At 70.2% G+C, this 55,895-nt stretch carries 53 protein-coding genes, 1 tRNA gene and 4 pseudogenes (1 of these 58 running past the window's edge); 27 read left to right on the forward strand and 31 right to left on the reverse strand.

The window, feature by feature from the left end; translation table 11 throughout:
* Positions 1-107 precede the first annotated feature (107 nt).
* The 9 genes from AQI94_RS37395 (at position 108) to AQI94_RS37435 (ending at position 6,001) form a co-directional block, all read left to right on the forward strand.
* Positions 108-464: an SCO3933 family regulatory protein gene (locus AQI94_RS37395; RefSeq protein ID WP_031059703.1), complete on the forward strand. Its 357-nt coding sequence runs from the start codon at positions 108-110 to the stop codon at positions 462-464.
* Positions 464-1,840 (forward strand): FtsK/SpoIIIE domain-containing protein, encoded by a 1,377-nt coding sequence (locus AQI94_RS37400; protein ID WP_031059706.1) that lies wholly within the window; start codon positions 464-466, stop codon positions 1,838-1,840. Before AQI94_RS37395 ends, AQI94_RS37400 begins: the two co-directional genes overlap by 1 nt.
* Positions 1,841-1,921: 81 nt before the next feature.
* A complete protein-coding gene (locus AQI94_RS37405; RefSeq protein WP_031059709.1) occupies positions 1,922-2,542 on the forward strand; it encodes a DUF2637 domain-containing protein in 621 nt (206 codons plus the stop codon).
* 12 nt (positions 2,543-2,554) lie between these two features.
* The gene (locus AQI94_RS37410) at positions 2,555-2,746 is read left to right on the forward strand and encodes a mobile element transfer protein (RefSeq protein ID WP_031059711.1); all 192 of its coding nucleotides are present in this window, start codon (positions 2,555-2,557) and stop codon (positions 2,744-2,746) included.
* Positions 2,747-2,761: 15 nt separating this feature from the next.
* Positions 2,762-2,956 (forward strand): hypothetical protein, encoded by a 195-nt coding sequence (locus tag AQI94_RS37415; protein WP_031059715.1) that lies wholly within the window; start codon positions 2,762-2,764, stop codon positions 2,954-2,956.
* Between the two features lie 25 nt (positions 2,957-2,981).
* The gene (locus tag AQI94_RS37420; RefSeq protein WP_031059717.1) at positions 2,982-3,230 is read left to right on the forward strand and encodes a hypothetical protein; all 249 of its coding nucleotides are present in this window, start codon (positions 2,982-2,984) and stop codon (positions 3,228-3,230) included.
* A gap of 122 nt (positions 3,231-3,352) precedes the next feature.
* The gene (locus AQI94_RS37425) at positions 3,353-4,675 is read left to right on the forward strand and encodes a replication initiator (RefSeq protein WP_062230178.1); all 1,323 of its coding nucleotides are present in this window, start codon (positions 3,353-3,355) and stop codon (positions 4,673-4,675) included.
* Positions 4,668-4,850, forward strand: a complete 183-nt coding sequence (locus AQI94_RS37430) for a helix-turn-helix domain-containing protein (protein ID WP_031056340.1) — start codon at positions 4,668-4,670, stop codon at positions 4,848-4,850. The genes AQI94_RS37425 and AQI94_RS37430 overlap by 8 nt, the downstream gene beginning before the upstream one ends.
* Positions 4,850-6,001: a tyrosine-type recombinase/integrase gene (locus AQI94_RS37435; protein ID WP_031056343.1), complete on the forward strand. Its 1,152-nt coding sequence runs from the start codon at positions 4,850-4,852 to the stop codon at positions 5,999-6,001. Before AQI94_RS37430 ends, AQI94_RS37435 begins: the two co-directional genes overlap by 1 nt.
* A gap of 82 nt (positions 6,002-6,083) precedes the next feature.
* Here the strand turns inward: AQI94_RS37435 and AQI94_RS37440 are convergent.
* Positions 6,084-6,159 (reverse strand) — tRNA-Arg (locus AQI94_RS37440).
* 505 nt (positions 6,160-6,664) lie between these two features.
* Between AQI94_RS37440 and AQI94_RS46140 the strand changes: the two are divergent.
* A pseudogene (locus AQI94_RS46140) lies at positions 6,665-6,763 on the forward strand (NADP-dependent oxidoreductase); the annotation flags it as partial.
* A gap of 22 nt (positions 6,764-6,785) precedes the next feature.
* Positions 6,786-6,872 carry a hypothetical protein gene (locus AQI94_RS46145; RefSeq protein ID WP_234438841.1) on the forward strand — a complete coding sequence of 29 codons (87 nt, stop codon included), beginning with the start codon at positions 6,786-6,788 and terminating at the stop codon, positions 6,870-6,872.
* A gap of 9 nt (positions 6,873-6,881) precedes the next feature.
* Here AQI94_RS46145 and AQI94_RS37445 read toward each other — a convergent pair whose 3' ends face one another.
* The 6 genes from AQI94_RS37445 to AQI94_RS37470 all read right to left on the reverse strand — a co-directional run bounded on the left by AQI94_RS37445 (position 6,882) and on the right by AQI94_RS37470 (position 12,644).
* A complete protein-coding gene (locus tag AQI94_RS37445) occupies positions 6,882-7,868 on the reverse strand; it encodes an aldo/keto reductase (protein WP_031056344.1) in 987 nt (328 codons plus the stop codon).
* A 20-nt stretch (positions 7,869-7,888) separates the two neighbouring features.
* Complete coding sequence (locus tag AQI94_RS37450) at positions 7,889-8,860, reverse strand: amidohydrolase family protein (RefSeq protein WP_031056347.1); 972 nt, start codon at positions 8,858-8,860, stop codon at positions 7,889-7,891.
* Between the two features lie 47 nt (positions 8,861-8,907).
* Positions 8,908-10,494: a Na+/H+ antiporter gene (locus AQI94_RS37455; protein ID WP_031056350.1), complete on the reverse strand. Its 1,587-nt coding sequence runs from the start codon at positions 10,492-10,494 to the stop codon at positions 8,908-8,910.
* Between the two features lie 85 nt (positions 10,495-10,579).
* On the reverse strand, positions 10,580-11,209 hold the full coding sequence (locus tag AQI94_RS46480) for a DUF2255 family protein (RefSeq protein ID WP_318658134.1): 630 nt from the start codon (positions 11,207-11,209) through the stop codon (positions 10,580-10,582).
* 23 nt (positions 11,210-11,232) lie between these two features.
* Positions 11,233-12,249 (reverse strand): zinc-dependent alcohol dehydrogenase family protein, encoded by a 1,017-nt coding sequence (locus tag AQI94_RS37465; RefSeq protein WP_031056355.1) that lies wholly within the window; start codon positions 12,247-12,249, stop codon positions 11,233-11,235.
* A gap of 62 nt (positions 12,250-12,311) precedes the next feature.
* The gene (locus tag AQI94_RS37470) at positions 12,312-12,644 is read right to left on the reverse strand and encodes a carboxymuconolactone decarboxylase family protein (RefSeq protein ID WP_031056357.1); all 333 of its coding nucleotides are present in this window, start codon (positions 12,642-12,644) and stop codon (positions 12,312-12,314) included.
* A gap of 226 nt (positions 12,645-12,870) precedes the next feature.
* Here AQI94_RS37470 and AQI94_RS37475 point away from each other — a divergent pair, with 226 nt between their 5' ends.
* A complete protein-coding gene (locus AQI94_RS37475; protein ID WP_031056360.1) occupies positions 12,871-13,740 on the forward strand; it encodes a helix-turn-helix transcriptional regulator in 870 nt (289 codons plus the stop codon).
* A gap of 229 nt (positions 13,741-13,969) precedes the next feature.
* On the opposite strand, the gene AQI94_RS37480 is transcribed toward AQI94_RS37475, so the two are convergent.
* The 6 genes from AQI94_RS37480 to AQI94_RS37505 form a co-directional block, all read right to left on the reverse strand.
* The gene (locus AQI94_RS37480) at positions 13,970-14,839 is read right to left on the reverse strand and encodes a helix-turn-helix domain-containing protein (protein WP_031056362.1); all 870 of its coding nucleotides are present in this window, start codon (positions 14,837-14,839) and stop codon (positions 13,970-13,972) included.
* Between the two features lie 133 nt (positions 14,840-14,972).
* Entirely contained in the window at positions 14,973-15,410 is a 438-nt protein-coding gene (locus AQI94_RS37485; protein WP_051832765.1) for a PPOX class F420-dependent oxidoreductase, read from the reverse strand.
* Positions 15,411-15,507: 97 nt separating this feature from the next.
* Positions 15,508-16,206, reverse strand: a complete 699-nt coding sequence (locus tag AQI94_RS37490; protein WP_031056368.1) for a type 1 glutamine amidotransferase domain-containing protein — start codon at positions 16,204-16,206, stop codon at positions 15,508-15,510.
* Between the two features lie 25 nt (positions 16,207-16,231).
* Positions 16,232-16,621 carry a nuclear transport factor 2 family protein gene (locus tag AQI94_RS37495; protein ID WP_031056370.1) on the reverse strand — a complete coding sequence of 130 codons (390 nt, stop codon included), beginning with the start codon at positions 16,619-16,621 and terminating at the stop codon, positions 16,232-16,234.
* A 52-nt stretch (positions 16,622-16,673) separates the two neighbouring features.
* Positions 16,674-17,273 carry a flavodoxin family protein gene (locus AQI94_RS37500; protein WP_031056373.1) on the reverse strand — a complete coding sequence of 200 codons (600 nt, stop codon included), beginning with the start codon at positions 17,271-17,273 and terminating at the stop codon, positions 16,674-16,676.
* Positions 17,274-17,309: 36 nt separating this feature from the next.
* On the reverse strand, positions 17,310-18,221 hold the full coding sequence (locus tag AQI94_RS37505; protein WP_031056376.1) for an alpha/beta hydrolase: 912 nt from the start codon (positions 18,219-18,221) through the stop codon (positions 17,310-17,312).
* A gap of 191 nt (positions 18,222-18,412) precedes the next feature.
* Between AQI94_RS37505 and AQI94_RS37510 the strand changes: the two are divergent.
* Positions 18,413-18,721: pseudogene (locus AQI94_RS37510) on the forward strand (response regulator transcription factor); the annotation flags it as partial.
* Positions 18,722-18,740: 19 nt separating this feature from the next.
* Here AQI94_RS37510 and AQI94_RS37515 read toward each other — a convergent pair.
* Both AQI94_RS37515 and AQI94_RS37520 read right to left on the reverse strand, forming a co-directional pair.
* A complete protein-coding gene (locus AQI94_RS37515) occupies positions 18,741-20,369 on the reverse strand; it encodes an IclR family transcriptional regulator domain-containing protein (RefSeq protein ID WP_031056382.1) in 1,629 nt (542 codons plus the stop codon).
* A gap of 732 nt (positions 20,370-21,101) precedes the next feature.
* The gene (locus AQI94_RS37520) at positions 21,102-22,379 is read right to left on the reverse strand and encodes a M6 family metalloprotease domain-containing protein (protein WP_051832252.1); all 1,278 of its coding nucleotides are present in this window, start codon (positions 22,377-22,379) and stop codon (positions 21,102-21,104) included.
* Between the two features lie 253 nt (positions 22,380-22,632).
* Between AQI94_RS37520 and AQI94_RS37525 the strand changes: the two genes are divergently transcribed.
* Both AQI94_RS37525 and AQI94_RS37530 read left to right on the forward strand, forming a co-directional pair.
* Entirely contained in the window at positions 22,633-23,271 is a 639-nt protein-coding gene (locus tag AQI94_RS37525) for a TetR/AcrR family transcriptional regulator (RefSeq protein ID WP_031046336.1), read from the forward strand.
* Positions 23,272-23,405: 134 nt separating this feature from the next.
* The gene (locus AQI94_RS37530; RefSeq protein WP_031046333.1) at positions 23,406-24,947 is read left to right on the forward strand and encodes an MFS transporter; all 1,542 of its coding nucleotides are present in this window, start codon (positions 23,406-23,408) and stop codon (positions 24,945-24,947) included.
* A gap of 105 nt (positions 24,948-25,052) precedes the next feature.
* Here the strand turns inward: AQI94_RS37530 and AQI94_RS37535 are convergent, their stop codons facing one another.
* The gene (locus AQI94_RS37535; RefSeq protein ID WP_031046332.1) at positions 25,053-25,562 is read right to left on the reverse strand and encodes a MarR family winged helix-turn-helix transcriptional regulator; all 510 of its coding nucleotides are present in this window, start codon (positions 25,560-25,562) and stop codon (positions 25,053-25,055) included.
* 119 nt (positions 25,563-25,681) lie between these two features.
* Between AQI94_RS37535 and AQI94_RS37540 the strand changes: the two genes are divergently transcribed.
* Entirely contained in the window at positions 25,682-26,473 is a 792-nt protein-coding gene (locus tag AQI94_RS37540; RefSeq protein ID WP_031046330.1) for a dioxygenase family protein, read from the forward strand.
* Between the two features lie 18 nt (positions 26,474-26,491).
* On the opposite strand, the gene AQI94_RS37545 is transcribed toward AQI94_RS37540, so the two are convergent.
* A complete protein-coding gene (locus tag AQI94_RS37545; RefSeq protein WP_031046328.1) occupies positions 26,492-27,022 on the reverse strand; it encodes a GNAT family N-acetyltransferase in 531 nt (176 codons plus the stop codon).
* Positions 27,023-27,215: 193 nt separating this feature from the next.
* Between AQI94_RS37545 and AQI94_RS37550 the strand changes: the two genes are divergently transcribed.
* Complete coding sequence (locus AQI94_RS37550; RefSeq protein WP_031046325.1) at positions 27,216-28,214, forward strand: sigma-70 family RNA polymerase sigma factor; 999 nt, start codon at positions 27,216-27,218, stop codon at positions 28,212-28,214.
* Positions 28,215-28,563: 349 nt separating this feature from the next.
* Here the strand turns inward: AQI94_RS37550 and AQI94_RS37555 are convergent, their stop codons facing one another.
* Positions 28,564-29,535: a helix-turn-helix transcriptional regulator gene (locus AQI94_RS37555; RefSeq protein ID WP_031046323.1), complete on the reverse strand. Its 972-nt coding sequence runs from the start codon at positions 29,533-29,535 to the stop codon at positions 28,564-28,566.
* Positions 29,536-29,597: 62 nt separating this feature from the next.
* Between AQI94_RS37555 and AQI94_RS37560 the strand changes: the two genes are divergently transcribed.
* Positions 29,598-31,142 carry an MFS transporter gene (locus tag AQI94_RS37560; RefSeq protein WP_031046321.1) on the forward strand — a complete coding sequence of 515 codons (1,545 nt, stop codon included), beginning with the start codon at positions 29,598-29,600 and terminating at the stop codon, positions 31,140-31,142.
* 1,084 nt (positions 31,143-32,226) lie between these two features.
* Positions 32,227-32,685 (forward strand): annotated as a pseudogene (locus AQI94_RS46350) (aKG-HExxH-type peptide beta-hydroxylase); the annotation flags it as partial.
* Between the two features lie 183 nt (positions 32,686-32,868).
* Here AQI94_RS46350 and fxsT read toward each other — a convergent pair.
* Together fxsT and AQI94_RS37570 are read right to left on the reverse strand one after the other, a co-directional pair.
* Positions 32,869-34,821 (reverse strand): annotated as a pseudogene (gene fxsT / locus AQI94_RS43640) (FxSxx-COOH system tetratricopeptide repeat protein); the annotation flags it as partial.
* Positions 34,822-34,870: 49 nt separating this feature from the next.
* A complete protein-coding gene (locus AQI94_RS37570) occupies positions 34,871-35,752 on the reverse strand; it encodes a toll/interleukin-1 receptor domain-containing protein (protein WP_199814329.1) in 882 nt (293 codons plus the stop codon).
* A gap of 215 nt (positions 35,753-35,967) precedes the next feature.
* Here AQI94_RS37570 and AQI94_RS37575 point away from each other — a divergent pair, with 215 nt between their 5' ends.
* From AQI94_RS37575 to AQI94_RS37590, 4 genes are all read left to right on the forward strand, one after another.
* Positions 35,968-36,729: a DeoR/GlpR family DNA-binding transcription regulator gene (locus AQI94_RS37575; protein WP_031046314.1), complete on the forward strand. Its 762-nt coding sequence runs from the start codon at positions 35,968-35,970 to the stop codon at positions 36,727-36,729.
* Complete coding sequence (pfkB, locus tag AQI94_RS37580) at positions 36,726-37,673, forward strand: 1-phosphofructokinase (RefSeq protein ID WP_031046311.1); 948 nt, start codon at positions 36,726-36,728, stop codon at positions 37,671-37,673. The genes AQI94_RS37575 and pfkB overlap by 4 nt, the downstream gene beginning before the upstream one ends.
* A gap of 171 nt (positions 37,674-37,844) precedes the next feature.
* Entirely contained in the window at positions 37,845-39,893 is a 2,049-nt protein-coding gene (locus AQI94_RS37585; RefSeq protein ID WP_062230180.1) for a PTS fructose transporter subunit IIABC, read from the forward strand.
* Positions 39,894-39,992: 99 nt separating this feature from the next.
* The gene (locus AQI94_RS37590; RefSeq protein WP_031050688.1) at positions 39,993-40,247 is read left to right on the forward strand and encodes a hypothetical protein; all 255 of its coding nucleotides are present in this window, start codon (positions 39,993-39,995) and stop codon (positions 40,245-40,247) included.
* Between the two features lie 18 nt (positions 40,248-40,265).
* Here AQI94_RS37590 and AQI94_RS37595 read toward each other — a convergent pair whose 3' ends face one another.
* The 4 genes from AQI94_RS37595 to AQI94_RS37610 all read right to left on the reverse strand — a co-directional run bounded on the left by AQI94_RS37595 (position 40,266) and on the right by AQI94_RS37610 (position 44,939).
* Complete coding sequence (locus AQI94_RS37595; RefSeq protein ID WP_031050692.1) at positions 40,266-41,012, reverse strand: DUF6227 family protein; 747 nt, start codon at positions 41,010-41,012, stop codon at positions 40,266-40,268.
* 177 nt (positions 41,013-41,189) lie between these two features.
* The gene (locus tag AQI94_RS37600) at positions 41,190-42,416 is read right to left on the reverse strand and encodes a L,D-transpeptidase (RefSeq protein ID WP_031050697.1); all 1,227 of its coding nucleotides are present in this window, start codon (positions 42,414-42,416) and stop codon (positions 41,190-41,192) included.
* A gap of 244 nt (positions 42,417-42,660) precedes the next feature.
* Positions 42,661-43,692 (reverse strand): P1 family peptidase, encoded by a 1,032-nt coding sequence (locus tag AQI94_RS37605; RefSeq protein ID WP_031050700.1) that lies wholly within the window; start codon positions 43,690-43,692, stop codon positions 42,661-42,663.
* A gap of 47 nt (positions 43,693-43,739) precedes the next feature.
* The gene (locus AQI94_RS37610; protein ID WP_037943374.1) at positions 43,740-44,939 is read right to left on the reverse strand and encodes a low temperature requirement protein A; all 1,200 of its coding nucleotides are present in this window, start codon (positions 44,937-44,939) and stop codon (positions 43,740-43,742) included.
* A gap of 134 nt (positions 44,940-45,073) precedes the next feature.
* On the opposite strand from AQI94_RS37610, the gene AQI94_RS37615 reads away from it, so the two are divergent.
* On the forward strand, positions 45,074-45,256 hold the full coding sequence (locus AQI94_RS37615) for a hypothetical protein (protein ID WP_031050706.1): 183 nt from the start codon (positions 45,074-45,076) through the stop codon (positions 45,254-45,256).
* A gap of 16 nt (positions 45,257-45,272) precedes the next feature.
* Here AQI94_RS37615 and mscL read toward each other — a convergent pair whose 3' ends face one another.
* The 6 genes from mscL to AQI94_RS37645 form a co-directional block, all read right to left on the reverse strand.
* Entirely contained in the window at positions 45,273-45,746 is a 474-nt protein-coding gene (gene mscL, locus AQI94_RS37620; RefSeq protein ID WP_031050707.1) for a large conductance mechanosensitive channel protein MscL, read from the reverse strand.
* 138 nt (positions 45,747-45,884) lie between these two features.
* Positions 45,885-46,418, reverse strand: a complete 534-nt coding sequence (locus tag AQI94_RS37625; RefSeq protein ID WP_062230228.1) for a CpaB family protein — start codon at positions 46,416-46,418, stop codon at positions 45,885-45,887.
* A gap of 133 nt (positions 46,419-46,551) precedes the next feature.
* Complete coding sequence (locus tag AQI94_RS37630) at positions 46,552-47,385, reverse strand: S-methyl-5'-thioadenosine phosphorylase (RefSeq protein WP_031049478.1); 834 nt, start codon at positions 47,383-47,385, stop codon at positions 46,552-46,554.
* Between the two features lie 99 nt (positions 47,386-47,484).
* Positions 47,485-47,805: an FmdB family zinc ribbon protein gene (locus AQI94_RS37635; protein WP_031049481.1), complete on the reverse strand. Its 321-nt coding sequence runs from the start codon at positions 47,803-47,805 to the stop codon at positions 47,485-47,487.
* 67 nt (positions 47,806-47,872) lie between these two features.
* Positions 47,873-49,141 (reverse strand): MFS transporter, encoded by a 1,269-nt coding sequence (locus AQI94_RS37640; protein WP_031049483.1) that lies wholly within the window; start codon positions 49,139-49,141, stop codon positions 47,873-47,875.
* A 198-nt stretch (positions 49,142-49,339) separates the two neighbouring features.
* The gene (locus tag AQI94_RS37645) at positions 49,340-50,875 is read right to left on the reverse strand and encodes a potassium/proton antiporter (RefSeq protein WP_031049486.1); all 1,536 of its coding nucleotides are present in this window, start codon (positions 50,873-50,875) and stop codon (positions 49,340-49,342) included.
* 241 nt (positions 50,876-51,116) lie between these two features.
* On the opposite strand from AQI94_RS37645, the gene AQI94_RS37650 reads away from it, so the two are divergent.
* Positions 51,117-53,951, forward strand: a complete 2,835-nt coding sequence (locus AQI94_RS37650; RefSeq protein WP_031049489.1) for a penicillin acylase family protein — start codon at positions 51,117-51,119, stop codon at positions 53,949-53,951.
* A 43-nt stretch (positions 53,952-53,994) separates the two neighbouring features.
* Here AQI94_RS37650 and AQI94_RS37655 read toward each other — a convergent pair whose 3' ends face one another.
* A complete protein-coding gene (locus AQI94_RS37655) occupies positions 53,995-54,618 on the reverse strand; it encodes a 5-formyltetrahydrofolate cyclo-ligase (RefSeq protein WP_037943141.1) in 624 nt (207 codons plus the stop codon).
* Between the two features lie 92 nt (positions 54,619-54,710).
* On the opposite strand from AQI94_RS37655, the gene galU reads away from it, so the two are divergent.
* Entirely contained in the window at positions 54,711-55,613 is a 903-nt protein-coding gene (gene galU / locus AQI94_RS37660; protein ID WP_031049495.1) for a UTP--glucose-1-phosphate uridylyltransferase GalU, read from the forward strand.
* Between the two features lie 4 nt (positions 55,614-55,617).
* Positions 55,618-55,895 carry the start of a molybdotransferase-like divisome protein Glp gene (gene glp / locus AQI94_RS37665; protein WP_062230182.1) on the forward strand. 1,045 nt of this gene lie beyond the right edge of the window, so only the first 278 of its 1,323 coding nucleotides appear in the window; it begins with the start codon at positions 55,618-55,620; the stop codon falls past the right edge of the window.

The following is a 55,895-nucleotide window of genomic DNA, read 5'->3' on the forward strand; positions in this document are numbered from 1 at the left end:
CTCGTATAGACGAGTGGGCAAGTTGTGTGTCAGGGTGATCGTCGTGACCCCGGGAGATCGGGTTCACAGATCGCTACATGTATAGACGAGTAGATAGGAAAACTGTCTTGCGTACCATCCGTGTTGAGACCTCCGCCGCCACGATCCTCCTGACCGAGGCTCCTGAGCCCAAGGTCCGCGACCGTCAGACCGGCGAGATCGCCAAGGACGCCGTCAGCGGTGAGGCGCTGATGACCATCGGCGTCGTCTACATCGAGGACGGCGAGTCCTCGCTGATCAAGGTCACCGTGCCAGAGGGCGGTGTCTCCGAGGGCCTGAACCTCGGTGCTCCGGTCTCGCTGCCGGGGCTCGTCGCCCGGCCGTGGGAGTCCGTGTTCAACGGCCAGCAGCGCCACGGCATCGCTTACCGGGCCGCCGCCGTCACCCCGGCCGCGTTCCCGGCCGCCATGGGGGCCACCGCCTGATGACCGACCTGACGACACTCCTGGAGGTAGGTGGTCCCCTCGCCGCGCTCGGCGGCGGGACCGCCTACACCCGGGCCAAGTACCCGGCCCTCTACTGGTCCGCCATCGGCGGCCCGATATCCACCGCCCGCCTGCTCAGCTCCTACAGCTCCGTCATGGAGGCCTGCGGCCTGACCGTCGCCCCGTCCCGGCTGCGGGTCCTCGCCGTCAAGGCCACCACCCGGCGTGAAGTCCGGCCGGTCCCGCCCCGCCGGGGCATCATCCGGCCCACCTCGACCGGGCTGCGCCTCCGGCTGCGGCTCGCCCCCGGCCAGGAACCCGCAGACGTCGCCGCCTCGGCCGAACGGCTGCGGCACGCCTGGGGAGTCCACGCCGTCTACGTCACCACAATCAAGCCCGGTGTCGTCGAACTGCGGCTCGTCGGCTACGACGTCCTACGGCGGGTCCGCATGCCTCGCAACACCGAATCCGGGTTCCTCAAGGTGCCGGTCGCTCTGCGGGAGGACGCCATGCCCTTTGTGCGGGACTACCGGACCGTTCCCCACCAACTCACCCTCGGCGCAACCCTGTCCGGCAAGTCCATGTACCTGCGCCACCTCATCGCCGGACTGGCTCAACAGCCCGTTGCCCTCGTCGGCATCGACTGCAAGAGGGGCGTCGAACTGGCGCCCTTCGCCGCCCGCCTGTCCGCCCTCGCTACCGCCCCGGACGAAGCCGCAGACCTGCTGCCCGCGCTGGTCAAGGAAATGGAGGACCGATACGACCTGATCAAGGCCCGGCAGGGCATCGCGCCCGACACCCCGGACGAGGAGATCACCTCCGACATCTGGGGCCTGCCCGAGAGCGAACGGCCCGTCCCCATCGTCCTGTTCGTCGACGAGGTGGCCGAACTCTTCCTCACCGCCACCCGCAAGGACGAGGAACGCCGCGACGAGATGGTCACCCAGCTCATCCGCCTCGCCCAGCTCGGCCGCGCGGCCGGCATCTACCTCGAAGTCTGCGGGCAGCGCTTCGGCGCCGAACTCGGCAAGGGCGCCACCATGCTCCGCGCCCAGCTCACCGGCCGCGTCTGCCACCGCGTCAACGACGAAGCCTCCGCCAAGATGGCCCTCGGTGACATCGCCCCGGAAGCAGTCGACGCCGCCTGCGCCATCGCCCCCGAACTGCCCGGCCTCGCCGTCGCGGGCGACACCTCCGGCGGCTGGTCCCGCATCCGCACCCCGTACCTCACCCTCGGCGACGCCGCCGAGCTCTGCCGGGAATCGGCGCACCTGGTCCCCGACCTGCCCGCGCTCAAGCCCTTCCAGCCCGACGTCCCCACACGTCCCGTCGAGACCCCGGCCCCGGCAGCTCTGCCGCACCCGGTCATCGACTGACGCTCACCTCAACCCGGTCGGCGTGACCGCCTCGCGCCACGTCCCTACCCCTGCATGCCTGAAACCGAAAGGAGCCGGACCGTGCGCGCCCATCTGGCCCGTGTCGACGCCGTGTTGGTGCAGGCGCTCATCGCCGCCGCACTGTCCTTCGCACACATCCACGACATCGCCATGGCGACCGGACAGGACGGATGGAAGGCGTGGGCCTACCCGATCAGCGTTGACCTGCTGCTCGTCGCCGCATGGCGTCGACTGCGCTCCGGTACGGCCAAAGCGGCGGCCTGGTGCTGGTTCGTCATCGCACTCACCGCCTCCCTCGGCGCCAACGTCGCCACCGCCGGACTCCTGGACATGACCGATGTGCCGACCTGGTTGCGCATCCTCGTCGCGGGCTGGCCCGCGGTCGCCTTCCTCGGCGGGACCCTTCTCGCGCACTCGGCGCCCAAGGCGGCCGCGGACGAGATGGGCACGGAACTCGTCGAGGACCAGGAGGACGAGCCCGAAGCCGCGCCCGACCAACCCGCCAGCGAGCCACCCCCACCGCCCCCGACCGTCTCGGTCCCGGTCGCCCTGGTCGACCACGCCCGCAAGGTCGCCGCCGAACACCACACCCGCACCGGAACCCCGATCGACACCTCAACTCTCCGCGCCCGCCTCGGCGTCCCGGCCGCCATGGCCGAAGCCATCGCCGCCCAACTCTGAAAGGAGACTCGCGTGTCCGCGAACCGCCGCTTCCGCAACGTCACCCGCATCGGCCCCGTCCAGGTCGCCACCTCATACGACGGCCGGGGCCGTGAGAAGCACACCGCCGCCTGCACCGCCCCACGCTGCGGCTTCTCCGCCGACTACGACAGCCGCGCCGCCGCCGAACTGGCCGCCCGCACCCACCGCTGCCCCGTCCGCTGAAAGGACCCACGCCCCGTGACCGTCAGCCTGCCGCTCGTCGTCGTCCTCGGATTCTTCGCCTGGGGAGCGGTCAAGTTCCTCGGCGTCCGCACCTGGATCGTCGTCCTGATCGCCCTCTTCGGATTCTGGCTCTCCCACACCTTCCTCGCCCCCGCCATCGAATCCGGCACACGCTCGGGCGTCACCGTCACAAACGGCTCACATGCCTAGACGAGTAGATAAGAAAGGCTCCGTCGTGTTCCTGCCTAAGTACCCCGACAACCCGACCCCGCCGCCCGCACACACCCAAACCGCACCGACCGACCCGGCACCCGCACGTTGCTCGCTGCCGTCGGTGTCCATCGATCAGAAGGCGGTCGTCGCCCTGGTCGTCGGCGGAGTCGTCCTCACCGCGCTCCTGGCCGCCGTCGCCGTCACGGCCATCTCCGTCGCCATCGCGGCCGTGGTCCTGCGCTCCCTGCTCCGCGACCACAACCGGCGCTGACCCCACCCGGCCTCCGGGGCGACGGCACACGACCAAGCATTACGCCGCCCCGGGGCCTGTTCCTCCCGACCGAGCAAGCCAGAAGGAGAAACGCCATCTTCACCCGCACGACCCCGGCCCCCGTGCCGGAACTCGCGAACCTGGCCGCCCAGGGCACCCTCCCCGGTATCCTCCGCCAGCTCTCCACCCTCGGCGGCTGCACCCATCCCATACGCCTCGACGGCCACCGCACCGAATACGACCTCGACACCACCACCGGCGAGATCGGCCGCATCCTCCACCAGCTCGACTCGACCAGCCTCCCCGCCGGCCAACTCCTCGTCCGCTGCAACAACCGCCGCACCACCCGCTGCCCGGCCTGCGCCGAGGTCTACCGCCGCGACACCTTCCACCTCATCACCGCCGGACTCCGCGGCGGCAAGGGGACCCCCGAACAGGTCGGCGCCCACCCGCGCGTGTTCGCCACCTTCACCGCCCCCGGCTTCGGCCCGGTCCACAACCGCCGCACCGACGGCCGCCCCTGCCGCTGCGGCCACCACCACGACCAGCACGACGACACCCTCGGCACCCCACTCAACCCCGACACCTACGACTACGAAGCCGCCGTCCTCTGGAACGCCCACGCAGGCGACCTCTGGCGACGCTTCTCGATCTACCTCCGCCGGGAGGTCGCCAAGCGCGCAGGCCTCTCACAACGCCGACTCCGCGACCACGCCCGCGTCTCGTTCGCCAAGGTCGCTGAGTACCAGAAGCGCGGCGCCGTCCACTTCCACGCGGTCATCCGACTCGACGGCCCCGGCGGAGGCAGCACCCCACCGCCCGCCTGGGCCACCGCCGAACTCCTCACCGACGCCATAGAAGCGGCCGTCTCCAAGGTCCGCGTGGACGGCCCCACCCTCGATGGCCGCACCCACACCTTCACCTTCGGCGACCAACTCGACGTCCGCACCATTCGCTCCGCCGACTTCAACGACGGCCAGGAGCTGACCGAACGAGCCGTTGCCTCCTACATCGCCAAGTACGCCACCAAGGGCGCCGAAACAGCCACAGGCGCCCTCGACCGCCCCCTCAAGTTCGTCGCCGAACTCGCCCAACTCGACATCAGCGACCACGCCCGCCAACTCATCCGCACCGCCTGGACCCTCGGCGCCCGCAAGGACCTCGAACACCTCCGCCTGCGCCCCTGGGCGCACATGCTCGGCTTCCGCGGCCACTTCTCCACCAAATCCCGCCGCTACTCCACCACCCTTGGCGCACTCCGCAACGCACGCGCCGAATGGCGCCGCGCCCAATCCGCGCCGACGGCCAACGGGCCCGAGCCCGAGACGACGTACGTCCTTGCCCACTGGGTCTTCGCCGGAACCGGCCTGTCCTCCGCCGAAGCCTGGCTGTCCGCGTCCCTCGAACCCGCCCTCGGTACAGAAGGAGAGCCAACCCATGCGTGACGACGAGCTGTTGACCGTGCCCGACGTGATGGCGCGCCTCAAGCTCGGGCGGTCCACGGTCTACGACCTGATCCGCTCCCGTCGCCTGCCCTCGATCACCATCGGCCGGTGCCGTCGCATTCCGGCGCGGGCTGTCCGCGAGTACATCACCAACGAACTGGAGGCGGCGGCCTGATGGCCCAGCAACGCAAGCGGAACCCCAACGGCGCCGGCACCATCACCAAGCGCAAGGACGGCCGCTATCAGTGCGCGGTCTACGTCCTCCAGCCGGACGGCACCCGAGCCCGCAAGTTCGCGTACGGCAAGACCTGGCAGGAGTGCGACACCAAGCGCCGTGAGCTGCTGGCCAAGGTCGACCAGGGCGTACCCGTGCCCACCCGCTCGGCGAAGCTCTCCGACTGGCTGCCCTACTGGCTGGACAACATCGTCAAGCCTCGCCGGAAGCTCAGCACCTACGACAAGTACGAGGCGCACGTCAGGCTCTACCTCGTGCCCATGCTCGGCTCCAAGCGGCTCGAATCCCTCGGCGTCGCCGACGTACGGCGCTTCCTGACCCAGCTGGAGAACAGGACGACAGCGGCCACGGCCAAGGAGTCGCACCGAGTGCTGCGTACGGCCCTGTCCGCTGCCTGCCGGGAAGAGCTGATCGCACGGAACGTGGCAGGCCTTGTCGAGCCGCCCCGGGCCTCGTCGCGCGAGCTGAGTCCCTGGACGCTTGACGAGACCTTGGACTTCCTCGCCGCCTCCCGGAAGGACCCGATGTACGCGGCTTTCGTTCTCGCCATCGCCATGGGACTGCGGCGCGGCGAACTCGTCGGGCTGCGCTGGACCGACGTGGACCTGGACAAGCGCGTTTTGTACATCCGCCAGCAGACCCAGCGGCGGCGCGGGGTCCTCTATGACGACGACACCAAGAACCGCCGCAACCGTGCCCTTCCGCTCCCGGCGATGTGCATCGCTCCGCTGCGCTGGCACCGCATGCGGCAGGTGGCTGCCAAGCAGCGCGCGGGGGAGTCGTGGGATGACGGTGGCTACGTCTTCGCCACCCGGAACGGCCGCCCGGTCGAGCCGCGCAACGTGTACCGCTCCTTCACCCGCGTCGCCCAGTCCGCCGGCCTTCGCGTGATCCGGTTGCACGACGCCCGGCACGGCACCGCCACCCTCCTCACCGCTGCCGGGGTGGCGCCCCGCGTCGTGATGGAGATCCTCGGGCACAGTCAGATCAGCATCACCATGGACGTGTACACGCACGTCGTGCAGGACACCCAACGGGAGGCCATCAGTCACATGGATCGGCTGCTCAAGAGGCGTCCCGGTCGTCAGTGACCGGTCGTGAGTGATCGCCCTCGTTGATGTCAAAAGTGGATGTCAAAGGCCCCGGACCATGATCGGTCCGGGGCCTTTTGGCTGGTGCCCCCGGCAGGATTCGAACCTGCGACACCCGCTTTAGGAGAGCGGTGCTCTATCCCCTGAGCTACGAAGGCGGGGGCTTGTAGAGAACCTTGTTGAAAATCCAGGGTGTGGATCTTCGACGCGGCATACAAGCCCGCTGGTCGGACGCGGTTCGAAGGGTGCCGCAGCGCTACCTGGGTGGACAACACGACGCACCAACGACTGACCAGGGACAGCGTAGCGGATGCGCGTCGGCGAGGTGCCTCCGTATAGGGACAGGAGATCGGGGCGGCGAGTTGGAGCGTCTCTGACCTGCTGTTTCTTCGAACCGTGGTGCAAGGTGAGTGGAAGCCGAGGGGCTGAGGGCGGAGGTGGGGGGCGGTCGGACCGTTCTGCTCCTTGGATCGCTTCCCGGTCTCGGCGGATGCTCCGGTGGGTCGTTTGAGGTTGCCGTCGTCAAGATCCCGCCCGGCCCGGGAGCGGCGGCGATTGCGGTGCACGCCGTCGCTGATCGTCGCTTTCCGTGGTTCCATGCGTCGGACCGGGGCCGGGAGGCCACGGCCGTTGGCGCGCAGGAGGGCGTCGAGCGGCAACGAAGCCGCAGGTGTGGTCGGCTCCGTCGGCGTCCAGCTCGCCGTGGCCCGCGGAGGCACCGTGATCGGCACGGTGTCCGAGGCCAACCACGACTTCCTGCGCGGCTGCCGAAGGGCGGTTGAGCGTGCGGGGCGACCGCAGCCTCCCGCTCGCCGACGCCGCCAGGGCGCACGAGCTGATCGAGTCCGGCCATGCCCGTAGGGGGAGCTGAGCAGGGACCCTACTTGTCCACCAGCGACATGTGGTGCTCGTTGTAGCGGTCTCCCTGGACCCCGATCCGTCCTGCGAGCTCGTTGAGGTCCGACAGTTCGTCCGCGGAGAGCGGGACGTGTGTGGCCCCGGAGTTCTCCTCGATGCGTGCGGTGCGGCGGGTTCCGGGGATGGGCACGATCGACGGATGCTGGGCGAGCAGCCAGGCGAGGGCGACCTGCCCCGGTGTGGCGTCCTTGGCCGTCGCGAGGGCCCCGATGTGCTCGACGAGGGTCTGGTTCGCCGCCCGGTTCTCGGCCGTGAAACGGGGAATTGTGGTGCGTACGTCATTGGCGGCGAACGGCGTCGAGGCGTCCACCGCCCCGGTCAGGAACCCCTTGCCGAGGGGGCTGAAGGGTACGAATCCGATGCCGAGCGCCACGCATGTCGGCAGGACCTCCGGCTCGGGGTCCCGGGTCCACAGTGAGTACTCGCTCTGCACCGCCGTCACGGGGTGGACGGCGTGGGCGCGTCGGATGGTCTGCGCGCCGGCCTCCGAGAGTCCGAAGCAGCGGACCTTGCCCTCCCGCACGAGTTCGCCCACTGTGCCGGCGACGTCTTCGATGGGTACGTCCGGGTCGACGCGGTGCTGGTAGAACAGGTCGAGCCGCTCGACCCCGAGCCGTTTGAGCGAGGCGTTCGCGACGGAACGGATCTGTTCGGGCCGGCTGTTCAGCCCGACGGACGCCCCGTTCTCGATGCGGAATCCGAACTTGGTGGCGATGACCACCTGGTCGCGCACGGGGGCCAGGGCCTCGCCGACGAGTTCCTCGTTGACGTAGGGGCCGTACACCTCCGCGGTGTCGAAGAACGTGACGCCCAGATCCACGGCGCCCCGCAGTACGGCGATCATGTCGCTGCGGTCGCCGGGGTTCGGGCCGTAACTCTGGGACATGCCCATGGCGCCGAGGCCGATGGCGGAGACCTGTAGGTCGCGTCCGAGAGTGCGCGTGTGCATTTTTCCTCCTTGGGGGTGTGTCACCGTGGCGGAACCTGCGGAGCTTGCGGGAACAGGCGCAGGGCGTTGGCCGTGGTGAGTGAGCGCCACGTGGTGCCTTCGGCCGGTGGGGCGGCCGTGTCGATCGCCGCGATGTGAGCGTCGGCAAGGGGCGCGGGCGTCCAGCAGTAGTCGCTGCCGAACAGCACGCGGTCGGGGTCGACGAGCTTCAGCAGTGCGGGAACCTGGCGCGGGAAGGCCGTACCCGCCATGTCGTAGTGCAGGGAGCGCAGTTGCTGTACGGCGTCGCGCGGGGGCGCCTCTTGGGACGGTACGAAGAGGTGCATGAACTCGTTGATGCGGTCGGCCAGGACGGGGATCGCGCCACCGCAGTGCGGGACGATCACCCGCAGGTCGGGGTGGCGGGTCAGGACGCCCGCCATCACCAGGTCCGTGACGGTGCGGGCCGTGTCGAAGATGTACTCGACCATCGGGCGCGGCCTGTCGAGGGCGGACTGCTCCCAGCACACGGGCGAGGTGGGGTGCAGGAAGACCACGGCTCCCCGGCGGTTCAGCTCCGCGAAGACCGGTTCGAGGCGGCCGTCGCCGAGGTACACGCCGTGGGTGTGGGTCAGCAACACCACGCCGTCCGGGGCCAGTTGGTCGTAGGCGAAGGCGATCTCCTCCAGCGTGCCGTCCACGTCGGGCAGCGGGAGCGACACGAAGGTGCCGAAGCGGCCGCGGTGGTCGCGTGCCAGTTCGGCGGTGTACTCGTTGACGCGCCGGGCCAGGAGGCGGGCCGCCTTGTCGTCGCCGAAGTGCACGCCGGGGGAGGACAGGGAGAGCATCGCGGTCCCGATGCCGTTGCGGTCCATCAGCTCCAGATGGTCCCGGACGGACCACGACGGCCAGCCGCCCATGCCGTCGGGGTGGGCGTGGCCGGCCGCGGTCGCCTGCTCGACGTAGAAGTCGGGCAGGTGGTGGGCGTGGACGTCGATGAGGCCGTTGGTCATGGCGACGAGCTTCCTTCTCGTGGGCTTGGGACGTGGCGGCCAGGGGGCTACTCCACCTGCGCGCCTCCGGTCAGCCGGACCTCTTCGTTGTCCAGGGCCGCCTGAAGCCGGCGGAGCACCGTGTCGTCGATCCGCGACTCGTCCCGCAGACGGACGACGGTGGCCCGCTTCGTGGAGATGAGGGCGAGGCGGAGATCGGAGTAATGACGGTTGTGGAGCAGGGCGGGATCGTCCTCGGTGCCCGCGCCCCGTGCTCGTACGGTCGCCAGGTTCGCCTCGTACTCCTGGCGCAGCCACTCCGCGACCCTGGGGGTGGTGCCCAGCTGGGTCGCGAGCCGGGGGAGCGCCTTGATGGCCTCCTCGGTCGCCGTGGTTTCGGCGAGGATCTGCTCCTCGTCGACGGAGGTGTCGCGGGGCAGCCGGGCCCAGCGCACCACGCCCGGCAGCAGCAGCCCCTGCACCACGAGGGTCACCACGATGACGCCGGAGGTGACGAAGACGATGAACGCGCGGTCCGGGAAGGGCGCTCCGGAGTCGAGGGTCTCGGGCACCGACAGGGCCACGGCCAGGGACACCGCGCCACGGAACCCCGCCAGCCCGCTGACGACACGGGCCCGGTCGCTCATTCTCCGCAGCCGCTGCTCGGGACGCCGGTCGATCGCGCGGATCAGGTAGGCGGAGGAGAACAGGAAGGCGAACCGGACCGCGACGAGCACCGCGCTGACGGCCCCGATCGCGATGAGGGCGTCCGTCAGGTCGGACCGGCTCAGGTGGTGCAGCGCGTACTGCAGTTCCACTCCCACCAGGACGAACAGCGCGCCGTTGATGATGAACGTGGCCAGCGGCCAGAAGGCCAGCGCCTGGCGGCGGTGCTCGGCCCTGATGAGGCCGGGCGCCACCTGGGCCATGATCAGGCCGCTCACCACGACCGCGAGGACGCCGGAGGCGTGGATCAACTCGGCCAGCAGATACGCCGTGAACGGGGCGAGAATCATGACCAGGTTGCCGAGCAGGGGATCGTCCAGCCGTCGGCGCAGGTTCATGTTGATCCAGGCGACCGCGACACCGACCGCGGCCCCGCCGCCGTACGCGAGCAGGAACAGTGCCCCGACGTGGGGGAGGGTGAGGTGTTCCTCGCCCACGGTGATGCCGACCGCCAGGCCGTAGATCACCAGCGCGGTGCCGTCGTTGACGAGGCTTTCCGCACGCAGGACGGTGATCTGACGGCGCGGCAGGGACCCGGCCAGGGCGCTCACCGCCGTGGCGTCGGTCGGTGCCACGGCCGCGCCCAGGGCCCACGCCGGTCCCCACGGCAGCCCGAGCGCATGCCCGGCGACCGCCACCGCCCCCGCGGTGAGGATCACCAGCACGGTGCTGAGCAGGACGATGCCACGCAGGTTCGTCCGGATCTCCCGCATCGACGTGGTCAGGCTCTCCCAGTACAGCAGCACCGGAAGGAAGAGCAACAGCACTACTTCGGGCGGGAGTTGGGTCTGGCGGACGGCCGGGACGAGGCCGATCAGGGCGCCCAGGACCAGGAGCACGACAGGCGGGGCGACACGGAAGCGCTGTCCCAGGAAGTTCCCCGCCAGCACCGCCGCCCCCAGGACGACGACGAGTTCGAGACCGAGCATGACACTTACTCCGTGGCGGGGCCGGCCGGCGGTGACGGCTCGGCGGGTTCGGCGGATCCGGCGGGTTCGGCGGGAATCTTCCTGGTCATCTGGGCAGCAGCCGCAGCGTCGTGGCACGCGCCGCCACCATGGGATCGACGTACGCCCCGCCGAATCGGCCGTACTTGCTCCGGTACGCCGTGTCGAGGCGGTCGTTGGTCTCGGGGTCCGGCACCTCGGCGAACGTGACGTCCTTGTCGACGCCGCCGGAGCGGACGTGGCCCGCGTGGGTCGCGACGGCGGTGCGCCACCAGCCGCCGCGCGTTCCACGGAAGGAGCGGACGTACAGGTCGTCGCCGTCACGGACGACCCAGATCGGCACCGGTGGGCGCAGGGTGCCGTCGCGCCGGAGCGGGGCCATCTCCAGTTCGTCGGCCCCGGCGATGCGGTCGAGCTCGTCGCCTGTCCAGGTGGTCATCGGGTGGGTTCCCGTCCTCGTGATCCGGTGGGGGAGACGCCGTCTTCGGGCGGGAGCGGCGGTGAGGGGCTCACCGAGGTGGGCGCGGGTGATGCCGAGCGAGTCCTCGAAGACGCGGTTGTCGGTGATCAGGCCGTCCGTGACGGTGAAATGCGTCCAGGTCTCGTCGGCCGCGAAGTGGGAGAGGATCCGCTTCGTGTCGCGCGCGCCGAAGGCGTCCAAGTACGCCTCGACGGTGGTGACCGCCTGGCTGGTCATGGCTGTCGGTCCCGCCGCGCCGGTCACGGACGCAGCAGCGTCTTGATGGCACGGCGCTCGTCCATCGCCTTGTAACCCTCGGCGGCGTCGTCCAGGGAGAGGGTGAGGTCGAAGACCCGTCCCGGGTTGATAAGGCCGTCGAAGACGCGGTTGATCAGGTCGGGAAGGTAGGCGCGCACGGGCGCGGGACCACCGCGCAGGCCGACGTGGGAGAAGAAGAGCTCCTGCCCGTCGATCCGCGTACCGTGCGGGAAGCCGACGAAGCCGACGTTGCCACCCGGACGCGCGGACTGCAGGCCCTGGCGCATCGACTCCTGCGTGCCGACGCACTCGAGGACCGAGTCGGCGCCGACACCGTTCGTCAGCTCCTTGACGCGGGCGACGCCTTCCTCGCCCCGCTCGGTGACGATGTCGGTGGCGCCGAACTCCAGGGCCAGCTTCTGCCGGGACTCGTGCCGGCTCATGGCGATGATGCGTTCGGCGCCGAGTTCCTTCGCGGCGATGACCCCGGACAGGCCGACCGCGCCGTCACCGACGACGACGGCCGTGTAACCGGGCCTGACCTCGGCGGCCTTGGCGGCGTACCAGCCCGTGCCCATGACGTCGGACAGGGTCAGCAGGCTCGGGACGAGCTCCTCGTCCGGGTGCTCCGGGGTGGCGACCAGGGTGCCGTCCGCGAGGGGGATGCGGACGTACTCGGCCTGGGCGCCGTTGACCCACTGCGCGTGTTGGCAGGAGGTCTGGTAGCCGGCCTGACAGATCGGGCAGGTGTTGTCGGAGGCCACGAAGGAACCGATGACGAACTGTCCCGGCCGGACGGACGAGACCTCGCTGCCGACCTCCTCGACGATGCCGACGTACTCGTGGCCGATCGGCTGCGGTTCGGCGACCAGCAGGACGCCCCGGTAGCTCCACAGGTCGGAGCCGCACACGCAGGTGGCGACGGTGCGGATGACCGCGTCGGTCGGTGCCGTGATCGTCGGCTCGGGGGCATTCTCCACCCGGATGTCCCCCGGCGCGTGAATGATGGTTGCTCGCATGGTGCCTTCCCAGCTCTCGTCGCGTGTGTCGTGCAGTCAGGGGCGGGGGCTTCCCTCGGGCGTCAGCCCGGCTGCTCCGCCTTCTCGACGATTTCCTTGAGCTGTGTCATCGCGGTCATGGCGTTGGGCCATCCGGCGTAGAAGGCCAGGTGGGTGATGACCTCGATCAGCTCGTCCTTGGTGACACCGTTCTCCAGGGCCTTGCCGAGGTGGAAGCCGAGCTGATCGGCCCGGTACAGGGAGGCCAGCGCGGTGACGGTGACGAGGCTGCGATCGCGCGGGGACAGGCCCGGCCGCTCCCAGATGTCGCCGAAGAGAACGGTGTCGGTCACCTCCGCGAGCTTGGGGGCGAACTCCTGGATGGCCGGCGGGGCGAACTTCTTCCGTTCGGGCATGAGGTGGTGCTCCTGCGTGGATTCGAGTGGGGGGACGGTGCGGGTCGCCGGTGAAAGCCCGATCTGCATTCCAGAGGTCGCTCGTCATCCCGGCAGCCCGGCATGCCACCGACTTTGGCATTTCCCCGGGAACCCGCAAAGGGGAGAATTCCACCCGGGGAACCCCTTATCCAGGGGAGAAATCCTTACCCCCCTTCCGGCGTCCGAGCGATGCCACACTGGCGCTATGACCGGCGACGCGCATCCGAACGAGCTGGGAGAATTCCTCAAGGTGTGCCGGGCCCAACTCGGCCCGCGGACCGTCGGTCTGCCCGAGTCCGGGGCACCCCGGCGAGTGCCCGGGCTGCGCCGTGAGGAGGTCGCCCGCCTCGCGGGCATCAGCACCCACGCCTACACGCGGCTGGAACAGGGGCGCGCCCCCGTGCCGACGACGGTGATCGCCACCCTCGCGCGCGTCCTGCACCTCGACGACGCCCAGCGCGACCACCTGTTCGAGTTGGCCGCGGCGGGAGTCCGCGAACCGCGCCGGCGACCGGTGCAGAAGGTTCACCCGCAGCTCAGACGCATCCTGGACGAGCTGTCCACGACCCCCGCACTCGTCATCGGCCGGCACCTGGACGTCCTCGCCTGGAACCCGTTGGCGGCAGCTCTGCTCACCGACTTCGACAAGGTCCCCGCCAAGCGGCGCAACTACGCGCGGCTGATGTTCACCGACCCCGCCTTCCGGGAGCTCTGCCTCGACTGGCGGACGAACGCCCGGACCTGTGTGACCCAGCTGCGTCTGGAGGCCGCCCGGCACCCCGGCGATCCTGGGCTGGCGGCACTCGTCGGTGAGTTGTCGGTCGCCGACGCCGACTTCAGGCAGTGGTGGGCGGGCCGCCAGATGAACGGCCTGCGGATGGGCACCAAGAGGGTGCGTCACCCGATCGTCGGCGACCTCACCCTCGACTGGGACAGCCTGACCTGTACCGCCGACCCCACGCAGAAGCTGTTGATCGCGACCGCCGCTCCCGGGGCCCCGTCCCACGACGGGCTGCTGTTCCTGGCGTCGTGGACCGCGGACCCGGATCAGCCCCCTGAGGACGCGGCAGCCTGAGCCAGGCCTCCGGGGCCGGTACGGGTAGGGCGCACGCCCCGGATCGTGGGCGACGAGCGCGGGCCCCGGGCGTTGGAACGTGGGGTCCGTCCGCCGGCCGAGAGCTTCGCCGCGGCCTCGCGGCCTCGCGGCCCGCGTCGGTGAGGAGCAGGCCCATGCCCTCGCGGGTGGGTGGCCGGACGGCGCTGTTCGATCTCGTCCAGGGCATCCTGGCCCCCCGCAGAAGCGTTCAGGTCGCCGCGTCGGACGCTGTCGGCTTCTGGTCGGCGGCCCAGGAGGCGAGGAGGCGCAGCCCGTCGTGGGACGGTGTGCCGGGTTCGGCGTTCCACACGATGATGTGCTGGTCGGGGTCCGTGCCACAGGTGAGTGTGTTCCAGTCGAGTGTCAGCTCGCCGACCACCGGGTGGCGCAGTTTCTTGACGCCCTGGCCCCGCATCGCGACGTCGTGTTCGGTCCACCACTGCCGGAACTGCGCGTCACGGGCGGAGAGTTCCTCGACCAGCGCGGTGAGAGGCTGGTCGTCCGGGTAGCGCGCGCTCTCCATGCGCAGTTGGGCGATGGCCAGCCGGGTGACCTCCTCCCAGTCGACGTACAGCTCGCGCATCCAGGGTTCGGTGAACAGCAGCCGGACGAACACCCGCTCCGGTTCGGGGTACTTCCCGAAGTCGGTCCACAGGGCGGCGGCGAGCCGGTTCCAGCCGAGGATGTCGGTGCACCGGCCGATGACGAAGGCCGGGGAGGCGCTGAGGTCGTCCAGCATGCGCTGCAGCTGCGGGTCCACCTGCTGGCGCTCGCGGTACGCGGACCGGCGCACCCGCTCCTTCGCCGCGAGGTCGAAGAGGTAGGTGCGCTGGTCGTCGTTGAGTCGCAGGGCCTGCGCGATCTCGTCGAGGAGGGGAGCCGAGGCCTGGAGCCGGCCTTGTTCGATCCGGGCGTAGTACTCGGTGCTCATCGCGGCGAGGAGTGCCACTTCCTCACGGCGCAGACCCTTCACACGCCGCCGCTGCCCGCCGCGCAGACCGACATCAGAGGGGGTGAGCTCGGCACGACGAGCCTTGAGGAACTCACCCAGCTCGTTCAGATGCGGGTTGCGGTTCATGACCTTCAGCCTCGCACAAACGCCGCATCTTGTGAGGGGGACGGATCGTTCCCCTGGCTGATCGGCCAGGGGGCGACGATCCTTGTGAGTTCGTGGCCGGTCACGCGGAACCGCCCCCTTGAGAGCGGGAACCTCACGACCCCGGAACACCGATGATTTTCCGCGGCACGACGCGGATGATCACGCGGGCCTCGTCGTTCTTCGCGGCGGGCAGGTCGACGCCGAGGTACTTCCGCCAGAGCTCGCGCAGGAGGCGCTTGCCCTCGTCCGGGACGATCTCGGCGGTTCCCCGGATCTCGACGGCGGTGTGGGGGTTGGCGAGGTCGTAGACCGAGACACTGATGCGGGGGTCGCGGCGCAGGTTGCGCACCTTCTGGCGGTGGTCGAGGGACGAGAAGAGCACGGTGTCGCCCTCGCCCTTGATCCAGACCACCGAGTTCTGCGGGGATCCGTCGGGGCCGATGGTGGCGACGCCGGCGTAGTTCTTGCCGTCAAGCAGGGCACGGACCCAGTCGTCGAGGGAGGGACGGCCGTCCGGGGAGGGGGAGGCGAGGGAGGAGGAGGTCGTCATGGGGCCCACCATAATTGTATGCATGCGCATGTGAAATGAGTGCGCCGGATCAGGACGTCCCTGCCGAAGGGTGAACCGTGGCTTGGACGACAGCCCGTCAGCTGAGTGCTTTGACGAGTTCCTGGGCGAGGGGGGTGGCCGAGTACGGGTTCTGGCCGGTGTAGAGGGTGCGGTCGACCTGGACGTGCGGGGTGAACGGGTCGGCCTCGCGGTAGTCGGCCTTGAGCTCGCCCACGAGGCGGTCCTGGAGCAGCCACTTCGCGCGGTCCGCGAGACCGTTCTGCTTCTCCTCGGCGTTGGACAGCCCGGTCAGGCGGTAACCGGAGAAGGGGGACGTGCCGTCGGGGCCGATGGTGGCCAGCAGGGCCGCGGGGCCGTGGCAGACCAGGGAGACCGGCTTGCCGGAGGCGAGCCAGTCGGTGAGCAGCCTGCCGGAGGCGGCGTTGTCCGGCAGGTCCTCCATCGGGCCCCAGCCGCCGGGGTAGAAGACGGCCGCGTAGTCGTCGATGTCGACGTCCTCGATGCGCATCGGACGCGCCAGCTCGGTGGCCTCGCGCAACGCCGTCCGCATGCGCTCGGCGCCTTCCTCGCCGCCGTTGAAGTCGGCGGTGAGACTGAGGGCATCGGCGGTGGGCGGTACGCCGCCGGGGGTCGCGGCCGCGATCTCGTAGCCGGCCTCCTTGAAGACGGCGTACGGGCCGAGGGCCTCCTCGGCCCAGAAACCGGCCGGCTGGCGGGTGCCGTCGGCCAGCGTCCAGTGGTCGGACGCGGTGATCACGAAGAGGATCTTCGCCATGGGGAGCTCCTGATGAGGGGGAGTGTCAGCCCTTGAGGGCTTCCTGGAGGACGTGGCTGTCGGCGATCTGCCGCATCCGTACGGCCTGGCCGTCCCGGACGGTCCACAGGTGCAGGAACCGGACGTCGGCCGTGTTCCCGGTCTTCGTCTCGGCGTGGTAGTGGCCGTAGACGAAGACATGGCCCTCGTCGTCGGCGAAGAACTCCTCGGGCACCGCGCCGAAGGACTCGTAGCCCGTCATCTGGCCGAAGAAGTCCGTGGCCACGCTGTCCCAGCCGTGGTAGACACCGCTGTTCGGGAAGCCGGGGGTGATGTCCCAGACGAAGTCCGGGGCCATCACCTCTTTCGTGACCTCGGGTGCCATCCGGGACTCGTAGACCCGGCGGATGACGGCGAGGCTCGGGGAATCGGACATGGGGGTACTCCTCGCGAGGGGGGTGGGTGGGGCGGAAGGAAGCGGCCGGTGATCAGGCGGCGAGGGCGGTCCGGCCCGCGCGGAAGATCGCGGCCTGCCGAGCGACGCGGGCGCCGAGGTGCTCCGCGGTGGCGATGTCCGACGGGTGGACGGCCTCGGGGCCGGCGTCGGTCGGGCTCTGCGCGCCGGCGCCGAGGAAGAACCCCAGTCGGTTGATGTCGTCCTCGCTGCCCTTGGTGGAGTCCCATCCCGGCAGCAGGCCCAGGCTGATCCAGTGCATGCCGTGCTGGGCGGCCAGGGTGGCGAAGTAGCCCAGGGTGGAGGACTTGTCGCCGCTCTTCGCGCCGGAGTTGGTGAAACCCGCGGCGAGTTTGTCCACCCAGGCGTGCGGGAACCATCGCTTGCTGCTGGCCTGGGCGAAGGCGTGGAAGGCCGCGGAGGCGGTGCCCATGTACGTCGCCGCGCCGAAGACGATCGCGTCGGCGCCGTCCAGCTGTGCCCACTGCTCGTCGGTGATGGTGTCGACGGAGATCGAGACGACCTCGGCGCCGGCTCCCGTGGCACCGCGCGCCACGGCTTCGGCGATGACGGCCGTGTGGCCGTAGCCCGAATGAAAGGCGATGGCGACGACGGGCCCGCCGGAATGGGACATGGTGATCTTTCTCCTTGAATGATTTCTTCGGCGGGGCTAAAGGACGGCGAAGAACTTCACCATTTTGGTGAGCGCCTGGTCCATGTACTCGGGCACGTCGTACATGGCGATATGTGTCGCGCCGTCGACGACGAACAATTCCTTCGGGCCGTTGGAAAGTTCGTACGCCTGGTCGCTGAACACCTTTGTGTCCGCCTTGCTGCCCGCGATGAGAAGCAGCGGCTGGGTCAGGAGTTCCGGAATCTGATCGAACGCCGAGAAGGCGTACATCTTGTCCATGCTGGTCAGCAGGAAACGGCCCTTGGAATTGGGGTGCCGGCCACGTGGGGTGCGGTAGTAGTCGTATCCCTCACGCAGGAGGTCCGGCGTGTTGTCGTCGATCTCCTCCAGCGTCTCCGGGACGAAGGGAGCGTAGGCGGGTGCCGCTCCCCGTGCCTCCGCCGTGCGCTGCTGGGCGACCATCTCCAGGGTCTTGATCTGCTCGGCCACGGGGGACAGGTGCCCCAGGAAACCGCGCGAACCCTCGCCCATCGGGGCCGCGCTGACCGTGGCCACCGCCTTGAAGCGGCGTTCCGTCTGCGCCACGCTGATCGCGTAACCGCCGCCGGCGCAGATGCCGAAGACACCCATCCGCTCGGTGTCGACGTAGGGCAGAGTGCTGAGGAAGTCCGCCGCGCAGCGGGCGTCCTCCACTCTGGTGGTGGGGTCCTCCAGGAGACGCGGTTCGCCACCGCTCGCTCCCTGACAGGAGGAGTCGTAGACCACGGTGACGAATCCGTGGGCGGCCAGCCGCTTCGCGTACTCGCCGATGGTCTGTTCCTTCACACCACCGGCCGGGTGAATTCCGACCAGGGCCGGGTACTTCTTCTTCTCGTCGAATTCTTCCGGCAGATGAAGGTGTCCCGCGATTTCTGCTTCTTTGTTCCTGAACGAAACGACCTCGACCATGGCGCCTGTCCCCTTTTCGCCCCGGTTCCGTCGATTGACGGTCCGCACACCATGATTCGCCGGTGTCGAGATGATGTCCACACGTGATGGGGGGAAGAAACCGTCCCCTGGATATGAATAACCGGGCAGCCGGATCTTCCCGATGTGCTGGTGTTCTCCATGAACCCTGCGGCGCTCTTCGGTGGCCGCGGCCGGACCTGATCGTCACCGACGGACGCATGCCGCCGTCGCTCAGCGACGGCGGGCTGCGCTCGGCGGTCGTTCTGCGCGAGGCGTTCCCGGGCCTGCCCGGGCTGGTGCAGCGGCTGAGCCCACGGGAGCGCGAGGTGCTCGGGCTGATCGCGGAGGGCCGCACCAATGCCGGGCTCGCCAAGCAGCTGTTCATCAGCGAGGCCGCCGTGAACAAGCACATCGGCAACATCTTCGACAAGCTGGACCTGCCGGTGGACACCGACGGCCATCGCCGGGTCCTCGCGGTCCTGGCCTTCCTGCGGGCGTGACGGCGCTCGGGGTCGAGGATCAGAGCAGCGGGACCCGGGTGAAGTGGCCCGCCGCGTGCAGTTCCTGCTCGATACGGGACGCCGTGAGCCGTAGCTCGGGGAGGATCTCCGCCACGCATTCCTCGGCCGTACGGCCCGCCGCGTGCAGCGCCACGTTCACGGCGGCGACCGCCCGGCCGGTACGGTCGCGCAGGGGGACGGCGAGGGTGCGCAGGCCGTCCTCCCAGGCCTCGTCCAGCAGGGCGTAACCCTGGGAGCGGACACGGGCGAAGCCGGCGGAGGCGGCGGAGTCCTCCGGGTCCGACAGCAGGACCCGGCCCAGGGAGGTCGCCGCGGCCGGCAGCCGGGTGCCCACCCTGATGTCCACACCCATGATCCGGGGGGACACCGCACGTGCCGTGTACTGGATCTCGGCGGTCGGTCCCGAGGACACCAGGACCGCCAGCGCCGTCGACTCGCCCACCCGTGCCGACAGGTCCGCCAGGTGGGGCGCGGCGATGCGCGGCAGGGACGTACGGGACAGCGGCGGGAAGCCCAGCGACAGCACCCGGGGGGTGAGGCCGAAGGTGCGGGACTCCGGCTGTCCGCGGACCAGGCCCAGGTGCTCGTAGGTGATCAGAGCCCGGCGGGCGGTCGCCCGTGCCAGGCCGGTCGCCCGTGCCACGTCCGTCAGCGTCAGCGCGGCCCTGCCCTCGCCGAACGCCGTCAGGACCGTCAGACCGCGCGCGAGCGACTCGATGAACTCCCGGCCCAGTTCGTGCTTGGACGCGCCGATCCAGGCGGCCGATCCCGAGGGCGGCGGGCCCGGGTCCGGGTCCGGGGCGGCGGCCAGTTCGCGTTCCATCTCGGCCACCGTCGCCCGCAGTCGCGGCAGCAGGGTGTCGCGCAGGTCCGCCGCGGTGTGGCGGCTGGTGTGGCTCACGACGTTCGCCACGCAGGCGATACGGCCGGTGCGCGGATCGCGTACGGGCACGGAGACCGCCACCAGACCCGGTTCGATCAACTGGTCGTCCAGCGCCCAGCCGTCCCGGCCCGCCTGCGCCGCCCTCGCCTCGAACTCACTGTCAGGAAAGGGGAGTTCCCGCGGGGGTACGGCCGAGAAGCCCCGGTTCACCGGGTCCGCCGCCCGGCGTTCGCGCCAGGCCCGCCAGTTCTCGTCGGTCCACTCTGAGGCGAACAGGGGCCCCGGCGCGGTGCGTTCGGCGGGGAGCAGGTCGCCGATGCGGAAGCTCAGGGACATCGCGCGGCGGCGGGTGGCCTGGTGGATGAAGCGGATGCCGTCACGGTCGGCGACGGCCAGCGACACCGACTCGTCCAGCTCGTCGGCGAGGGCGTCGGCCCGCGGGGAGAGCAGGGCGGGCAGGCGCAGGGCGGCGAGATAGGCGTTGCCGAGCTCCATGAGACGTGGGGTCGTCACCGCGTCCCGGCCGTCGAGACGGACGTATCCCATGCGGGCCAGCGTCGACGTGATGCGGTCGACCGTGGAGCGTGCCAGGCCCGTCGCCCGTTCCAGGCCGCTCAGGCTCAGCGTCCCGCCCGCCTCGGTCAGCTCCCGCAGCACCCTGACCCCGCGGATCAGCGGCGCGACCGCCTCGGCCGGCACGGCGGCCTCCGGTACCGGCGGGGGAGTGGTCGTCTCAGCGGGCATCGGCTCTCCGGTACGGCGTTCGCGGCAGGCCTACGGTAATCCGCCCCGGGCCTTGCCGAGTGCCACGGGTGCCGCGGAGCGCCCCGGGTCCTGCGAGGTTGCCGGGCCCGGCGGAGTTCTTCGGCTCTTGCCGGAGCTCCCCGGCCGCCGACGAGTGCGCTGGCTCTTGTCGGAGTGCCACGGGCCTTGCCGAGAGCCACGGGCCTTGCGGAGTTCCCCGGCCCCCGACGAAAGCCCGGGGCCTTGCGGAGGGCCCAGCCTCCGACGAGTGCCCCGGCTCTTGCCGGGGTGCCATGGGTCCTGCGGACTGGTTCCGCGTCCTGTGGAGTGTGGGTTTTGCGGAGTTCCCCGAGCCTTGCCGGCGTTCCCCGGCCGCCGACGAGTGCCCTGGCTCATGCCGGAGTGCCACAAGCCCTGCGGAGTTCCCGGTCCCCACGAATGCCCTGGCCCTTGCCGGCGTTCCCCGGCCGCCGACGAGTGCCCTGGCTCATGCCGGAGTGCCACAAGCCCTGCGGAGTTCCCGGTCCCCACGAATGCCCTGGCCCTTGCCGGAGCGCCACGGCCCTTGCCGGAGTGCCCCGGCCTCCGCAAACTGCCCCGCCCCCGCGGATAGCCGCAGCCCCTACAGAGAACCCCGGCCCCCGCGGCCTTCCCCAGCCCCCCGAAGAGCCACAGCCCCGCAGACTCCCCCACTCCCGCAGCCTCCCCCCGGGCCCGGCCCCCCACCCACCCCTACCCCCGAGTCACCCCCACCCGGTAGTCGCCGTCCCCGTCCGCCCCCAGTACCCGCACCCGGATGTCCCTGGCCGGGTCACGGAACTCCTCGCCGGCTGTGAACGGGGCGTCGGAGAGTTCTGCGTGGACGTTGGGGCTGCGGGTGCAGCCGCCGCTGTTGCGCCGGGCGTCGTACACGCGTACCGGGCCCCGCCCGGTGTCCACGTCCGCGTCGACCCGGTAGACGAGGACACCCGGCCGGCACACCGCCTCGTCGTTGCCCTCGCGGGTGCGCAGCTCGACCGCGTAGCCGGTGCGGCCGCCGAGCGGGACGAAGAGGAGCTTGGTGCCCGGACCGGACCGGGCCAGCGGGGTCAGCGTGTACTCCGAGGTCCCGGGCGCCGTGACGCAGTGGACCTGGGCCGCGTCCAGCCAGCCGAGCTTCCACTTGTGCCAGCCGAGGAGGTCGTTGTTGGCGCCCCAGTCCTCGCTCATGATGTCCCAGTGGCCGACCGCGCCCCCGCCGTTCTGGGTGTACAGGTCGGGCAGGCCGAAGACATGGCCGTTCTCGTGGGGCAGGACGCGGTAGCCGGTCTGCGGGAAGGACCCGGAGCCGTCGTCCTGGCGGGAGTAGACGAAGGAGGCGTTGGCGACGGGGACGCCGTCGGCGACCGGGGCGTCGGTGTTGCCCGCGAAGGTCACCGACAGGACCGTGTCGAGGGCGGAGGGGCCGGCGTTCGGGGTCACCAGGACGTTCAGGAAGTCGTACTCCCGGAAGTCCACTTTGGGGTCGGCGGCGGCCACGATGTCCTGGACGAGCCGGCGGTAGCCGGGGTCGAAGGGGGCGCCGCGCTCTATGCCGTAGGCCCGGAAGGACTTCGGCATCCGCAGCCAGTCGGTGATCGGGGCCTCGGGGCGGTAGTCGAGACGGCCGTAGGAACTGGTGCGGAACCAGTCCTGGGTCTGCGGGAAGAACTCGTGGAAGCGGCTCCGGGCGCTGCCGGAGCCGGGTGCGTCGGAGAAGTCGATCATCAGGGTGAGGGCGCGGACGGTGCCGGTGGAGCGGGAGTAGCCGCCGGGCGTGGGCAGCCCCTCGGACATCTGGACGGCCGGGCCGCCGCTGATCTGACAGGCGCCGTGGGTGTCCGAGCGGGCCACGGCGGTCGGGCCGGCGGTCGTGGTCCCGGGGACGAGGCGTTCGGTGCCGGCCGAGGTGCTGACCGCGAGGGTCAGCGCGGTCACGGACGCGAGGGCGGCCGCGCGGCGCGGGCGTATGCGACGTCTGGTCCACGGCATGCGAGCACCCTTCGGAGCGCGGCAGCCGCTGGTCGGAAGGCTGCTCCTCTTCGCTCACCCTGTGCTGGGCCAGGGGCGCACGCGCGCTGGAGGAGACCGAACGTGGGTATCGCGGATGTGTGACTCAGGTCACAACATAATTTCTCCTCAACCCGAAATAACCGGGGAGCGTCTCCCCGTTTAGACCTGTGTCCGAGCGAAACGGGGAACGAATCCCCGGATCGCCCTCACCCTGCCAACCGAGGAGACCACCGTGCAGACCGCTCTCTCCGTGCAGCGCAAGGCGCCCCGCGCCGACGCCCTGCGCAACCGCGAGCGGATCGTCACCGCCGCCAGCGAGATGTTCACCGAGTTCGGCCCCGACGTGCCGCTCGACGAGATCGCCCGCCGGGCCGGCGTCGGCAACGCCACGGTGTACCGCAACTTCCCCGACCGCGACGCGCTCGTCCGTGAGGTCGTCTGCTCCGTCATGGACCGGACGTCCGAGGCGGCCGAGCTCGCGCTCGCGCAGACCGGGGATGCCTTCGGCGCTCTGGAGCGCTTCGTGCACGCCTCCGCCGACGAGCGGATCACGGCACTGTGCCCGATGATCCAGGGCACCTTCGACCAGTACCACCCCGACCTGGTGGCCGCACGCGAACGCATCGAGCAGCTCGTCGAGCAGCTCATGGACCGGGCCAAGGCCGCCGGTCAGCTTCGCGGCGACGTGAGCGTCGGCGACCTGCTGGTCGCCGTGGCCCAGCTGTGCCGGCCCCCGGCCGGTACCGGCTGCCTCACCCTCGACGGGTTCGTGCACCGCACCCTTCAGCTGTTCCTGGACGGACTGCGGGCCCCGGCCCGCTCCGTGCTGCCGGGCGCGGCCCTGACCATGGAGGACCTCCGCCAGGCCTGATCCGACCGACGAGAACCGATTAGTTCAGAGCGCGAGCACAGTCTCTACAACGACTTTCGACCGGCCGTCACCGACGACGGACCGTCCCCTTTCGTCACTCTTTTCCGTTCCGAAGTCCCGAAGTGGGTACCCCCATGTCTGCAACAGCCGCAAAGGCTCCCGGAGCACCGGCCGTGTCCGGTGACGCCAACCGCTGGAAAGCGCTCGTCTTCATCGCGCTCGCCCAGCTGATGGTCGTGCTGGACGCGACCATCGTGAACATCGCCCTGCCCTCCGCCCAGGCCGACCTGGGCATAACCGACGGCAACCGCCAGTGGGTCGTCACGGCCTACGCCCTCGCCTTCGGTGGACTCCTGCTCTTCGGCGGCCGGATCGCCGACCTGTGGGGCCGCAAGCGCGCCTTCGTCGTCGGCCTGATCGGCTTCGCCGCGGCCTCCGCGCTCGGCGGTGCCGCCACCTCCGGCGCCATGATGTTCGGCGCCCGTGCCCTCCAGGGCGTCTTCGGCGCCCTGCTCGCGCCCGCCGCGCTGTCCCTGCTGGCCGTGATGTTCACGGACGCCAAGGAGCGCGCCAAGGCCTTCGGCATCTACGGCGCGATCGCCGGTGGCGGCGGCGCCGTGGGCTTCATCCTCGGTGGTGTGCTGACCGAGTACATGGACTGGCGCTGGACCTTCTTCGTGAACATCCCGTTCGCGATCGTCGCCGCGCTCGGCGCGTACTTCGTCATCCGTGAGCCCGAGGGCGGCCGCAACCGCAACCCGCTCGACATCCCCGGCGTCCTGCTGTCCACCCTGGGCCTGGTCGCGCTGGTCTACGGCTTCACCCGCGCCGAGTCCGACGGCTGGGGCGACTCGGTGACCGTCGGCATGTTCGTCGCGTCGGCCGTCCTGCTGATCGCCTTCGTCGTCACCGAGGCCAGGACCAAGGCCCCGCTGCTGCCGCTGCGCGTCATCACCGACCGCAACCGCGGCGGGATCTACCTCTCGCTCGGTATCGCGATCATCGCGATGTTCGGCACCTTCCTGTTCCTGACCTACTACCTGCAGATCGTGAAGGGCTTCACGCCGATCAAGACCGGCTTCGCGTTCATGCCGATGATCGTCGGCATGATGGTCGGCTCGACCCAGATCGGTGCCCGCCTGATGACCCGTGTCCCGGCGCGGCTGCTGATGGGCCCCGGCTTCCTGGTCGCCGCGGTCGGCATGCTCCTCATGACCCAGCTGGAGATCGGTTCGTCGTACGCCTCGACGATCCTGCCCGCCATGCTGCTGCTCGGTCTCGGCATGGGTACGGCGTTCATGCCCGCCATGTCCCTGGCCACCCTGGGCGTCGAGCCCCGTGACGCCGGTGTCGCCTCCGCGATGGTCAACACCTCGCAGCAGGTCGGCGGTGCGATCGGTACGGCCCTGCTGAACACGATCGCCGCCTCGGCCACGACCTCCTACATCGCCGACCACATCGGCTCCGCGACCTCCAAGTCGCAGGCGCAGCTGGTGGCGCTGGAGGGCCAGGTGCACGGCTACACCAACGCGATCTGGTTCGCCGTCGGCATGCTGGTGCTCGCCGCCGTGATCGTCGTGACCCTCGTCAACGCCGGCCGCACGGACACCGCCGCGGTGGCCGGGTCCGGAGAGGGCGCCGAGGAGGAGCTGGCGATCCCGGTCGTCGCCCACTGACGGCGACCGGTCGGTCGTACCCCTTCGAGAACCACGTACGTACGGGGAAGGGGACGCCCCGTACGTACCACCCCAGGAACTGCCCTGGCCCCCTGAGTGAGCGGCTCAGCGGAGCCAGGGCAGATCCGCGCCCGCCTCGTCCGGCTGGAGTCCCTCGGCGACGATCCGCATGATCTCGCCGAGGGACTTCTGCTGCTCCGGGGTGAGCCGGTCGAAGAGGGCGTTGCGCACGGCCCGCACATGGCCGGGCGCGGCGCCCTTCAGCATCTCCAGGCCCGGGTCGGTGAGCACCGCGAACTGGCCGCGCTTGTCGTCGGGGCAGTCCTCACGGCGCACCCAGCCGTTGCGCTCCAGCCGGGCGATCGCGTGTGAGAGCCGGGACCGGGTGATCTTCGCCTTCATGGCCAGCTCGGTCATCCGCAGCCGCCGGTCCGGGGACTCGGCGAGGCCCACGAGCAGTCCGTAGTAGATGTGCGGCATGCCGGCGTCCCGCTGGAGCTGGCGGTCGAGGTGATCCTCCAGGAGGGTCGTGGCGTGCACATAGGAACGCCAGATGCGCTGCTCTTCGTCGTCGAGCCACCGGGGCTCCTCGTCGGGGACGGATGCCGTGTTCATGTATCCCACTCTACGAGCTCTCTCCTTGAAGCTTAAACAAATGCGGCGTACAGTCATACCGTAAGAAGGTTTAAATTTGAAGCACTTAGTGCATCGGAAGTACCGGAGGAGTCCCCGCCATGTCCGCCGACACGCTGGAGCGCATGCCCGCCCTCTATCTGAGTCACGGTGCCCCGCCGCTCGCCGACGACCCGATCTGGCCCGGCCAGCTCGCCGCCTGGTCCGCCGGCCTGCCCCGCCCCAAGGCGATCCTCATGGTCTCCGCCCACTGGGAGGAGGCCCCCCTCGCCCTCGGCGCGATACGGACCGTCCCGCTCGTCTACGACTTCTGGGGCTTCCCCGAGCACTACTACAAGGTGACGTACGCAGCCCCCGGCGCGCCCGAACTCGCCGATTCGGTGCGTAAGTTGCTGCGCGCCCCCGGGGTCCCCGTGCAGGACGTCCCGGACCGCGGACTCGACCACGGCGCGTACGTCCCCCTCGTCGAGATGTTCCCCGAGGCCGACATCCCCGTCCTGCAGATCTCCATGCCGACCCTCGACCCGGTCAAGCTGATGGACATCGGCCGCAAGCTGGCCCCCCTGCGCGACGAGGGCGTCCTGATCGTCGGCTCCGGCTTCTTCACCCACAACCTCGCCGCCCTGCGGCACACCGGCTCGGGAGTGCCCACCTGGTCCTCGGAGTTCGACGACTGGGGCCGCCGCGCGCTGGAGGCGCGGGACGTGGACTCCCTGCTGGACTTCCTCGACAAGGCCCCGGCGGGGCGCTACGCCCATCCGCGCACCGAGCACTTCGCGCCTCTCTTCGTCACCATGGGCGCGGCGGACGTGAGCGGTGAGCTGGACACGCAGAAGTCCGTGATCGACGGCTTCTGGCTGGGCATGGCCAAGCGGTCGGTGCAGTTCGGCTGACGTCCCCGCGCGGGGCTGCTAGAGGTCTTTCTCGTACCAGGCCACGTCCCAGTAGCGGCCGAACTTCCGGCCCACCTCCCGGTACGTGCCGACGTACCGGAACCCGAAGCGCTCGTGCAGCCGCGTGGACGCCTCGTTCGGCTGGGCGATGCCCGCGTAGGCGCGATGCAGGTCCTCGCCCGCCAGGGCCTCGAAGAGGGCCTTGTAGAGGAGGGTGCCGATACCCCGGCCGCCCGCGTCCGGGGCGAGGTAGACGGTGACCTCCACGGAGGTCGCGTACGCGGGCTTCGCGCGAAAGGGGCTGGAAGTGGCGTACCCGAGAACCCGCTGTGAGGTTCCTGTCGGCTCCGTGTCGGTGGCAACCATCAGGCGGTACGGGCCGTCTTCAGGGTGGGAGAGCAGCCAAGGGCGGCGTTCTTCCGGGGTGAAGACGGCGGTGTCGAATGTGATGGGCGTCTCACGAACGTAGTGGTTGTAGATGTCGGTGAGGGCCCCGAGGTCGCTTTCGGCTCCCCGCCTGACCTGCACCTCTGTACGCTCCGACGGCATCACGCCTCCTCGTGTGGCCGGACAGGATACTGCAAGATCAGAAAAATAGCGGCACGCCTTGGGAATTCTGTCCGGTTTCCAGTCGTTGTTTCCATCGGATGCAGGGCACCCGAGGAGAGTCCGGGAAGCAACCGGAGCCGGGACCTTACGTCCGAAGGACCACCCGCTGACCCAACATCGCAAGGGAGCACGCATGGCAACCCGTGCCGTCGCCCGTCGTAAGTCCGCCACCGGCGGGTCTACCGACGCGGCACGCAGTGTTCGCGTCCATGGCGGCGAGATCGCCGACCGCGACCTGGTCGGCATGTACCTCGACGAGATCGCGCGTACGCCGCTGCTCGACGCCGCCAAGGAAGTCGAGCTGTCCCAGATCATCGAGGCGGGTGTGTTCGCCCGACAGGTCCTCGACGGGTTCGAGGAGGCCAAGGCGGACGCCACCCGCGAGGAGCTGGAGGCGTTGGTGGAGGAGAGCGAGCGCGCCAAGGACGTGTTCATCCGCTCCAACCTCCGCCTGGTCGTCGCCGTGGCCCGCCGCTACCCCCGCAGCGGACTGCCCCTGCTCGACCTGATCCAGGAGGGCAACGCCGGCCTGGTGCGCGCGGTCGAGAAGTTCGACTACCGCAAGGGCTTCAAGTTCTCGACGTACGCGACCTGGTGGATCCGTCAGGCCATCACCCGCTCCATCGCCGACCAGTCCCGCACCATCCGGCTGCCCGTCCACCTGGTGGAGGAGCTGGGCCGCATCCGCCGTGTGCAGCGCGAGTTCAACCGCGAGCACGGCCGCGACCCGGAGCCCGCGGAGATCGCCGCCGAGCTCGGCTCCAACCCCGAGCGCGTGGTCGACGTCCTGGACTGGGCCCGCGACCCGGTGTCGCTGAACATGTCGGTGGACGACGACGGTGACACCCAGTTCGGCGACCTCCTGGAGGACACCTCCGCGGTCTCGCCGGAGCAGTCGGTGCTGACACTGCTGCGCAGCGAGGAACTGGACGACCTCATCGGCCGCCTCGACCAGCGCACCGCGTCCATCATCAAGATGCGGTACGGCATCGAGGACGGGCGCGAGCGCACCCTGACCGAGGTCGGCAAGGAGCACGGACTCACCCGTGAGCGGATCCGGCAGATCGAGAAGCACGCCCTGCTGGAGCTGAAGAAGCTGGCGCGGTCCACCGGGTTCGACGCGGCGGCGTAGTCGGGGTGTGCCCGCGTGCGCCGGGTGGCGAAAGACCGCGTAAACATGGCTGTACTAGGTCGCTTAACCGGCTGGACCCTGGGCACAAGACTTCAGGGTCCACCTGTTCGAGTCCCGGAGGTCGTGCTGTCGGACCCACCGGGCCCATCGGACCCTCCTGAACCAAGTCCCGACGCAATCCCCCCCGGCGCCGGGACTCTCCCCGAGCCGGACTTCGGCGCCCACCCCCCCCGGGCGCCGGGGTCCGGCTCTTTTTACGCCCCGGAACAGCGCAACGGTGGGTCACCCCGTACCTGAACCACGGGGTGACCCACCGAAGGGGAGATTCTGTCACATCGACGGGGATGCCTCAGGCGCCTTCCCCTGCCGCCCGTACCAGTCGTCTCCCCAGCTCCCGCACCACGTCAACGAGTTCCGGCGGCTCCTGCACCCGGAACTCCACCCCCGTCATCGCCAGCCGTACCGCCATCCAGTCCACGGCATCCCCCACCGTCGCCCGCAACCGGCACCGTCCCGCACCCAGGGGCTCCGGCACCCCCATCCATCCCGGCACCCGGGGCCCGACCACCGACACCTCCGCCTCGAAGGTCACGACCAGCTCGTACGTCTCCTGACGGCGGTACATCGACTGCCGCAGGTACTCCGCCGCACTCCCCGTCGGCAACTCCCGCGGCGTGAACCGGGCCCCCGTGGCGAAGGGGTCGTCGACCCGGTCGACCCGGAAGGTCCGCCAGTCGTCGCGGTCGAGGTCGTAGGCGATGAGGTACCAGCGCTGACCGGTGGAGACCAGCCGGTACGGCTCCACCACCCGGCGTGACTCGGCGCCGTCCTTCGCGCGGTAGGCGAAGCGCAGGCGTTCGTGGCCGGCCACCGTGGACGCCATCACCGTCAGGGTCTCGGTCGGGATGCTCGCCCCGTCCCCGCTGGTCAGCGGAGTCGTCGCGGCCTGGAGGGTGGACACGCGGTGCCGCAGCCGGGAGGGCAGGACCTGCTCCAGTTTCGCCAGCGCCCGTACGGAGGCCTCGTCCACCCCCTCGACCGCGTGCCCCGCCCCCGCCCGCAGTCCGACCGCGATGGCCACCGCCTCCTCGTCGTCGAGGACGAGCGGGGGCATGGCCTTGCCCGCGACGAGCCGGTAGCCGCCGTCGGAGCCCTTGGACGCCTCGACGGGATAGCCCAGTTCGCGCAGCCGGTCGATGTCCCGCCGGACCGTGCGGCGGGAGACCCCCAGCCGGTCGGCGAGCTCACCGCCGGGCCATTCACGGGGCGTCTGGAGAAGGGACAGGAGCGTCAGGAGCCGTGCCGGAGTGTCCGTCGTCATGAGTGCGAGAATGCCGTAGAAGTAGGACACGATCTGACCTAATGGGGTCATAGGTTCAGGACATGACCTCCACCGAGACCTCCCTTTCGGGCATCCCCGACGTACCGTCCGCCGCGGCCGACCGGCGTCGCTGGTTCGCTCTCGCCATCGTGATGACCGCGGCCTTCATGGACCTCGTCGACGTCACGATCGTCAACATCGCCATTCCCTCCATCCGGCAGGACTCCGGTGCCTCCGTCAGCCACATCCAGTGGATCACCGCCGGCTATGCCCTCGCCTTCGCCGCGGGGCTGATCACCGGGGGGCGGCTCGGTGACATCCACGGGCGCAAGCGGCTGTTCCTCGTCGGCATCGGCGGGTTCACGCTCGCGTCGGCGCTGTGCGGCTTCGCCGCGAACCCGGACATGCTGGTGGCGGCCCGGATCCTGCAGGGTGCCATGGCGGCGATGATGGTGCCGCAGGTCCTGTCGATCGTGCACGCGACCTTCCCGGCGCACGAGCGGGGCAAGGTGTTCGGGCTGTTCGGCGCGGTCGTGGGGCTGGGGGCCGTGTCCGGTCCGCTGCTCGGGGCGCTGCTGACCGAGTGGAACCTCTTCGGGCTGGAGTGGCGGCCGATCTTCCTCATCAACCTGCCGGTCGGGATCATGGGGCTCGTGCTCGGCAGCCGCTTCATCACCGAGTCCAAGGCCCCGCGGGCGCTGAAGCTGGACCTGGTGGGCGTGGCCATGGTCGTGCTCGGTCTGCTGATGCTGCTCTACCCGCTGACCCGCGGCGAGGAGCTGGACTGGCCGCTGTGGGGATACGTGTCGATGGCCGGCGCGCCCCTCGTGTTCGCGGGGCTGGTGGCGTACGAGAGGCGCAAGGCCGCGCGGGACGGGTCGCCGCTGGTCGAGCTGTCGCTGTTCAAGGTGAAGAGCTTCGCGGCCGGGATCGCGGTGCAGACCGTGTTCGGGGTCGGGCTCGGCATCTTCTTCCTGGTGTGGACGCTGTACATGCAGACCGGTCTGGGCTGGAGCCCGCTGCGGGCGGGGCTGACCGGGGTGCCGTTCTCGCTCGCGGTCTCCACGGCGGCGGGGCTGTCGGTGCAGAAGCTCGTGCCGCGGTTCGGACGCGGGGTGCTCCAGGCCGGTGCGCTGCTGTTGGCCGTCGGTGTGCTGCTCTACCTCTGGGAGGCCGAGCGGTACGGCATGTCGATCAGCTCCTGGCAGATGGCGTTGCCGCTGGTCGTGATGGGCGTGGGCATGGGGCTGATCGTCGCGCCGCTCACCGACGCGGTGCTGTCGGAGGTGCCGAAGGAGCACGCCGGGTCGGCGTCCGGACTCATCAACACCGTGCAGCAGATGGGCAACGCGCTGGGGCTCGGGCTGGTGTCGGTGGTGTTCTTCGGGGTCATCGGGGACGACCTCGGGCCCGAGCAGGTGGGTCCGGCCTTCGTGGACGCCTTCCAGTACGCGCTCGGGTGGGTCGCGGCGGTGATGGGCGTGATCTTCCTGCTGATGTTCGCGCTGCCGAAGCGGCCGGTGCTGCACGCGGAGGGGCAGGAACCGGAGTTCGACAGCGACGGAAGTTCGAGCACTGAGCGTCGAGAGCCCGTGCCTGTCGCCTGACCCAGGTGAAGTGCCCGTCCAGACAGGTGTCTTGGGCGGGCATCGCCGTTGCACACCGCTACCCTGAGCCCCATGGAACTCTCGTACCACGAACTCGCCATTGAGGGGCTGGTTCCGCCCTTCGGCGAGCTCACTCTGTCATCCGTGGCCGCTCTGGACCGTGCGGAGTGGAAAGAACTGCTTGGCCGGACCGTGGAATGGCTGGACAACCCGCTGTCCACGGTGGCAGGCACCCAGGGAAGTTAGGAAGTGACGTCCGGCTCGCGTGGGTTGTGACGTTCTCATGGGCAACTGCAAGTAGGGTGCGGCGCGCGTCCTCTCCGTTGCAGCCAGGAAAGTCGTGCCCGTGCACCAACAGACCCTTCTTGACCTTCTTCATGCGCTGGCGTCCACAGCTCAGGACAAGCGAGCGGTCCTGCTCATGCTGGAGGCGCAGTTGCATTGGCGCTTGCTGCTGCTGCCCTACGTCTGTGACCTCGCTGTCGGACTCGTGGACTACGTCGCAGCCGATGTGATGGGAGCCCAGCGGCTGTTGGCAAGTGTTCTGGCGTCGGACCGTCCGGGCCAGGCTGCCCTCCGCACCACACTCCTCGATCCGCAGACGACTCTGTGGCTGGTGCGACTCGTGCGCAGGCTGGCAGGGAAGCGGCCGGAGCACGCACGTCTCGCGGGTGGGACTCCGCTGTGGGAGGAACTGGAGTTCATGTGGCAGGTGGCGGCCGCCGTGGCGATCCGGACCGGGGTGAATTTCCGGGCGCCGGTGCTGGTTTCTCGGGGAGAGGTGTTTCTCCCGGGGCTGGGGCGGGCCTTCTTCGGTGGTGACACCTGCGGCCGGGCAGAGGTGCACGCACATGACGGCACGGTGACCATCACGTCGGATCAGACTGCGGTCACCCTGCCCGAGAAGTGGGAGGACGACGCTCCGGGATGGCATGGTCTGCGCCGGGTGCGCGTTGCCCACCGTGGCGTCGCTCTCGCAGTCGCCCTCGATGATCTGGGCCCGCGACCGGTGGTGCCCGGTGTGGGCACAGAGGGGCGTCTCACCGCCGGTCAGGTCGAGGACTGGCGGCGGTGGTTGGACCGCATGTGGCGTCAGCTGGTCGAGGACCACCCGGCCACCGCCCACGCTCTTTCCGCAGGCCTGTGTCATGTCGTACCTCTGCCCCGTGGTGAGCGGCTGCGCCCTCGCTCGGCCTCGCAGAGCAGCACGTTCGGCTGTGTTCTGCTGTCCGCACCCGATGACGACGAGAATGTTCTTCCGGCGCAACTCGGGGCCACTGTGGTGCATGAGTTCCGACACACCCTTCTGCATGGACTCGACTTGCCCGCACGGCTCTTCACGTCGCGCGGCGAACACTCCGATGCCCGGTACTACGCGCCGTGGCGGGACGACCCCCGGCCCTGGGCGGGACTGCTGCACGGGGCCTACGCCTTCTCCGGGGTCACGCAGTTCTGGTGTGAACGCGGTGTCGAGGGCCTTGCGGGATTCGAGTTCGCCTGGGGCCGGAATGTCGTACGCGAGGTGCTCGACACTTTGAGCGGCGACGTGGATTGTGACGACCCCAAGCTGACTCAGCCCGGCCATGATGTTGTGCGGGCCCTCGTCGAGCAGAGCGCGTCCTGGTGGGAGACGCGGGTGGGGCGACGTGAAGAACGTCTCGCCGGCCTCGCGACAAGCCACCACCGTGCCGCCTGGTGCGCTCACCACCGGCGTGTACCGGACGAGGTCCGCGTGAGCCCGCTCCGCCGTGGACAGTGCCTCCGCGTGGAGCCCGGCCTGGCGCAGGGCGACGGAGAGGTATCGCAGGACGGAGAGAGTGAGTGGGTTGTCGCGTCCCACCAGCTCAATGGCCTGCTCGTAGATCTCCCGGTGGCGGATGAGTGCCGCGCTGTACTCGCCGAGTTCACGCATGTCGAGGGCGAGACCGAACCAGGTGCGCAGTGATTCGACGCGATTGTGCCCGTAGACAAGCGTATAGCTGCGCCAGGTCTGCTCGTCCAAGAGCCGGGCCTGTGCGAAGTCGCCGGTCAGCCGGAGGCTCACGGCGAGGTTGTAGGCGGCCCGCAGGGTCTCCGGGTCGTCGGGACCGAGCAGTCGGAGGTACTTCTGGTGCACGGAGTCCGAGAGCCTTAGAGCCTCGGTGAAATCTCCGCGTACCCGGTGGTCGAGTGCGACGTTGCCCAACGCGTCCACAGTGTCCTGGTGTTCGGGGCCCGCTGACCTGCGGTAGGCCTCCAAGACGTTCGCGTTCAGCTCCGCGGCCTCTTGATACCGGCCCAGGCTGAACAGCAGAAATCCTTGCCAGCGGGCGATCTGCAGGGTGTGCGGGTGGTCCATGCCGAGAGTCCGGGCCCAGGCCTCGTGCGCGGTGTGCGCCAGATCATGCCCTGTCTCGTAGTCACCCCAGCGCAACAGATAGATGGTCTCGTTGACCACCAGGCCGCGGACCTGGCTCTCCGCGGAACTCACCGCGCCGGAGACGATGACGTGGGGGTAGAGCTTCGCGTACCGCGGCCAACACGCGGTGTTCCCAGGGTCGTTCGGGTCGCTTGCCGCCAGCAGAAGGTGCGCGCCGCGCCGTATGACGGCCTGGTCGTCCTCGGTCATCCGGAGCTGAAGGGCCGCCCGTACCAGGCGGTGCATCTGAAGGGAGTTGGCATGATGGTGGAACCGGGCAAGCGAGTAGCGGCCCACCTCCCTGATCGCCTGGCCCAGCCGGATGGGATCACCCAGAACGGCGTCCAACTCCGGGGAGATCGCCTCGCACGACCGGGGGGTGAACAAGGAGCGGGAGATCGGCTCGGGCGCGTAGCACGAGCACACCTGCAACAGCTGGTACGCGGCGGGGTTCCTGCTCTCGAGTTCGTCCAGCGAGATGTTCCACGCCGCGATCGCGGGGTGACCTCCGTCCGTGGGAGCCGTGCCCTGCAACAGGTCGATCTGCTTCTCGTCGAGGAGCCGCAGATACTCCTCCACCCGCATACCGGTCTCGGCGTGCCAGGCGGCCGCCTGCTCGATGGCCATGGGGAGATCGCCGAGTGCTTCCGCGAGTCGGTCGGCGTTCTCGTCGTCGATCTCCCGGCCTCGGACTTTCAGCAGACTCTTGCTCTCCTCGCGCTGGAAGACATCGACCTCCAGCGGGCGGGCGAGGGCGGCCCACTGCGGGTTGCGGGAGGTGATCAGCACATTGCCGGTACCTGAGGCGGGGAGGAACTGGCTTACGGCATCCGGGCTTTCGGCATTGTCGAAGACCAGCAGCCAGTCGACGTACGGCACGCCGGTGCGCAGGGACTCCAGAACAGCTACGACGATCGAGTTGACGTCGGGGGCGCCGCCGTTGAAGTCGATCCCCAGGCGGAGGGCGAGCTCCGCCAGCGACTGCGATATCTGCGCGGTGCGTTCGGCGGGGATCCACCACACCACGTCGTACTCGTGCTGCCGTTGGTAGATGTACTCGACAGCGAGTGTGGTCTTACCGACACCGCCCATGCCATGCAGCGTGTGCGGCAGGACCGCTGCGGTTCCTTCCTGGAGCAGATGGTGATGCAACTGGGTGAGGAGTTCCTCGCGCCCCGTGAAATTGGGGTTGCGGGGCGGGATGTTGCCCCAGATCGTGGGGGATTTCCTGGAGCGCCGTCCCCGCCCGGCGTCCGGAGGTTCCTGTGCCATCCGACGCATCCTTCTCTGCCGGTGATTCGGGGCCGCAGGAGCGTGCCCCGGTGTTCGATCAGCCTGGGAAACGTGGTCGCGCGGATGGTTTGGCACGTCCGTCGCGTGCTCCGCCGATGCCTTCCAGCAGGCGTTCCCGGGCCCGGTCACCGGTGAGCCCCACCAAGTCGATGAACACCACTGCGGCCAGTAGACCCCGTGGTGCGCAAGGGGCTACGCGTACGGGCACGAGTCTGCGCGCGAAGCCCGTCGGGTCGGCGCCTTGGGCCGCCTGCCACTCCTGGCGGCCGTAGACCGACCTCAGGTAGGCGGGAGACAGTACGGCGATGGTGCGGTCACACTCCGAGACGCCTCGTTCCATGCCCATCTGCCAGTTGCTGCCAGGCACGAAGTCCCACTCCTGGACGAGCGCGCCGTAGCCGGCCTCTTCCAGTTCCCATGCGATCCATACCGCCCAGCGGCGGTCGGCCGCCGTATAGGAGATGAAGAAGTCCCTGCGGTCCTGACCGTCCGGGTGTGGTGGGTGTGGTGGCTCTCCTTCGGCAGCGTCGCCCTGGAGTGCTGTGCTGTCGAACGTGCTGTCCGCGGACGCGCACTTCTCGGGCGGGATCGCACCGCACTCGGCTTCCCGCTGTCTCATCAGTTCACGCACGGCCCGTACCGCCGGGGAGCCGGGTTCGAGCACGTCCAGGACACCGACGAACGTCTGCAGACCGCCGGGCTGTCGATCGCAGGCGTGGATGAACTCCATGCACTGGATCACGGTGGTGGCCTGGCTGGAGAGTGGTAACGGACGCCCGAGAGTCTCACCGACCAGCCAGGCCAGCAGATGCCGGGAGTCGTCGTCGGTGAACGTGTGTGACGTGAGGACGGCTTCCACCATCTCCGTCTGCCAGTGACCGACAGGTCCGGCGTGCATGCTCTTGTCGTCCGTGTCCACGACACCCCCCCGGCCGAGAGCACCAACCCGTATCCCAGGGTACGCAGCATGTGACGTTGAGTCAGGAGGGTGAGGTCCCCCCCTCGCTCGAAGGATCCCCCTTGTGATGCCCGTTTATGTCTGCGCCACGTCCGAACCTGTTTACTTTCCGGAAATCCGGGCGTAGCCTCCCGACTGAAACCACACGTTCGGGCATCAGTCGGAGGTGAGCGGACATGTACGCACCGGAGCGACAGCAGGAGATCCTCCGGCTCGCCCGCGACGGCGGGCGGGTGGATGTCGTCTCGCTGGCCGAGGAGTTCCAGGTCACCGCCGAGACCATCCGGCGCGACCTGAAGGCCCTCGACCGCGCGGGGCTGCTGCGCCGGGTGCACGGCGGGGCCATCCCGGCCGGGCGCCTCGACTTCGAGCCGGACCTCGCCGAGCGCGAGACGACCGCGGCCGACGAGAAGGACCACATCGCCAAGGCGGCCCTCGCCGAACTGCCGGCCGAGGGCACCCTGATCCTCGACGCCGGTACGACCGTGGCCCGCCTCGCCGCCGCCGTGCCGCTGGAGGCCTCGCTCACCGTCGTCACGCACAGCCTGCCGATCGCGGCCCGCCTCGCCGATCACCCCGGCATCCAGCTCCACCTCGTCGGAGGGCGCGTACGGCACCGTACGCGCGCCGCCGTCGACGCCTGGGCGCTGCGGGCGTACGGCGAGATCCGGGCCGACGTCCTCTTCGTGGCGGCCAACGGCTTCTCCGCCGAGCACGGCCTGACCACCCCCGACCTCGCCGAGGCCGCGGTCAAGCGGGCGGCGATCGCCGCCGCCCGCCGCGTGGTGCTGCTCGCCGACTCCGCCAAGCACGGCCAGGAGCACTTCGCCCGCTTCGGTGACCTGAGCGACGTGGACCTGCTGATCACCGACAGCGGGCTGAGCCCCGAAGACGCCGTCGCCATCGAGCGTGGCGGCACGGAAGTAGTGCGCGCATGATCCTCACCGTCACCCCGAACCCGTCCCTGGACCGTACGTACGAGGTCCCGTCCCTGGAGCGCGGCGAGGTCATCCGCGCCACCGGTGAACGCATGGATCCCGGCGGCAAGGGCGTCAACGTCTCGCGGGCCGTCACGGCCGCCGGGCAGCGCACGGTCGCGGTCCTGCCCCTGGGCGGGGCGCCGGGGGCCCTCGTCGCCGACCTGCTCGACGCCCAGGGCATCGAGGTCGCGCCGGTGCCGGTCGCCGGAGCCACCCGGTCGAACATCGCGCTCGCCGAGTCCGACGGAGTGCTCACGAAGATCAACGCGCCGGGCCCCGAACTGTCGGCCGCCGAGCAGGAGCTGTTGCTGGAGACCGTCCGCACGCAGTCGCGCGACGCCGCGTGGATCGCGTGCTGCGGAAGCCTGCCCCGGGGCCTCGCGCCCTCCTGGTACGCCGAGGTGGTGGCGCGGGCGCACGCCGGTGGCGCGCGGATCGCGCTGGACGCCTCGGGGCCCGCGCTCCTGGAGGCGCTGCGCGAACGGCCCGACGTGGTCAAGCCCAACGCCGAGGAGCTCGCGGAGGCCGTCGGGCGCCCCCTGGCCACCGTGGGCGACGCGGTGAAGGCGGCCGAGGAGCTGCGGGAGATGGGTGCGCGGGCGGTCCTCGCGAGCCTGGGCGCCGACGGGCAGCTGCTCGTGGACGGCTCGGGCGCCTGGTTCGGCAGCGCGCGCGTGGAGGTCGTACGCAGCAATGTCGGCGCCGGCGATTCCTCGCTGGCCGGCTTCCTGATCGCCGGCGGCAACGGCCCCGGTGCCCTCGCCTCCGCGGTCGCGCACGGCGCGGCGGCCGTCCAGCTGCCCGGCAGTGTCATGCCGACGCCGGACGATCTGGACCCGGCCGCGGTGACGGTCACGGCCGAGGTGCCGGTGGACCGGGTGCTGAAGGAGCCGGTGTCATGAGCGGCCCGACCGCGGTGTCCGGTACGGCGGTCCCTCGCGACCTCGCCACGGCCGCGCAGGCGCTGTTACTCCCCGCCGCCACCCTCCCCGAGAACCCCACCGCACCACCCCCGTCCCCACCCCTTACGCCCACCCCACCCCCCGGGCGATACGCGTGCGAAGGAGCCCGCGATGAGCGACATGATCACCGCGGACCTGGTCGATCTCGACCTGTCCGCCGACACCAAGGAAGCGGCGGCCCGAGCCCTCGCCGAGCGCATGGCCGCCCAGGGCCGGGTGACCGACCTGGAGGGCTTCCTCGCCGATGTGGCCGCCCGCGAGGCCCAGATGCCGACCGGCCTCGACGGCGGCATCGGCATCCCGCACTGCCGCAGTGAACACGTCACCGAGCCGACGCTCGCCTTCGGGCGCAGCGCCGCCGGGATCGACTTCGGCGCGCCGGACGGACCCGCCGACCTGATCTTCCTGATCGCCGCCCCGGCCGGCGCGGACGACGCCCACCTGACGATCCTGTCCTCCCTCGCGCGGCAGCTGATGAACACCGAGTTCACGGACGCGCTGCGGTCCGCGGGCGACGCGGGCAGCGCGGCGGCGCTGATCCGCGGCGACGAGGCGCCGGCGGCCGACGAGGCCACCGCGGGCGCCACCGATGACTCCGTTGCGGCATCGGCGGCGGCCTCCGCCGATGCCGCAACGGCCCCTACCGCTCCCGACGCTCCCGGGGCCCCCTTCCGGATCGTCGCCGTCACCTCCTGCCCGACCGGTATCGCCCACACCTACATGGCGGCCGAGTCGCTGGAGAACGCCGGCCGCGAGGCGGGCGTCGAACTCGTCGTCGAGACCCAGGGCTCCGCGGGCTTCACCCGGCTCGACCCGGCGGCCATCGCGGCGGCGGACGGCGTGATCTTCGCGCACGACGTCCCGGTACGCGACAAGGACCGCTTCGCCGGCAAGCCCACCGTCGACGTCGGTGTGAAGGCGGGCATCAACCGCGCCGCCGAACTCATCACCGAGGTCCGCGGGAAGGCCGAGCGCGGCGAGGTGACGGCGGGCGCCGGCGCGGGCGCGGGAACACCGGTCGAGCGGGCCGGCGAGTCCGGCGACAGCTACGGCACCAAGCTCCGCAAGTGGCTGATGACCGGCGTGAGTTACATGGTCCCGTTCGTCGCCGCGGGCGGTCTGCTGCTCGCCCTCGGCTTCGCGATCGGCGGCTGGCAGATCGCGAGCGCGCCCTCGGTCATGAAGCACTTCTCCTGGACCGAGATCGACAGCTGGGGCGCCCTGCTGTTCCAGATCGGCCAGGTCGCCTTCGGCTTCCTGATCCCGGTCCTCGCCGGATACATCGCCTACGGCATGGCGGACCGCCCCGGTCTCGTCCCCGGCTTCGTCGGCGGAATGATCGCCTCCAACATCGCCGCGGGCTTCCTCGGCGGTCTGGTCGCCGGTCTGCTGGCGGGTGCCGTGGTCCTCTCGATCCAGCGGATCAAGATCCCACCGGTGCTGCGCGGCATCATGCCGGTGGTGGTGATCCCGCTGATCTCCTCGCTGATCGTCGGCTTCCTGATGTTCGTCGTGATCGGCAAGCCCATCGCCGAGGCACAGAAGGGCATGACGGACTGGCTCAACGGCCTCTCCGGCACCAACGCCATCCTGCTCGGCGTCCTCCTCGGCCTGATGATGTGCTTCGACCTCGGAGGCCCGGTCAACAAGGTCGCGTACGCCTTCGCCACCGCCGGCATCGCCGTGCAGGACCCGAGCGACTCCGCGATGAAGGTCATGGCCGCGGTGATGGCCGCGGGCATGGTCCCGCCGCTGGGCATGGCGCTGGCCACCACCGTCCGCAAGAAGCTCTTCACGCCGACCGAGCGCGAGAACGGCAAGGCCGCCTGGGTCCTGGGCGCGTCCTTCATCTCCGAGGGCGCGATCCCCTTCGCGGCGGCCGACCCGCTGCGGGTCATCCCGGCCTCGATGGCGGGCGGCGCGGTCACCGGCGCCCTGTCGATGGCCTTCGGCGCCACCCTGCGCGCCCCGCACGGCGGCATCTTCGTGGTCCCGCTGATCGGCAGCCCGTTCCTCTACCTGATCGCCATCGCGGCGGGCGTGTGCGTCACGACCGCGCTGGTGATCGTCCTGAAGAGCATGCGCAAGCCGGCCGCGGGGACGGCGCCCGCCGCGGCGCCCACCGCCCAGGCGGAGGCCAAGCAGCCGGTCGCCGCGTAGAACCTGCCCCTTTGGGGCTGCTGTGAGGTGTTCACGGCACCTGCGAGATACGTCACGGTCCGGGGCCAAAGTCCCGGACCGTGGTGTCTACTGGACCGCATGCCTGAGCATGTCTCCGTCTACCAGTTGCTTGGTGTGACCCTGCTCGTCCTGGTGGTCTTCGCCTGGACTGCGGGGTTGGCCTACATGCTGCGCCACGGCCGCCACGAGGCCGTCGTGTGGCGCGTCGCCCACGGTCTGCCCGCCCTCCCACGCCCCCGCCGGGCCGCACCGGGCCATGAGTCCGTCGAACTGACACCGGCGGAGAAGGACGCGTTCGCGGGTCTGGTACGACAGCTCAGCGGCGGCCGCTGAGCGCAGCCGCCGGCACGCTCAGGAGACCCGGGCCGCGCGCCGCTCCATGGCGTCGCGGGCCGCGTCCTCGGTGGCGTACACCTCGCACATGTGCCGCCCGTCGGGCGTCACCGTGTGCTCGACCTCCCACAGGGAGATCTCCGCCCCGTCGCGCAGCAGGAACGCGTGCTCGTACAGCGAGAAGCCCAGCCCGGCGCGCCCCGCCCGGCACGGGCGCCCGAACGCCTGCGTGATCTGGTGCGCGAACGCCTGCGCCAGCAGTGCGGCCGTCTCCGGGCCCGGCCGGTCCGCGTTCTCCGCGCGGCGCAGCAGCCGGCGCGCGTGGTCCGCCGAGTCGTCCGGGAGGTAGGCGTGCCGCGGCGGGTGCACGGGCGAGAGCTGCACCGTCACCGGCAGCTCGAAGTCCGGGGTGTCCGGCGGCAGCGGCAGCCGCGCGGTCGCCGCCTGCAACTCCTCCTCGTCGACGTACACCTCGTGCTGCGCGGCGCTGTCCCGCGCGGTGTTGTGCACGAGTTCCCACAGGGTCAGCGCCGAGCCGTCGGCGATCAGCCACGTGTGCCGGTACGTCTCCCGGTGCAGGCCCGCGCTGTGGTGCGCCGAGTGCAGCGAACTGTCGTACGCCAGCGCGCAGTCCAGTCGCCGGATCGTCTCGTCGGGCAGCTCGAAGGAGTTCAGGGCACGACCGAGGAGCCGCGCGAGGTGCTCCTCCGGAGACTCGGGCGACTCGGGTGGTTCGTACGCTGCCGTCTCGTACGGAACGCTCAAGGTTTCTCCCGGCGTTGCTGCATGTCACCTTGTGGGTGCATACCGTAGCCCCTCGGTCGGACATCATGTCCGGGAACCGAGAAAACGTACGCCGGGAAAACGGGCGGGCCGCGCGGGAAATTCCCACGCGGCCCGACGATCCGTCAAGAACCCCCGGTCGCAGGGGGCTTGCGGTGATCAGGAGGTGCCGGCGGCGCTTCCCGCCACCCACTCGTTCCACGACATGTTCCAGCCGTTCAGCCCGTTGTCGGGCGTCACCGTCTTGTCGGGGGAGTTCTTCACGATCACCACGTCCCCGACCAGTGAGTTGTCGTAGAACCACTTGGCCGGGGTGTCGGCCTGTCCGCCCTTGACGTCCCGCAGGCCGACGCAGCCGTGGCTGGTGGCGGTGTTCCCGAAGGGCGGATTGCCCTTGTTGTACCAGTAGTTGCCGTGGATGAAGGTCCCCGACTGCGTCAGCCGCATGGCGTCCGGGACATCGGGAATGTCGTACGCGTTGGCCAGCGCGACCGTCCGGCTGTCCATCCGGATCTTCTTGTACTTCTCGGAGATCACCATCTGCCCGTTGTACGTGGTGAACTCGGGGCTGCCCGTCGAGATCGGCACCGACTTCACGGTCCGCCCGTCCCGCACGACCTTCATGGTCTGCGTGTCGGCGTCCACCGTGGACACCTGCGAGCGCCCGACCGTGAAGCGGACGGCCTTCTCCTGCACGCCGGTGACGCCGTCGGCGCCCTTGACCCCGTCCAGGTCGATCTTCAGCGTGACCTCGGAGCCGGCCTTCCAGTACTCCTCGGGCCGGAAGTCGAGCCGCTGCGTCCCGAACCAGTGCCCGACCACCTGCTGCCCGCTGCTGGAGCTCACGGTGATGTGCGACTGCACGGCCTTCTTGTCGCTGATCGCCTTGTCGAAAGTGAACGACACCGGCATCCCCACACCGACCGTCGTCCCGTTGTCCGGCGTGTACGTCCCGATGAAGCTGTTCGCCTTCGAGACGGTCGTGAACACCGACTTCGCGGTCGCGGCCTTGCCGTCCGAGTCCTTCGCCGTCGCGGCTATCTCGTACTTCGTCCCGCGCTCCAGCTGCTCCTTCGGCTTCCAGCTCGCGCCGCCCGCGGCCAGCGACCCCGGCACTTCCTGCCCCGTGCCCGCCACCGTCATCCTCACGCCGGTCAGCGTGCCGTCGCTGACCTTCACGCCGGTCCTGTTGATCGACGCGCCCGTCGAACCGTTCCTGGCGGAGATGGCGATCTCCGCCGCGGACGTCTTCGCGGGGTCCTTGCCGCCCTTGCCTTCACTCCTGCCGTCGGAGTCGCCACCGCACGCGGTGAGGGTGAGGGCGCCGACCATCAGGACGGCACAGGCCCCCAGTGCGCGCCGCGCTGCTATGTCCGGCGTTGTCACGGGATGCTCCAGACTCATGTGAGATGCGTTGTCCGCTCCACTCCGTGAAGAAAGAGGGACCCGGTCCCCGACCGGGTTCCCCGAGAGCGCGACGAATGCCCGCATGTGACAGAACCCGGACAGAAGACTGCGGGTTCGCCCGGGGGCGGGGTGGACGCCGACACCGGTGCCGGGAGCGATCGCCGGGCGGGCGCGGCAGCCCCTGGTGGCCCCTGGCCCACTCCCTGCCCGAGCCGCACGGGCATCACGCCCCGGCTCCGTACAACTCCCGGTAGGCCGGCCATGTGCCACCCGGCCCCTCCACCGACTCCGCCGCCCGCACCGCCCGCACGATCGCGCGCGTGACCATGTCCGCGGCCGCGGCGAGCACGGAGTTGAGGGCGAGCGGATCCTCGCTGTCGAGCGGCCGCGCCCCCGTGGCCAGGGCGAACACCGTGTCGCCGTCGTGCAGCAGGTGCACCGGCCGCACGGCTCGCGCGATGCCGTCGTGGGCGGTTCCCGCCACCTTCTGGGCCTGGGCCTTCGACAGGTCCGCGTCGGTGGCCACCACGGCGAGCGTGGTGTTCAGCGGAGGCGCCGTGTTCCTCGCCGCGGTCTCCGCGAGCCGCCGGCGCGCGGCCTCATGCACCCCCTCCTGCGGATACCGCACCCGCCGCTGGAACAACTCCCCGTACAGCACCCCCGTCTCCGGATCAGCCACCGCCCCCGCCGCGTTGGCCACCACCAGGGCCGCCACGGTGATCCCCGAGGGGAGGACGACACTCGCCGTTCCCACCCCGCCCTTCATCTCCCCGACCGCGGCTCCGGTACCCGCCCCCACACAGCCCTCCGGCACCTCCGCACCGAAGGCACTCGCCGCCGCGGCCTCCACGGCGGCCCGACCGGTCGCCGCGTCCGGGCGGGCCCGGAAGTCGCCGCCCCGACCGAGATCGAAGACACAGGCGGCCGGCACGACCGGCACCACATGGGAGGGGTCCGGCCCGACCCGCACGCCCCGCCCCCGCTCCTCCAGCCAGGCCATCACCCCGGAGGCCGCGTCCAGCCCGTACGCGCTGCCCCCGGTCAGCACGATCGCCTCGACCTTCTGCACCAGGTTGCGCGGGTCGAGCGCGTCGGTCTCCTTGGTGCCGGGACCTCCGCCGCGCACGTCCACCGCGGCGACGGCCCCGCCCTCCGGGGCGAGCACCACGGTGGTGCCGGTGAGCCAACCGCCGCCGGTGCGCGTCGCATGCCCCACGCGCACCCCGGCGACATCCGTCAGAGCGTCAACTGTCATGGGACCAGTCTCGTCCAGACGCCCCGCGACCCGCCGAGGTCACGCGATCACGCCGCCCGAACCGGCTCCCCGCGCTCCCGTGCCACCGTCTTCGCGGTCAGCGTCGTCCCCGTCACCACGGCCAGCGCCGCCACGATGCCCGCCGCGAGCACCGCCCAGTCGCCCAGGAAGGTGCAGCAGATGACCAGCAACGCCGTGACCGGCAGCACCAGTTGCTGGGCGATGCCCACCTTGAAGTACCGCGAGTGCAGGAGCCAGACGGTGAGCAGGTAGAGCGAGGTCGGCAGGGTCACCGCGGCGGACGCGGCCAGGGTCGAGATGTGCGCCTTGCCGACGGCCTGCTCCACGGCCACCTCCAGACCCGCCCCGATGGCGGCGGCCGGGGCGAACACCAGATAGTGGCCGTAACCCCACAGGAACGCCTGCTTGCTGGAGCGCAGATGGCCGTGGATGGGCACGACGAAGTAGATCCACCAGGCGGCGAAGATGATCAGCAGTCCGCCCGCGGCGATCGGCAGCAGCTCGCCCAGCGCGTCGTGCTCGTCGATGCCGGTCTTCACGGCCACCGTCGCGGCGGCGATGGTCTCGCCGAGCACGATGATCGTGAACAGCCCGTACCGCTCCGCGATGTGGTGCGGATGCCACGACGTCGGATGGTCCTTCTCGGCGAAGGGCGGCACACACATCTCCAGCACCGCCATCACGAGGAAGACCCAGGCCCGTCCGCCCTCGGGCAGCACCAGCAGTCCCAGCCAGCCGACCTGGCACAGCAGCACGCCGAACACGTAGCGCAGGGCCATGGTCCGCTCCGGGCCCTCGCTCGAACGCGCCACCCGCAGCCACTGCGCGATCAGCGCCAGCCGCATGATCACATAGCCCAGCCACACGGCCAGGAACTCGTGGTCCTCGAACGCCCGGGACACCCCGGCCGCCAGCACCAGAACGCCGGCGATCTGGATCAGGGTGACGACCCGGTAGAGCGCGTCGTCGTTGTCGTAAGCCGAGGCGAACCACGTGAAGTTCATCCACGCCCACCAGATGGCGAAGAAGACCATCGCGTAGTTGAGGATCCCCTCGCCGGCGTGCCCCTCGGCGACCGCGTGCACCAGGGCCACGCCCGCCTGGGCGATGGCCACGACGAAGCACAGGTCGAAGAGGAGCTCCAGCGGCGAGGCGACCCTGTGGGCCTCGTCCCGGCCGCGGGCGGTGAGTCTGCGCAGTGGACTGCGTGTGGAACTGGACGTCATGGGGCCAAGCACAGCAGAAACCGTCGGGAAACGCTTGCGGACCGGTCACCGGCGACAGAAGGGGAGGCCGGGCCGGAGCCGGCGCGGGTGGCCGCTCCCACGGTGGCCGCCCGGCAGGGCCGTACCCTGGAGCCATGAGCAGCACCCCCCGCCCCGAGCCCCGCGAGCCGAAGCCCGCGCTGGTCTTCGACGATCCACTGGACCAGCAGTCCTCGGACGACACCGACCGCGGCTGGGGCGACCGGCCGCGCGCCGACGGCGACAGCGCGGCCGACCTGAAGCGCTTCCTCGACGAGAAGCCGCCCCACCACCTCTGACTCTGAGCGAGGAGCGCTAGCGCCCGTCGTGGCCCGAGCCCCGCTGGGCGACCAGGGCGTCGCGGATCTCCTTGAGGACCTCCAGCTCGGTCACCTCGATGACCTCGTGGGTGCTCTCCTTCGCCTTGCGGCGGGCCTCCATGCGGGCCAGGTACTTCGACATCGGCAGGACCATCAGGAAGTAGACGACGGCCGCGGTGATCACGAAGGTGAGCGTGGCGCCGAGGACCGAGCCCCACCTGATCGGGATGCCGCTCACCACGGTGCCGTCCGCCGAGACCTTGCACGGGTCCTGGAGACACGAGCTGTAGCTGTCGAGGTTCTTCGTGCCGATCGCCCCGACCAGCGGGTTGATGATGCCCTTCACCACCGAGTTGACGATGTTGGTGAAGGCGGCACCGATGACCACCGCGACAGCCAGATCGACGACGTTCCCGCGCATCAGGAAGGCCTTGAAGCCCTCCCAGACGCTCGGCTTCTTCTCGCTCACCCTGAGGCCTCTTCTCGCACGCGCATGTTGTGGAACAAACAGCTCCGCAACCTACGTCAACGCGAGGTGACCCTGTCCAATTGGGTAGCTCGAAAGGTGGACTTGACACGGATCCCCGCAACTCAGGGGCCGCACCGCTCAACACAGCGTCACCGCCAGCCGTGCCGTCGCGCTCGCGCCCGCGAGACGGGCCGCCGTCGACCGCGGCACCGAGAGCACGACCAGTGCCCCGTCCTCGGTCGCCCCGGCCGGCGGATCCGGCACCTTCGTCACCCGCGCCCCGCGCGCGACCACCCTGGCGTTCCCGCCCGGCGCCGACTCCTCGGCGGCGATGACGTCCACCCGGTCCCCGGGCCGCAGCAGCCGGACCGTCGCGGAGTCGGCGATCCGCACCGGCGCCGACACCCTCTGCACGGCCCGGTGCTCGCGCACGGACCGCGGTGCCGGATGCCCCCGCGCCCCGTCGTCGCCCCGCGGGGCCGCCGCCACCAGCGCGGCCGCGGTGACGGCCAGACCGAGAGCCACGGCACGCCTCCGGTGCCGTACGAGCCGCCGCACCTGCTGCCCGCCGCGCACCCGCACCGGGGCGAAGTGCGGGACCTCGCAGGTCGGGGGAGCGTCGGTGCCGGGCGGGCACGGAACGAGGGGAGAGGGGGACGGAGCGAAGGACATGAGGACCACCACCAGCGAGGAGACATCGGCTTGCGCTGCCACGATGAGGCTTCGCGCCGCATCCCGCCGGGGCCGGTGGACTACCGGCCGGTTGTGGAGAACTCCTTCACCCGAACGAGAACTTCCGCCCCTGCTAGGGCAGTTCGAACCCCGGGTCCATCCCGCCCAGCGCGTTCACGCACAGACAGTCCCGCTCCCCGTCCGCGGGCAGCGCCGCCACCGCGTCGAACAGGACACCCCGCAGCCGGTCCACGTTCGCCGCGAACACCCGCAGCACCTCGTCGTGCGAGACGCCCTCACCGGTCTCGGCACCCGCGTCGAGGTCGGTGACCAGGGTCAACGACGTGTAGCAGAGCTCCAGTTCACGGGCGAGGGCCGCCTCGGGATGGCCGGTCATGCCCACCACCGACCAGCCCTGCGCCTGGTGCCACAGCGACTCGGCGCGGGTCGAGAACCGCGGCCCCTCGACCACGACCAGCGTGCCGCCGTCCACCGGCTCCCAGTCCCGGCCGCGGGCCGCCTTCAGCGCGGCCGCCCGGCCGACGGGGCAGTACGGGTCGGCCAGGGACACGTGCACCACGTTGGGCACGTCGCCGTCCGGCAGCGGCAGCCCGTCGAAGTACGTCCCCGCCCGGGACTTCGTACGGTCGACCAGCTGGTCCGGCACGAGGAGCGTGCCCGGCCCGTACTCGGGGCGCAGTCCGCCCACGGCGCACGGTCCGAGGACCTGCCGTGCGCCCACGGACCGGAGTGCCCACAGATTGGCCCGGTAGTTGATCCGGTGGGGCGGCAGATGGTGGCCGCGTCCGTGCCGGGGCAGGAAGGCGACCCGCCGGCCGGCGACCTCGCCGAGGAAGAGGGAGTCGCTGGGCGGACCGTAGGGGGTGTCCACCTGGACCTCGGTCACGTCCTCGAGGAACGAGTAGAAGCCCGAACCGCCGATTACGCCGATCTCTGCGTTCGCCATGAACAGCACAGTATCCGGCCCCGAAAACCCGCGGCGACCGGCTCGGGGAACACCGAGAACCCCGCCGTCCTGGGACGACAGGGTTCCGGAAAGTGAGACCTATGCGGCGGAGCTGCTGCTGGACGAGGACGAGGTCCCCGAGCTCGACGACTTCGAGTCCGAGGAGGACGACTTCGACTCGGACGACGAGGTGGACGTCGACGGCTTCGAGGGCGACGACGCCGGCGAGCTGCTCGACGAGGAGCCGCGGCTGTCGTTGCGGTAGAAGCCGGAGCCCTTGAAGACGATGCCGACCGCCGAGAACACCTTCTTGAGGCGGCCCTGGCAGTTCGGGCACTCGGTCAGAGCGTCGTCGGTGAACTTCTGCACCGCCTCGAGGCCCTCGCCGCACTCGGTGCACTGGTACTGGTAGGTGGGCACTGTCTTCCTCCTGGCACTCTCACTCAATGAGTGCTAACGATGGTCCATAGTGACGTATTCCTGAGAATCAGTCCACTGCCACCGGCACTCGGTGACCGACGCCACGCGCGACGGTCCGGCCGCGGGGCCGTGTCGCGAGGCGGGAACGCAGCGCCACGAGAGTCGCCAGGGCGAGCAGCGTGCCACCCATCGGCACCAGGAACCCGGCGCCGCCCCAGAAGCGGTCCTCCAGCTGCCCGGCGATCGTGACGGCGGCCGCCTGGCCGAGCGCCACCGCTCCGGTCAGCCAGGTGAAGGCCTCGGTGCGGGCGCCGGCCGGGACCAGGTTCTCGACCAGGGTGTAGCCGGTGATCAGCGTGGGCGCGATGCACATGCCGACCAGCAGGCCGAGGCCTGCCAGGACCAGCACCGAGTGCGCGGCCCACAGTCCGGAGGCCGTCAGCGCGAGGGCGCCGTAGCCGACGAGCAGGCGGCGCTGGGGGGCCACCTTCCAGGCGATGGCACCGCAGACCAGGCCGGAGATCATGTTGCCCGCGGCGAAGACGCCGTACAGGACACCGTTCAGGCCGGGCTCGCCGATCGACTCGCTGAACGCGGCCAGGGAGACCTGCATGCCGCCGAAGACGGCACCGATGCCGAGGAACGTCACGATCAGGACGCGCACCCCGGGGACGCGCAGAGCCGAGGTGTGCTCCACGCGTGCGTGCCCGTCGGCCGCGGCGACCGTCGGCTGGGTGCTCTTCTGCGCGGCGAACAGCAGGCCGCCCAGCAGCGTCAGCGACGCCTCCGTGAGCAGCCCCGCGGCGGGGTGGACGGCGGTGCACAGGGCGGTGGCCAGCAGCGGACCGAACACGAAGGTCAGCTCGTCCGTGACGGACTCGAAGGCGGCCGCCGTGGTCATCAGGGGCGAGTCCTGGAGCTTGACGCCCCAGCGGGCGCGCACCATGGGCCCGATCTGCGGCACCGAGGCGCCGGTGGGCACGGCCGCGACGAACAGCGCCCACAGGGGCGCGTGCGTGAGGGCGAGGGCCGTCAGGGACAGGCCCGCCAGGGTGTGCACCAGGACGCCGGGGATCAGCACGGCGCGCTGACCGTGGCGGTCCGCGAGACGGCCGCTGTAGGGCGCGAACAGCGCCATGGAGACACCGGTGACGGCCGCGACGGCGCCGGCCGCGCCGTACGAGCCGGTGGTGTGCTGCACGAGCAGCACGAGGGAGAGGGTGAGCATCGCGAACGGCTGGCGGGCCGCGAAGCCGGGGAGCAGGAACGTCCAGGCGCCGCGGGTACGCAGCAACTGTCCGTATCCCGGGCGGGAGGAGGTGACCGTGGATGCCACGGCCCGTGCCTTTCTGCCGCCTGGTAGCGCGCCTGTGCGGGGGCGCCGAGAGCTGTCCTCTTGCGCGGACTGCGGTAGATGCCGAAGACCACTCTCAGGGATGTCCCGGCCGCCATACGGTCGCGCCAGCTCTGCGTCAGGCAGAGTTGGTTCGATCAGGGGTCAGCCCTCATCGTACAGGGGGCGCGTAACACACCCTTAACGTGCGCCGTCGGCGCCGCCCGTGCCCAGCCAGTCGGCCAGCTTTCCGCCGTGGCCGACCGCGCGCAGCCGTCGTTCGGCGGCGTCGCGGACCGGGTCGGTGGTGACCACGAGCAGTTCGTCCCCGCGCCGCAGCACGGTCGTGGGCAGCGGAACGAACGATTTTTCCTCGCGGACGACGAGGGTGACCGCGGCCCCGGCCGGCAGCCGCAGCTCGTTGACCTCGACACCGTGCATCCGGGACCCCTCGGGAATCGCGACGGACAGCAGGTGGCCGCGCAGCCGCTCCAGGGGCGCCGACTCGATCCCGAGGTCGGCTGCCTCGGAGTCGCCGCCCAGGCGCAGGGTGCGGGCCAGCCAGGGCAGGGTCGGACCCTGGACGAGGGTGTAGACGACGACCAGGACGAAGACGATGTTGAAGACGCGACGGCTGCCCTCGACCCCGCTGACCATGGGGATCGTCGCCAGGATGATGGGCACGGCGCCGCGCAGTCCGGCCCAGGACATGAGCGTCTGCTCCTGCCACGGCACCCGGAACGGCGTCAGGCACAGCACGACGCTCAGCGGTCGCGCCACCATGGTCAGCACCAGCCCTATGACGAGCCCGGGCAGCACGTCGTCGCCCAGCTCGTGCGGGGTGACCAGCAGGCCGAGCAGGACGAACATGCCGATCTGGGCGATCCAGCCGAGCCCGTCGGCGAAACCGCGGGTGGCGGGCCAGTGCGGCAGCTTTGCGTTGCCCATCGCCATGGAGGCGAGATAGACGGCGAGGAACCCGCTGCCGTGCGCCAGCGCGCCCGCCGCGTACGCGGTGACGGCGATCGCCATGACCGCGATCGGATAGAGGCCGGAGGCGGGCAGGGCGACGTGCCTGAGGCCCCAGGAGCCCAGCCAGCCCACCGCGATGCCGAGGGCGGCGCCGATGGCCAGTTCAAGGGTTATCTCGGCGATCAGCGTGTACCAGTGCTCGACCGGTCCGGTCTGGGAGAAGGCGACCACCAGGATGACCACCGGGGCGTCGTTGAAGCCGGACTCCGCCTCCAGCGTGCCCGTCACGCGCGCGGGCAGGGGGATCTTGCGCAGCACCGAGAAGACCGCCGCCGCGTCCGTCGAGGAGACGACCGCGCCGATGATGAGGGCCTGGCGCCACTCCAGCCCGATCAGGTAGTGCGCGGCCGTCGCCGTGACCCCGACGCTCACCGCGACCCCGACCAGCGCCAGCACGGTGGCGGCCGGCAGGGCCGGCTTGATCTCCTTCCACTTCGTGCCGAGCCCGCCCTCGGCCAGGATCACGACCAGGGCCGCGTACCCGATGACCTGGGTCAGTTCGGCGTTGTCGAAGTGGATGTCGCCGATGCCGTCCTGGCCCATGGCGATGCCGATCCCCAGGTACACGAGCAGGCTGGGGAGCCCGCTGCGCGAGGAGATCCGGACCGCGGCCACGGCGACGAGCAGGACGAGCGAGCAGACGAGCAGGAGCTGGTTGAGATGGTGGACAGTCAGCGGCCGTTCCCTTCCCTGGCTCACCCGCATCACGCGCGCGTGAGTCACGTACATAGGACATGAAGCGATGACGCCGCACATCCAAGTACTTCGTTACCTTACCTAACTCTTGACGATTTCTTGACGCTTCGCGAGGCAAGATCGAACGCTCGTCCGCGTTCGTTCCCCACTCCGCGTCAAGTCCGCCTGAGCCCTGCGCCTATGGTTGCTCCAGCGCTCAGTCAAAAGCACAGCCCGCCCTGCCGCTCGCGTTAGGACAGCAAGGACAGCGATGCCCCCCACCACCACCGCCTCATCGGGTCAGCAGCCCGGCAAGTCCGGCAGGAAGAAGGGGCGCAGAGCCCGCCTGATCGTTCTCGTGCTCGTCCTGGCCCTCGTGGGCGCCGTCGCCTACGGCGGGTACTGGTCGGTGAGCACGGTCCGCGCGTCCTTCCCGCAGACCAAGGGCTCGATCGAGCTCGACGGCCTCTCGGGCCCCGTGGACGTCAAGCGCGACAGTTACGGCATCCCGCAGATCTACGCCTCCTCCGACGCGGACCTGTTCATGGCCCAGGGCTACGTCCAGGCGCAGGACCGGTTCTACGAGATGGACGTGCGCCGGCACATGACCTCCGGGCGCCTGTCGGAGATGTTCGGCAAGGGCCAGGTCGACGACGACGAGTTCCTGCGCACGCTGGGCTGGGACCGGGTGGCGAAGAAGGAGTACGACACCAAGCTGTCGGCCTCCACCAAGAAGTACCTCCAGGCCTACGCCAAGGGAGTCAATGCCTACCTCCAGGGCAAGAACGGCAAGGACATCTCCCTGGAGTACGCGGCGCTCGGCTTCGAGAACGACTACAAGCCCGAGAAGTGGACCCCGGTCGACTCGGTGGCGTGGCTGAAGGCGATGGCCTGGGACCTGCGCGGCAACATGCAGGACGAGATCGACCGCGCCCTGATGACCAGCCGCCTCGGCCCGAAGCAGATCGCCGACCTGTACCCGGAGTACCCGTACAGCCGCAACCAGGCGATCGTCCAGGAGGGCCAGTACAACGAGCTGACCCAGACCTTCGAGCAGAACGGCAGCTCGCAGGAGAACGGCCTGTCCGGCACCGGAACGTCCACGGGCGGCACCGGCACCTCCACCGGCGGCACCGGGACGTCCACGGGGGGCACCGCGACGGGCACCTCGGCCTCGACCTCGGCCTCGTCCTCGACCGCCTCGGCCCTGCAGAGCCAGCTCTCGGGCCTCTACAACGTCCTGGACGACGTCCCCACGGCCGTCGGCGTCAACGGCCAGGGCATCGGCTCGAACTCCTGGGTCGTCGCGGGCTCGCACACCATCACCGGCGCGCCCCTGCTCGCCAACGACCCGCACCTGTCCGCCTCGCTGCCGTCCGTCTGGTACCAGATGGGCCTGCACTGCCGGTCCGTCTCCAGCAAGTGCCAGTACGACGTCTCCGGCTACACCTTCGCGGGCATGCCCGGCGTGGTCATCGGCCACAACGCGAAGATCGCCTGGGGCATGACGAACTCCGGTGTCGACGTCACCGACCTCTACCTGGAGAAGCTCTCCGGCGACGGCTACCTCTACGACGGCAGGACCAAGCCCTTCACCACGCGCGAGGAGACCATCAAGGTCGCCGGCGGCGCGTCCAAGAAGATCGTCGTCCGCGAGACGAACAACGGCCCCCTGCTCTCCGACCGCTACGACGAGCTCGTGAAGGTCGGCAAGAAGGCCACCGTCGACAACGCGGCCCCCGACCGCGGCGACGGCTACGGCGTCGCCCTGCGCTGGACCGCGCTCGACCCGGGCACCTCCATGGACGCCGTGTTCGCGATGGACAAGGCGTCGAACTGGAGCGAGTTCCGCGAGGCGGCGGCCCTGTTCGACGTGCCCTCGCAGAACCTCGTCTACGCCGACGCCGAGAACATCGGCTACACGCTGCCCGGCCGCATCCCGATCCGCGCCAAGGGCGACACCGGCGCCATCCCGGCCCCGGGCTGGGACCCCAAGTACGCCTGGACCGGCAAGTACATCGAGCAGGACGAGCTGCCCTACGAGTACAACCCGGAGCGCGGCTACATCGTCACCGCGAACCAGGCCGTGATCGACAAGGACAAGTACCCCTACACGCTCACCACGGACTGGGGCTACGGCACCCGCAGCCAGCGCATCACCGACCTGATCGAGCAGAAGATCAAGGGCGGCGGCAAGATCTCCACCGACGACATGCGCCAGATGCAGCTCGACAACAGCAGCGAGATCGCCAAGCTGCTGGTGCCCAAGCTGCTGAAGATCGACGTCGAGGACAAGGAAGTCCGTCAGGCGCAGGAGCTCCTGGAGGGCTGGGACTACACCCAGGACGCCGACTCGGCCGCGGCCGCCTACTTCAACGCGGTGTGGCGCAACATCCTCAAGCTCGCCTTCGGCAACAAGCTGCCCAAGGAGCTTCGGGTCAAGGGCCAGTGCCTGTGGGTGGACCCGGTCAACACCACCGGGCCCGCCGACCAGACCGACAAGGTCCGCGAGTGCGGCCAGCGCGATGCCGACCAGGCGCAGCCCGACGGCGGTGACCGCTGGTTCGAGGTCGTGCGCAAGCTCATGGACGACGAGAACAGCGACTGGTGGAAGACCCCGAAGGGCGTCGGCGACCGCCCCGCGGCCACCGACCGCGACGGACTGTTCAAGCGCGCCATGATCGACGCCCGCTGGGAGCTGACCGCCAAGCTCGGCAAGGACATCGACACCTGGAGCTGGGGCCGGCTGCACCGCCTGTTCCTGAAGAACCAGACCATGGGCCTGGAGGGCCCCGGCTTCCTCCAGTACATGCTCAACCGCGGCCCCTGGAAGCTCAGCGGCGGCGAGGCGACGGTCAACGCCACCGGCTGGAACGCCGCGGGCGGCTACGGCGTCGTCTGGGTGCCGTCGATGCGCATGGTGGTCAACCTCGGCGACCTCGACAAGTCGAAGTGGATCAACCTCACCGGAGCCTCCGGGCACGCCTACAGCGCGCACTACACCGACCAGACCGGCAAGTGGGTCAAGGGCGAACTGCTGGACTGGTCCTTCTCGGACGAGGCCGTCGACAAGAGCACGACCGACAGCCTGGTCCTGAAACCGTAAGTCCGAAGAAAGGGCCCTCCACACGCGTGTGGAGGGCCCTTTCTCATTCCGGGTCCGGGAAGCGGCGCACGCCCGACGGTGTCACCACCGCGTGCACCGGGCGGTCGTGCTCCTCCTCCGGGACATGCGCGACGACCTCGGAGTCGTAGAGGAGCACCACGAGCGCCGGTCGTGCGCCCGCGCTCTCCAGGCGCGCGAGCACCCGGTCGTACGACCCCCCGCCGCGCCCCAGGCGCATCCCGCGCCCGTCCACCGCGAGGCCGGGCAGCAGCACGACGTCGGCGCCGGTCACGGCGTCCGGGCCCAGACGCTCGCCGGACGGCTCGAAAAGGGCCATCTTTCCGCCGTGCTGGACGCGCGCGAGCGAGCCCTCGCCGGTGTAGGCGCCCCAGTCCAGGTCGTTGTCCGGCAGCAGCGCCGGGAGCAGCACCCGCACGCCCCGCTCGCGCAGCGCGTCCAGGAGCGCGAGCGTGCCGGGCTCGCTGCCCACGGAGACGTACGCCGCCACCGTGCGCGCACCCGCCAGCTCGGGCAGTCCGAGGGCCCGGCCGGCCAGCGCGGACGCCGCTTCCCGCACGTCATCGGCCGTCAACCTGTTTCTCACCGCCAGGTACGCTCGACGCAATGTTCGCTTGTCAGGCTCCGTGGGACGTCCGACATGACTCAAAGTCTGCACCCGTACCCTTTCAATACGCTCATATAAGAGCTTATTAACCGGAGCCACAGATTCCAGGCAAAGGCACCGGATAAGGTGCGGACATGACTCAGTCGCACCCTCGGATCAGCAAGGCTGTCATTCCGGCAGCCGGGCTCGGCACCCGCTTCCTGCCGGCAACCAAGGCCACTCCCAAGGAGATGCTGCCGGTGGTCGACAAGCCGGCGATCCAGTACGTGGTCGAGGAGGCCGTCGCGGCGGGCCTCGACGACGTCCTCATGATCACGGGACGTAACAAGCGCCCCCTGGAGGACCACTTCGACCGCAACTACGAGCTCGAGTCGGCCCTCCAGAAGAAGGGCGACCGCAGCCGGCTCGCCAAGGTCCAGGAGTCCAGCGACCTCGCCACCATGCACTACGTCCGCCAGGGCGACCCCCGCGGCCTCGGCCACGCGGTCCTGTGCGCGGCCCCCCACGTGGGCCACGAGCCCTTCGCCGTCCTCCTCGGCGACGACCTGATCGACGCCCGCGACCCCCTGCTCCAGCGGATGATCGAGGTGCAGGAGCAGCACGGCGGCAGCGTGATCGCGCTGATGGAGGTCGCGCCCGAGCAGATCCACCTCTACGGCTGTGCCGTCGTCGAGGAGACCGAGGACAGCGACGTCGTCAGGGTCAGCGGCCTCGTCGAGAAGCCGGACGCCGCCGACGCCCCCTCGAACTACGCGGTCATCGGCCGCTACGTCCTCGACCCGCACATCTTCGACATACTCCGCAAGACCGAGCCCGGCCGGGGCAACGAGATCCAGCTGACCGACGCCCTCCAGCAGCTCGCACAGGACGAGAAGGTCGGCGGCCCGGTGCACGGCGTCGTCTTCAAGGGCCGCCGCTATGACACCGGGGACCGCGGCGACTATCTGCGTGCCATTGTCAGACTCGCGTGCGAACGTGAAGACCTGGGCCCGGACTTCCGGACCTGGCTTCGCAGTTACGTAGCCGAGGAGATGTAGGCATTTGAGCAGCGCCGCGCCCCGCCCCGCCGACCAGGACCATCTGTGGTCGGTGGACGAACACCTGGAGGACATCCTCGCGACCGTCCGGCCCCTCGAACCCATCGAGCTGCAACTGCTCGACGCCCAGGGCTGCGTCCTGGTCGAGGACGTCACGGTCCCGGTGTCCCTGCCCCCGTTCGACAACAGCTCCATGGACGGGTACGCGGTACGGGTCGCGGACGTGGCGGGCGCGAGCGAGGAGTTCCCGGCCGTCCTGGACGTCGTCGGGGACGTGGCGGC

Origin of the sequence: Streptomyces pseudovenezuelae, assembly GCF_001513955.1 — a bacterium.
In the GTDB taxonomy this organism is placed as follows: Bacteria; Actinomycetota; Actinomycetes; order Streptomycetales; family Streptomycetaceae; genus Streptomyces; species Streptomyces pseudovenezuelae.

Coding starts and splice junctions, on each gene's coding strand:
- AQI94_RS37400 (WP_031059706.1), top strand. CDS start 464: ATGACCGACCTGACGACACTCCTGGAGGTAGGTGGTCCCCTCGCCGCG.
- AQI94_RS37430 (WP_031056340.1), top strand. CDS start 4,668: ATGCGTGACGACGAGCTGTTGACCGTGCCCGACGTGATGGCGCGCCTC.
- AQI94_RS37435 (WP_031056343.1), top strand. CDS start 4,850: ATGGCCCAGCAACGCAAGCGGAACCCCAACGGCGCCGGCACCATCACC.
- AQI94_RS37445 (WP_031056344.1), bottom strand. CDS start 7,868: ATGCACACGCGCACTCTCGGACGCGACCTACAGGTCTCCGCCATCGGC.
- AQI94_RS37450 (WP_031056347.1), bottom strand. CDS start 8,860: ATGACCAACGGCCTCATCGACGTCCACGCCCACCACCTGCCCGACTTC.
- AQI94_RS37455 (WP_031056350.1), bottom strand. CDS start 10,494: ATGCTCGGTCTCGAACTCGTCGTCGTCCTGGGGGCGGCGGTGCTGGCG.
- AQI94_RS46480 (WP_318658134.1), bottom strand. CDS start 11,209: ATGACCAGCCAGGCGGTCACCACCGTCGAGGCGTACTTGGACGCCTTC.
- AQI94_RS37465 (WP_031056355.1), bottom strand. CDS start 12,249: ATGCGAGCAACCATCATTCACGCGCCGGGGGACATCCGGGTGGAGAAT.
- AQI94_RS37470 (WP_031056357.1), bottom strand. CDS start 12,644: ATGCCCGAACGGAAGAAGTTCGCCCCGCCGGCCATCCAGGAGTTCGCC.
- AQI94_RS37475 (WP_031056360.1), top strand. CDS start 12,871: ATGACCGGCGACGCGCATCCGAACGAGCTGGGAGAATTCCTCAAGGTG.
- AQI94_RS37480 (WP_031056362.1), bottom strand. CDS start 14,839: ATGAACCGCAACCCGCATCTGAACGAGCTGGGTGAGTTCCTCAAGGCT.
- AQI94_RS37485 (WP_051832765.1), bottom strand. CDS start 15,410: ATGACGACCTCCTCCTCCCTCGCCTCCCCCTCCCCGGACGGCCGTCCC.
- AQI94_RS37490 (WP_031056368.1), bottom strand. CDS start 16,206: ATGGCGAAGATCCTCTTCGTGATCACCGCGTCCGACCACTGGACGCTG.
- AQI94_RS37495 (WP_031056370.1), bottom strand. CDS start 16,621: ATGTCCGATTCCCCGAGCCTCGCCGTCATCCGCCGGGTCTACGAGTCC.
- AQI94_RS37500 (WP_031056373.1), bottom strand. CDS start 17,273: ATGTCCCATTCCGGCGGGCCCGTCGTCGCCATCGCCTTTCATTCGGGC.
- AQI94_RS37505 (WP_031056376.1), bottom strand. CDS start 18,221: ATGGTCGAGGTCGTTTCGTTCAGGAACAAAGAAGCAGAAATCGCGGGA.
- AQI94_RS37515 (WP_031056382.1), bottom strand. CDS start 20,369: ATGCCCGCTGAGACGACCACTCCCCCGCCGGTACCGGAGGCCGCCGTG.
- AQI94_RS37520 (WP_051832252.1), bottom strand. CDS start 22,379: ATGCCGTGGACCAGACGTCGCATACGCCCGCGCCGCGCGGCCGCCCTC.
- AQI94_RS37530 (WP_031046333.1), top strand. CDS start 23,406: ATGTCTGCAACAGCCGCAAAGGCTCCCGGAGCACCGGCCGTGTCCGGT.
- AQI94_RS37535 (WP_031046332.1), bottom strand. CDS start 25,562: ATGAACACGGCATCCGTCCCCGACGAGGAGCCCCGGTGGCTCGACGAC.
- AQI94_RS37540 (WP_031046330.1), top strand. CDS start 25,682: ATGTCCGCCGACACGCTGGAGCGCATGCCCGCCCTCTATCTGAGTCAC.
- AQI94_RS37545 (WP_031046328.1), bottom strand. CDS start 27,022: ATGCCGTCGGAGCGTACAGAGGTGCAGGTCAGGCGGGGAGCCGAAAGC.
- AQI94_RS37550 (WP_031046325.1), top strand. CDS start 27,216: ATGGCAACCCGTGCCGTCGCCCGTCGTAAGTCCGCCACCGGCGGGTCT.
- AQI94_RS37555 (WP_031046323.1), bottom strand. CDS start 29,535: ATGACGACGGACACTCCGGCACGGCTCCTGACGCTCCTGTCCCTTCTC.
- AQI94_RS37560 (WP_031046321.1), top strand. CDS start 29,598: ATGACCTCCACCGAGACCTCCCTTTCGGGCATCCCCGACGTACCGTCC.
- AQI94_RS37575 (WP_031046314.1), top strand. CDS start 35,968: ATGTACGCACCGGAGCGACAGCAGGAGATCCTCCGGCTCGCCCGCGAC.
- pfkB (WP_031046311.1), top strand. CDS start 36,726: ATGATCCTCACCGTCACCCCGAACCCGTCCCTGGACCGTACGTACGAG.
- AQI94_RS37585 (WP_062230180.1), top strand. CDS start 37,845: ATGAGCGACATGATCACCGCGGACCTGGTCGATCTCGACCTGTCCGCC.
- AQI94_RS37590 (WP_031050688.1), top strand. CDS start 39,993: ATGCCTGAGCATGTCTCCGTCTACCAGTTGCTTGGTGTGACCCTGCTC.
- AQI94_RS37605 (WP_031050700.1), bottom strand. CDS start 43,692: ATGACAGTTGACGCTCTGACGGATGTCGCCGGGGTGCGCGTGGGGCAT.
- AQI94_RS37610 (WP_037943374.1), bottom strand. CDS start 44,939: ATGACGTCCAGTTCCACACGCAGTCCACTGCGCAGACTCACCGCCCGC.
- AQI94_RS37615 (WP_031050706.1), top strand. CDS start 45,074: ATGAGCAGCACCCCCCGCCCCGAGCCCCGCGAGCCGAAGCCCGCGCTG.
- AQI94_RS37625 (WP_062230228.1), bottom strand. CDS start 46,418: ATGTCCTTCGCTCCGTCCCCCTCTCCCCTCGTTCCGTGCCCGCCCGGC.
- AQI94_RS37630 (WP_031049478.1), bottom strand. CDS start 47,385: ATGGCGAACGCAGAGATCGGCGTAATCGGCGGTTCGGGCTTCTACTCG.
- AQI94_RS37645 (WP_031049486.1), bottom strand. CDS start 50,875: ATGCGGGTGAGCCAGGGAAGGGAACGGCCGCTGACTGTCCACCATCTC.
- AQI94_RS37650 (WP_031049489.1), top strand. CDS start 51,117: ATGCCCCCCACCACCACCGCCTCATCGGGTCAGCAGCCCGGCAAGTCC.
- galU (WP_031049495.1), top strand. CDS start 54,711: ATGACTCAGTCGCACCCTCGGATCAGCAAGGCTGTCATTCCGGCAGCC.